Annotated in this window: 55 protein-coding genes and 1 pseudogene; 18 read left to right on the top strand and 38 right to left on the bottom strand. The window is 35.6% G+C overall.

The annotated features are described in order from the left end of the window. Positions 1-87: 87 nt before the first annotated feature. The 3 genes from PGC14_RS12620 to PGC14_RS12610 form a co-directional block, all read right to left on the bottom strand. Positions 88-663, bottom strand: a complete 576-nt coding sequence (locus PGC14_RS12620) for a hypothetical protein (RefSeq protein ID WP_271629112.1) — start codon at positions 661-663, stop codon at positions 88-90. Positions 664-735: 72 nt separating this feature from the next. Next, positions 736-1,776 carry a tRNA preQ1(34) S-adenosylmethionine ribosyltransferase-isomerase QueA gene (queA, locus tag PGC14_RS12615; protein ID WP_271629111.1) on the bottom strand — a complete coding sequence of 347 codons (1,041 nt, stop codon included), beginning with the start codon at positions 1,774-1,776 and terminating at the stop codon, positions 736-738. Then, positions 1,773-3,512 carry a SpoIID/LytB domain-containing protein gene (locus PGC14_RS12610; RefSeq protein WP_271629110.1) on the bottom strand — a complete coding sequence of 580 codons (1,740 nt, stop codon included), beginning with the start codon at positions 3,510-3,512 and terminating at the stop codon, positions 1,773-1,775. Before PGC14_RS12610 ends, queA begins: the two co-directional genes overlap by 4 nt. Before the next feature lie 146 nt (positions 3,513-3,658). Here PGC14_RS12610 and PGC14_RS12605 point away from each other — a divergent pair, with 146 nt between their 5' ends. The 4 genes from PGC14_RS12605 (at position 3,659) to PGC14_RS12590 (ending at position 7,120) form a co-directional block, all read left to right on the top strand. Continuing rightward, a complete protein-coding gene (locus tag PGC14_RS12605) occupies positions 3,659-4,279 on the top strand; it encodes a potassium channel family protein (protein ID WP_039767560.1) in 621 nt (206 codons plus the stop codon). Beyond that, entirely contained in the window at positions 4,276-4,941 is a 666-nt protein-coding gene (locus tag PGC14_RS12600) for a potassium channel family protein (RefSeq protein ID WP_039767562.1), read from the top strand. Before PGC14_RS12605 ends, PGC14_RS12600 begins: the two co-directional genes overlap by 4 nt. Positions 4,942-5,105: 164 nt before the next feature. Beyond that, positions 5,106-6,617: a TrkH family potassium uptake protein gene (locus PGC14_RS12595; protein WP_039767565.1), complete on the top strand. Its 1,512-nt coding sequence runs from the start codon at positions 5,106-5,108 to the stop codon at positions 6,615-6,617. Positions 6,618-6,625: 8 nt separating this feature from the next. Continuing rightward, the gene (locus PGC14_RS12590; protein WP_156823687.1) at positions 6,626-7,120 is read left to right on the top strand and encodes a DNA-binding protein; all 495 of its coding nucleotides are present in this window, start codon (positions 6,626-6,628) and stop codon (positions 7,118-7,120) included. A 98-nt stretch (positions 7,121-7,218) separates the two neighbouring features. Here PGC14_RS12590 and PGC14_RS12585 read toward each other — a convergent pair whose 3' ends face one another. The 12 genes and pseudogenes from PGC14_RS12585 to PGC14_RS12530 all read right to left on the bottom strand — a co-directional run bounded on the left by PGC14_RS12585 (position 7,219) and on the right by PGC14_RS12530 (position 19,512). Beyond that, entirely contained in the window at positions 7,219-8,388 is a 1,170-nt protein-coding gene (locus tag PGC14_RS12585) for an ABC transporter permease (RefSeq protein ID WP_271629109.1), read from the bottom strand. After that, positions 8,372-9,313 (bottom strand): ABC transporter ATP-binding protein, encoded by a 942-nt coding sequence (locus PGC14_RS12580; RefSeq protein ID WP_271629108.1) that lies wholly within the window; start codon positions 9,311-9,313, stop codon positions 8,372-8,374. Before PGC14_RS12580 ends, PGC14_RS12585 begins: the two co-directional genes overlap by 17 nt. 31 nt (positions 9,314-9,344) lie before the next feature. Continuing rightward, positions 9,345-10,085 carry a hypothetical protein gene (locus tag PGC14_RS12575; RefSeq protein WP_271629107.1) on the bottom strand — a complete coding sequence of 247 codons (741 nt, stop codon included), beginning with the start codon at positions 10,083-10,085 and terminating at the stop codon, positions 9,345-9,347. Between the two features lie 23 nt (positions 10,086-10,108). Then, positions 10,109-10,861, bottom strand: a complete 753-nt coding sequence (locus PGC14_RS12570) for a hypothetical protein (protein WP_039764051.1) — start codon at positions 10,859-10,861, stop codon at positions 10,109-10,111. Next, complete coding sequence (locus PGC14_RS12565) at positions 10,848-11,555, bottom strand: ATP-binding cassette domain-containing protein (RefSeq protein WP_039764052.1); 708 nt, start codon at positions 11,553-11,555, stop codon at positions 10,848-10,850. The genes PGC14_RS12570 and PGC14_RS12565 overlap by 14 nt, the downstream gene beginning before the upstream one ends. An 8-nt stretch (positions 11,556-11,563) precedes the next feature. Continuing rightward, the gene (locus PGC14_RS12560; protein ID WP_271629106.1) at positions 11,564-11,929 is read right to left on the bottom strand and encodes a GntR family transcriptional regulator; all 366 of its coding nucleotides are present in this window, start codon (positions 11,927-11,929) and stop codon (positions 11,564-11,566) included. 264 nt (positions 11,930-12,193) lie between these two features. Then, a complete protein-coding gene (locus PGC14_RS12555; protein ID WP_271629105.1) occupies positions 12,194-12,691 on the bottom strand; it encodes a VanZ family protein in 498 nt (165 codons plus the stop codon). A gap of 140 nt (positions 12,692-12,831) precedes the next feature. After that, positions 12,832-13,818: a glycoside hydrolase family 5 protein gene (locus PGC14_RS12550; RefSeq protein WP_271629104.1), complete on the bottom strand. Its 987-nt coding sequence runs from the start codon at positions 13,816-13,818 to the stop codon at positions 12,832-12,834. 89 nt (positions 13,819-13,907) lie between these two features. Next, positions 13,908-16,040, bottom strand: a complete 2,133-nt coding sequence (locus tag PGC14_RS12545; RefSeq protein ID WP_271629103.1) for a sugar phosphate nucleotidyltransferase — start codon at positions 16,038-16,040, stop codon at positions 13,908-13,910. Positions 16,041-16,114: 74 nt separating this feature from the next. Continuing rightward, positions 16,115-17,653, bottom strand: coding sequence for an IS200/IS605 family accessory protein TnpB-related protein (locus PGC14_RS12540; protein ID WP_271629889.1), 1,539 nt, complete (start codon positions 17,651-17,653; stop codon positions 16,115-16,117). Then, positions 17,622-18,228 (bottom strand): annotated as a pseudogene (locus PGC14_RS12535) (IS607 family transposase). The gene PGC14_RS12540 and the pseudogene PGC14_RS12535 overlap by 32 nt, the downstream one beginning before the upstream one ends. A gap of 87 nt (positions 18,229-18,315) precedes the next feature. Next, positions 18,316-19,512, bottom strand: a complete 1,197-nt coding sequence (locus PGC14_RS12530; protein ID WP_271629102.1) for a glycosyltransferase family 4 protein — start codon at positions 19,510-19,512, stop codon at positions 18,316-18,318. A 370-nt stretch (positions 19,513-19,882) separates the two neighbouring features. On the opposite strand from PGC14_RS12530, the gene PGC14_RS12525 reads away from it, so the two are divergent. The 4 genes from PGC14_RS12525 to PGC14_RS12510 all read left to right on the top strand — a co-directional run bounded on the left by PGC14_RS12525 (position 19,883) and on the right by PGC14_RS12510 (position 21,788). Beyond that, entirely contained in the window at positions 19,883-20,176 is a 294-nt protein-coding gene (locus tag PGC14_RS12525; protein WP_011915747.1) for a hypothetical protein, read from the top strand. Further along, positions 20,145-20,714, top strand: coding sequence for a hypothetical protein (locus PGC14_RS12520; protein ID WP_237738264.1), 570 nt, complete (start codon positions 20,145-20,147; stop codon positions 20,712-20,714). The genes PGC14_RS12525 and PGC14_RS12520 overlap by 32 nt, the downstream gene beginning before the upstream one ends. A gap of 119 nt (positions 20,715-20,833) precedes the next feature. Next, positions 20,834-21,385, top strand: a complete 552-nt coding sequence (locus tag PGC14_RS12515; RefSeq protein ID WP_011915745.1) for a hypothetical protein — start codon at positions 20,834-20,836, stop codon at positions 21,383-21,385. A gap of 169 nt (positions 21,386-21,554) precedes the next feature. Beyond that, positions 21,555-21,788, top strand: a complete 234-nt coding sequence (locus PGC14_RS12510; protein ID WP_049754821.1) for a hypothetical protein — start codon at positions 21,555-21,557, stop codon at positions 21,786-21,788. Positions 21,789-21,853: 65 nt separating this feature from the next. Here PGC14_RS12510 and PGC14_RS12505 read toward each other — a convergent pair whose 3' ends face one another. The 5 genes from PGC14_RS12505 to PGC14_RS12485 form a co-directional block, all read right to left on the bottom strand. After that, positions 21,854-23,689, bottom strand: coding sequence for a glycoside hydrolase family 15 protein (locus PGC14_RS12505; protein ID WP_271629101.1), 1,836 nt, complete (start codon positions 23,687-23,689; stop codon positions 21,854-21,856). Between the two features lie 233 nt (positions 23,690-23,922). Beyond that, on the bottom strand, positions 23,923-26,364 hold the full coding sequence (locus tag PGC14_RS12500) for a glycoside hydrolase family 2 protein (protein ID WP_271629100.1): 2,442 nt from the start codon (positions 26,362-26,364) through the stop codon (positions 23,923-23,925). Between the two features lie 140 nt (positions 26,365-26,504). After that, positions 26,505-27,344: a carbohydrate ABC transporter permease gene (locus PGC14_RS12495; RefSeq protein WP_083931513.1), complete on the bottom strand. Its 840-nt coding sequence runs from the start codon at positions 27,342-27,344 to the stop codon at positions 26,505-26,507. Further along, positions 27,341-28,225: a carbohydrate ABC transporter permease gene (locus tag PGC14_RS12490; RefSeq protein WP_039767010.1), complete on the bottom strand. Its 885-nt coding sequence runs from the start codon at positions 28,223-28,225 to the stop codon at positions 27,341-27,343. Before PGC14_RS12490 ends, PGC14_RS12495 begins: the two co-directional genes overlap by 4 nt. Before the next feature lie 114 nt (positions 28,226-28,339). Beyond that, the gene (locus tag PGC14_RS12485) at positions 28,340-29,689 is read right to left on the bottom strand and encodes an extracellular solute-binding protein (RefSeq protein WP_271629099.1); all 1,350 of its coding nucleotides are present in this window, start codon (positions 29,687-29,689) and stop codon (positions 28,340-28,342) included. A 265-nt stretch (positions 29,690-29,954) separates the two neighbouring features. On the opposite strand from PGC14_RS12485, the gene PGC14_RS12480 reads away from it, so the two are divergent. From PGC14_RS12480 to PGC14_RS12465, 4 genes are all read left to right on the top strand, one after another. Then, positions 29,955-31,688, top strand: coding sequence for a sensor histidine kinase (locus PGC14_RS12480; protein WP_271629098.1), 1,734 nt, complete (start codon positions 29,955-29,957; stop codon positions 31,686-31,688). After that, positions 31,685-33,211, top strand: coding sequence for a response regulator (locus tag PGC14_RS12475; protein WP_271629097.1), 1,527 nt, complete (start codon positions 31,685-31,687; stop codon positions 33,209-33,211). Before PGC14_RS12480 ends, PGC14_RS12475 begins: the two co-directional genes overlap by 4 nt. Positions 33,212-33,279: 68 nt before the next feature. Then, positions 33,280-33,726, top strand: a complete 447-nt coding sequence (gene mntA / locus PGC14_RS12470; protein ID WP_039767018.1) for a type VII toxin-antitoxin system MntA family adenylyltransferase antitoxin — start codon at positions 33,280-33,282, stop codon at positions 33,724-33,726. 19 nt (positions 33,727-33,745) lie between these two features. Then, positions 33,746-35,368 carry an NAD+ synthase gene (locus PGC14_RS12465; RefSeq protein ID WP_271629096.1) on the top strand — a complete coding sequence of 541 codons (1,623 nt, stop codon included), beginning with the start codon at positions 33,746-33,748 and terminating at the stop codon, positions 35,366-35,368. A gap of 77 nt (positions 35,369-35,445) precedes the next feature. Here PGC14_RS12465 and PGC14_RS12460 read toward each other — a convergent pair whose 3' ends face one another. The 16 genes from PGC14_RS12460 to PGC14_RS12385 form a co-directional block, all read right to left on the bottom strand. Then, the gene (locus tag PGC14_RS12460) at positions 35,446-36,381 is read right to left on the bottom strand and encodes a DUF4097 family beta strand repeat-containing protein (protein ID WP_271629095.1); all 936 of its coding nucleotides are present in this window, start codon (positions 36,379-36,381) and stop codon (positions 35,446-35,448) included. A 139-nt stretch (positions 36,382-36,520) separates the two neighbouring features. Further along, positions 36,521-37,117 (bottom strand): hypothetical protein, encoded by a 597-nt coding sequence (locus tag PGC14_RS12455; protein ID WP_039767020.1) that lies wholly within the window; start codon positions 37,115-37,117, stop codon positions 36,521-36,523. Next, positions 37,068-37,469, bottom strand: coding sequence for a hypothetical protein (locus PGC14_RS12450; RefSeq protein ID WP_039767021.1), 402 nt, complete (start codon positions 37,467-37,469; stop codon positions 37,068-37,070). Before PGC14_RS12450 ends, PGC14_RS12455 begins: the two co-directional genes overlap by 50 nt. Before the next feature lie 29 nt (positions 37,470-37,498). After that, positions 37,499-38,596 (bottom strand): stage II sporulation protein D, encoded by a 1,098-nt coding sequence (spoIID, locus tag PGC14_RS12445; protein ID WP_039767022.1) that lies wholly within the window; start codon positions 38,594-38,596, stop codon positions 37,499-37,501. After that, the gene (locus tag PGC14_RS12440) at positions 38,565-40,871 is read right to left on the bottom strand and encodes a SpoIIE family protein phosphatase (protein WP_039767024.1); all 2,307 of its coding nucleotides are present in this window, start codon (positions 40,869-40,871) and stop codon (positions 38,565-38,567) included. Before PGC14_RS12440 ends, spoIID begins: the two co-directional genes overlap by 32 nt. A gap of 211 nt (positions 40,872-41,082) precedes the next feature. Then, positions 41,083-41,751 (bottom strand): PspA/IM30 family protein, encoded by a 669-nt coding sequence (locus tag PGC14_RS12435; protein ID WP_011915731.1) that lies wholly within the window; start codon positions 41,749-41,751, stop codon positions 41,083-41,085. 56 nt (positions 41,752-41,807) lie between these two features. Continuing rightward, on the bottom strand, positions 41,808-43,160 hold the full coding sequence (locus PGC14_RS12430; RefSeq protein ID WP_271629094.1) for a hypothetical protein: 1,353 nt from the start codon (positions 43,158-43,160) through the stop codon (positions 41,808-41,810). Positions 43,161-43,190: 30 nt separating this feature from the next. After that, the gene (locus PGC14_RS12425) at positions 43,191-43,745 is read right to left on the bottom strand and encodes a Uma2 family endonuclease (RefSeq protein WP_039767028.1); all 555 of its coding nucleotides are present in this window, start codon (positions 43,743-43,745) and stop codon (positions 43,191-43,193) included. A 19-nt stretch (positions 43,746-43,764) separates the two neighbouring features. After that, complete coding sequence (locus PGC14_RS12420; protein ID WP_271629093.1) at positions 43,765-44,550, bottom strand: SDR family oxidoreductase; 786 nt, start codon at positions 44,548-44,550, stop codon at positions 43,765-43,767. Positions 44,551-44,568: 18 nt separating this feature from the next. After that, entirely contained in the window at positions 44,569-45,039 is a 471-nt protein-coding gene (gene folK, locus PGC14_RS12415; RefSeq protein WP_039767055.1) for a 2-amino-4-hydroxy-6-hydroxymethyldihydropteridine diphosphokinase, read from the bottom strand. A gap of 29 nt (positions 45,040-45,068) precedes the next feature. Next, positions 45,069-45,278: a DUF3006 domain-containing protein gene (locus tag PGC14_RS12410; protein WP_333782455.1), complete on the bottom strand. Its 210-nt coding sequence runs from the start codon at positions 45,276-45,278 to the stop codon at positions 45,069-45,071. An 11-nt stretch (positions 45,279-45,289) separates the two neighbouring features. Next, positions 45,290-46,417, bottom strand: coding sequence for a dihydropteroate synthase (folP, locus tag PGC14_RS12405; protein ID WP_271629092.1), 1,128 nt, complete (start codon positions 46,415-46,417; stop codon positions 45,290-45,292). Positions 46,418-46,424: 7 nt separating this feature from the next. Beyond that, positions 46,425-47,372 carry a biotin--[acetyl-CoA-carboxylase] ligase gene (locus tag PGC14_RS12400; protein WP_271629091.1) on the bottom strand — a complete coding sequence of 316 codons (948 nt, stop codon included), beginning with the start codon at positions 47,370-47,372 and terminating at the stop codon, positions 46,425-46,427. A 68-nt stretch (positions 47,373-47,440) separates the two neighbouring features. After that, positions 47,441-47,848, bottom strand: coding sequence for a DUF1284 domain-containing protein (locus tag PGC14_RS12395; RefSeq protein WP_271629090.1), 408 nt, complete (start codon positions 47,846-47,848; stop codon positions 47,441-47,443). Positions 47,849-48,097: 249 nt separating this feature from the next. Then, positions 48,098-48,547 carry a nucleotidyl transferase AbiEii/AbiGii toxin family protein gene (locus PGC14_RS12390; protein WP_271629089.1) on the bottom strand — a complete coding sequence of 150 codons (450 nt, stop codon included), beginning with the start codon at positions 48,545-48,547 and terminating at the stop codon, positions 48,098-48,100. Beyond that, on the bottom strand, positions 48,537-48,800 hold the full coding sequence (locus PGC14_RS12385) for a hypothetical protein (protein ID WP_039767032.1): 264 nt from the start codon (positions 48,798-48,800) through the stop codon (positions 48,537-48,539). Before PGC14_RS12385 ends, PGC14_RS12390 begins: the two co-directional genes overlap by 11 nt. A 739-nt stretch (positions 48,801-49,539) precedes the next feature. Here PGC14_RS12385 and queE point away from each other — a divergent pair. Beyond that, positions 49,540-50,193 (top strand): putative 7-carboxy-7-deazaguanine synthase QueE, encoded by a 654-nt coding sequence (gene queE / locus PGC14_RS12380; protein WP_039767034.1) that lies wholly within the window; start codon positions 49,540-49,542, stop codon positions 50,191-50,193. 70 nt (positions 50,194-50,263) lie between these two features. On the opposite strand, the gene PGC14_RS12375 is transcribed toward queE, so the two are convergent. After that, the gene (locus tag PGC14_RS12375; protein WP_039767036.1) at positions 50,264-51,175 is read right to left on the bottom strand and encodes a TIGR00269 family protein; all 912 of its coding nucleotides are present in this window, start codon (positions 51,173-51,175) and stop codon (positions 50,264-50,266) included. A gap of 21 nt (positions 51,176-51,196) precedes the next feature. Next, complete coding sequence (locus PGC14_RS12370; protein WP_011915718.1) at positions 51,197-51,391, bottom strand: MoaD/ThiS family protein; 195 nt, start codon at positions 51,389-51,391, stop codon at positions 51,197-51,199. Positions 51,392-51,558: 167 nt separating this feature from the next. Here PGC14_RS12370 and PGC14_RS12365 point away from each other — a divergent pair, with 167 nt between their 5' ends. The 5 genes from PGC14_RS12365 to PGC14_RS12345 all read left to right on the top strand — a co-directional run bounded on the left by PGC14_RS12365 (position 51,559) and on the right by PGC14_RS12345 (position 57,221). After that, a complete protein-coding gene (locus PGC14_RS12365; protein WP_011915717.1) occupies positions 51,559-51,957 on the top strand; it encodes a zinc ribbon domain-containing protein in 399 nt (132 codons plus the stop codon). 41 nt (positions 51,958-51,998) lie between these two features. Continuing rightward, the gene (locus PGC14_RS12360; RefSeq protein ID WP_039767037.1) at positions 51,999-52,373 is read left to right on the top strand and encodes a RidA family protein; all 375 of its coding nucleotides are present in this window, start codon (positions 51,999-52,001) and stop codon (positions 52,371-52,373) included. Between the two features lie 35 nt (positions 52,374-52,408). Continuing rightward, on the top strand, positions 52,409-53,086 hold the full coding sequence (queC, locus tag PGC14_RS12355; RefSeq protein WP_271629088.1) for a 7-cyano-7-deazaguanine synthase QueC: 678 nt from the start codon (positions 52,409-52,411) through the stop codon (positions 53,084-53,086). A gap of 444 nt (positions 53,087-53,530) precedes the next feature. Beyond that, entirely contained in the window at positions 53,531-55,411 is a 1,881-nt protein-coding gene (locus tag PGC14_RS12350; protein ID WP_271629087.1) for a hypothetical protein, read from the top strand. A gap of 19 nt (positions 55,412-55,430) precedes the next feature. Next, positions 55,431-57,221 carry an ATP-binding protein gene (locus PGC14_RS12345; protein WP_039767043.1) on the top strand — a complete coding sequence of 597 codons (1,791 nt, stop codon included), beginning with the start codon at positions 55,431-55,433 and terminating at the stop codon, positions 57,219-57,221. Positions 57,222-57,671 lie beyond the last annotated feature (450 nt).

The raw sequence follows: 57,671 nt of genomic DNA, 5'->3' as shown, positions 1-57,671 counted from the left end.
AGAAACCCAAAACAAAAAAGCTCTCATTGGCAGCTTGAAACAAAATCAAAGCAATTTCTGCCAATGAGAGCTGGTGCTTTAGCCTTTTTAACTTGCACTAGGGAGAGCCTTTTTAAGCCTGCTTATCTCAACCTCGTGTCTTCCAAGGATTTCATAAAAGACTTCAACGCTTACTCTCTTCTCTTTCAGCTCTTTTACATCTTCTTTTAGAGTTCTGAAATCATCAGAAAGTCTTCTTACTGCAAGCTCAACAATTGAGATTCTGTCATCTATGTATTTCTTGAGCTCTTCATGCTCTCGTGCATTTTGCTGCATGTAAGACTCTTGAATCTCAGCCATAAGCTCAAGTTTTCTCTTGAGGTCTTCAAGCATAACAGAGTTCTTTGCTGTCTCTTTTTCCAATCTGTCAACCCTTTGTTCTAATACATCCACTTTCTGCTCTAATCTCTCAACTCTCTGCTCTAAGCTATCAACTCTTTTCTCAAGGGCATCAAGCCTTTGCTCAACCTTGTCAAGCCTTTCTTCTACCCTGTCAAGCCTCTCTTCTACCCTGTCAAGCCTCTCTTCTACCTGTCTAAGCCTTTGTTTTACTTCTTCAACAGCAGCAGCAACACCGTCCACCTTTTCAAGCACAAGCCCTATCATCTGCTTTATCTCTTCCATGGTTATTAAACCCTCCACACTTAATTTGACATTATTATATCCTATCCATTTTCAATTGTAAATTGGAAAATTTTATTTTTTGAGTATCAACATAGCATCTCCAAAACTAAAAAACCTATAACGCTCCTCAACAGCCACTTTATATGCGTTCATTATCCTCTCATACCCACCAAATGCACACACAAGCATCATCAAGGTTGTATCTGGAAGATGAAAGTTTGTGACAAGTCCATCTAAAATTTTAAACTCGTAGCCTGGGTAGATGAAGATATCTGTCCACCCTTTTTGTGCCCTCACAACACCCTTCTCAACTGCTGCTGACTCTAAAACCCTGCACGATGTTGTCCCAACTGCAATTACTCTTTTGCCAAGTCTTTTTGCCTCGTTTATTCTCTCTGCCACATCTTCAGATATCTCATAGTACTCCTCGTGCATCTTGTGCTCTTCAATATTCTCAACCTTTACAGGTTTAAAAGTTCCAAGCCCAACGTGCAGTGTCACATACAAAATCTCAACACCCTTTTTTGATATTTTGCTAAGGAGCTCTTCTGTAAAGTGAAGACCTGCAGTCGGTGCTGCAGCAGACCCCGGCACTTTGCTGTACACTGTCTGGTACCTTGAGAGGTCATCAAGCTCCTCTTTTATATATGGTGGAAGAGGAATCTTGCCAAGCTTTTCTAAAACCTCTTCAAACACCCCTTCATAATAGAACCTCACAATCCTTGTGCCTTCTTCCTGGTTTACATGCAAAACCTCGGCTTTGAGCTCTCCATTGCCAAACACAAACTTTCTTCCTTTGCGCGCCTTTTTGCCCGGCCGTGTCATTACCTCCCATGTGTTTATATCAAGCCTTTTTACAAGCAAAAATTCTATAAAACTCCCAGTGTCCTCTCTTTGCCCAATTAGCCTTGCAGGTATGACCTTTGAGTTATTTAGAACAAGACAATCACCCTCATTTAAATATTCAACTATGTCGCGGAAAATTCTGTGCTCGATTGTACCGTCAGGTAAAATAACCATAAGTCTTGAGCTGTCACGCGGCTCCACAGGTTTTTGTGCAATCAGCTCATCTGGCAGGTCATAGTGAAAGTCGCTGAGTTTCCACTTTTTCATCTTTTCTCAATTTCAACCCCTGTGTAATAGTGTTTTATAATCTGTTTATAGTTATACCCACTGTCAGCAAGGCCTTTTGCACCCCACTGGCTCATACCAACTCCATGTCCCCAACCTTTGCCGTTGAACGTGTACGTTGTAGGAATGATTGGTACCTCTTCCACTGTACCATCTTCTTTTACAACCTTTACTGTAGAAGTTGCTGATACGCTGCCGCCTGCCCCAGAGTTTGAGCTTGTTTCACCACCTGAATAAATAGCATCATATACAGCTGAAATAACATCGTTCTTTGCAGAAGAATAAATACTGCTATCAACAGTCTGCCCAGTGTTTACTTTCCCATTTAATATACTTTCACCATTTTCGGCAAGAACTTTACTATTACTAATCCTTGTTCGCTTTACCTTGCCATTTTCATCTACAACATTGACATCTGCATCTGTTACGATTGTATATGCCTGGCTATAAAGTCCAAACAAAAGCCTTGTTGCTTCTTTCTGGCACTCGTACTCACCAGCTGTTCCAACAATTTTGAGCCTTAATACCCTTCCAGCCTTTGTATACTCTAAGACTTTTATATCCAATATATCCCCTACATCAATATTTTTCTTCTTCAGCATGTTTTTTATCTCATCTCTGGTAAACTGGAAGGTCCATGATGACTTTGAATTTTTCGCCTCTTTTGAGTTATCAACAGACCTCAAATACTCAACAGGATACATCCACACATTTTCAGAATCTTCTGTTGGAATCCCACCTGTTGATGAAAAGTACACAGCATCAATTGGTTTGCCTTTATATGTTATTATCTCGCCTCTTGTTGCGTCAACAGCCAAAATTGCCCTCTTTTCACCGTACGTGCCATCAACCGCCCCACCATACACCTGGCAATGGTCTGTAGGGCACAGGTCAAACCCTAAAGCGCCATGTCTGTTTAAATTCCTCACAGCATATGTCCTTGCAATAACTGCAAACGCTTTTACAGCTTCAATGTTCCAAAACGGATCTATCTCCATCCTTATAACACCATATAAGTACTCTTCCAATTTTGAGACGTTTATAACAGTCATATCACTGCCCTTTATGCGCTTAAACTCAACTCTTCCTCGATACCACCTGTTGTCAACTTTTATCCTCTCTATACCATTTTCCTGTTGTGGAATGAGCATTAAAAATTTACTGTTTTGCCCATCAAAAGCAAAAAGAACTTTTCCTTTTTCATCCTTCACAAGCACCATTGTTTCAGAGGAATAAAGGGTTGCCCTTTTAAGTTTTGATTGGAGCTTTTTAGCCTCCTGAAGATTGCTAAAACTGCCAATTAGCACAGAGTATCCATTGTTTATATAACCCACAAAAGCATCTTTATATGCACCCAAATAGTCTTTTAGAGCATTCTTTGCAGTAGCATAGGATATATACCTGCCTACTGCAATGTGTATGTTTGCTCCTTCTTTGCCATCTTTTTTGTATACGTCCTTTGAAACAATTAAAGTATCTTTCTGAGTATTGGCAACTGTGATAAAGTTTTTATCATCAGAAATTCCTATGTAAAGTCCGCCTTTTGCATAGATTTTTGTTTCAACCACAGGCCTTGAGCTACCATACTTGTCAGCATAGTATATTCCTATTCTTATCCACTGTGGGATTTGAGTTTGCGAAAATGTGGGTAATATATTAACTGAAAGAAAAACAAAGATAATTAATAAAGCGACCCCGCAGCAAGCTTTCTTTTTCAACTTCAGTCTCTCCCTAATGTTTTGATTTTGAAATTTGAACTTATTATTTTATTGTACCAAAAACCCTCTTGTTAGTCTATTGTAAAAGGAATATAATTTAATCTATGAATTTTATAGACTAATAATTTGGGTGGAGGGGCAAAAAATTGTATATCATAGTGGTTGGGTGCGGGAAGGTCGGGTCCACTTTAGCAAAGTCGCTTTCTGATGAAGGACATGATGTTGTTGTCATAGACTCTGATGCTAAAAACTTTGAACGGCTTGGCCCTGACTTTAATGGCATGAAAATTCAGGGTGTTGTGATTGACGAGGATGTGCTAAAACAGGCAGGGATTGAAAGAGCAGATGCACTGGCAGCAGTAACACCTGATGATAGTACAAATATTATGACAGCCCAGATAGCAGAAGAGATTTATCAAGTTCCAAAAGTGATTGCAAGAATTTATGATCCGCTGCGGGAAGATATTTTCCACTCGCTTGGCCTTGAGACAATCTGTCCAACAACCTTGGTTGTTGAGTACATCAAATCAATCTTGCTTTCACGTGAGATTCGTCATAAGCACAGGTTTGGCAAAGATGATGTGTTTTTCAAATATGTCACACCAAAAAGAGATGATGTGGGAAAAGGCTTAGATAAGATAGTTTTGCCTGAAAACTGTTATCTTTTTGGTATAATCCGAAATGAACATTTTTACTTTAAGAATAAGAACATAAAACTCCAGGAAAATGATATTATGGTAATTGCTGAGAAGAAGGTGAATCAATGAGAGTTGTCATTGTTGGTGGTGGAAAGGTAGGATATTTTTTGACAAAGCTCTTGGTCGAAAGCGGAAAATATCACATAACTGTGATTGAGGAGCAGCCAGAGCTTTGCAGAAAAGTTGCTGAAGAGTTTTCAAATGTAACTGCGATAGAAGGAGACGGCACATCTTTGGATACACTTTCTGATGCAAAGGTTCATAAGTGTGACTTTTTTATTGCCGTCACAGGAAAGGATGAAGACAACCTAATAGCGTGTCAGCTTGCAAAAAGAGTGTTTGAGGTCAAAAGAACAATTGCAAGGGCCAACAATCCAAAAAATATCAATGTAATGAAGCGGCTTGGAGTGGACAATGTTATATCATCAACAGATATCATTGCAAAGATTATAGAGCATGAAGTGGAGATAGAGCCTTTATCTGTTCTTGCAACACTCAAAAATGGTGAAATCATAGTGTTCCAGACAGTTGTGCAGAAAAATTCACCTGCTGCATACAAAAAGATTGCAGAGGTGCCATTCCCAAAAGAGAGCATCATCGGCGCAATAATAAGGGAAAATGAAACATTTGTACCCTCTGGTGACAGTGTAATTCTCCCTGGAGATACTCTTTTGGTCATCATCAATGAAAGGGATAGGGACCAATTTAAAAAGCTTATTTCTTCAAAATAATGAGGTGACGAAGAATTGAAAAAGAAAAGAGATATCAAAAAAATTACATTAGGTGTCTTGACAGAAATTGGCCTTGTATTGGGATTTATCGCAGTTGGTTTCATTGGCTCACTGTTAGTTTACTTGATACTTTGAAGCTTAAAAAGTGAGGAGATAAACAAGCGATGGACAAGTCTGTTTTCAAAAGCGACCATATAGAGCTAAGACATGTCCTTTACATGACAGGAAAGACACTGAGTGCAATTGGGCTTGTTGAGATAATTGCAGTTATTACATCTTTGTTATACAAAGAATGGAATATGGCTTTTAATTTAATGATTGGTACAGGACTATTTTTTGTGTTGAGTTTTATTTTTATTTTCATCGGAAGAGACACAAAAGACCAGAGGTTTTCATGGGGCGCAGGAATGAGCATGGTAGGGCTAACATGGGCACTGGGTGGATTGATTTCAGCCATACCACCTTATCTCTCAGGTCATTTTGCTTCGTATTTAGATGCATTTTTTGAAGTGATGAGTGGATATACAACAACCGGCCTTGTTTTGATCCAGGACCTTGACCATGCACCAATGGGGCTTAATATGTGGCGACACTTAATCACATATATTGGCGGACAAGGCATGGTGCTCATGACCTTGAGCTTTTTAGCCTCCGGTATGCGCGGGCTTTTAAAAGTTTACATGGGCGAGGCAAGAGATGAGCAAATCTTCCCAAATGTCATTCACACTGCAAGAATAATCTGGTTTGTAAGCCTTTTGTATTTGGTTCTGGGCACAACGGCACTTACAATAACCGGGGTTTTAATTGGCTTGCCACTGGATATGGCATTTTTCAGGGGTCTTTGGATGTTTTTGGGCGGCTGGGACACAGCCGGGTTTGCACCTCAATCTCAAAATGCAATGTATTTTCATAGCACATCATATGAAATTATTAGTATGATGATAATGCTCTTGGGAACAATAAACTTTGCTCTGCACTATTTTATTCTGAGCGGAAATTACAAAGAAGGAATCAGAAATGCTGAGATAAAAAGCTTGTTTGTGACAATAACATCCCTAAGCGTTTTAGGAATAATTGCTCTCAAGGCAGTTTATTCAACACCAATTATTGCTTTTAGAAAGGTGTTTTACCACTTTGTATCTGCTCACACAGGCACAGGTTTTGCAACACTTTATTCACAGCAGTTTTTCTATGAGTGGTCAGATGCTGCTATTATACTCATTGTAATAGCAATGCTTGCAGGTGGGTCTGTGTGCTCAACTGCAGGTGGTATTAAAGCACTCAGAATTGCAATTTTAGCCAATGCTCTTGTGAATGATATTAAAAAAATGATTCGGCCAGATTCTGCTGTTGTTGTTGAGAAATTTCATCATTTAAAAGAGGTGGCTTTACAAGACAGGCATGTGAGAAATGCATCTATCATTGTCCTTTTGTACATTGTAACATTTACTATTGGCACTTTGGCTGGCACTTTTTATGGATATCCTCTAAAACAGGCAATGTTTGAGTCTGCCTCAGCGCTTGGCAATGTTGGACTCTCAAGCGGGATTACCCAACCTTCCATGCCAGATGGTTTAAAAGTGATTTACATTTTTATGATGTGGGTGGGAAGGCTTGAGTTTATGTCTGTAATAGCTCTTTTTGCATTCTTATTTAAAGAAGCAAGGGAAGGATAGAAAAGAAGATGATGAGAAAATCTTGGATTGTGTTAGTTATAATTCTTATTGGATTTTTGATAAAGCTCCTTCAAGAAACTGCATCTGCAAAACCCATTGATAGCAACACTCTCATTAACAACGCTTTTAAATATGATGGCAAAGTTGTTGAGTTTCAAGGCGAAGCGATTGGCGAGATAATGAAAAGAGGAGATTTTGCGTGGGTCAATATTCATGATGGTCAAAATGCCATCGGAATTTTTATGAGATATGAAGATGCAAAGAAAATAAAATATTTGGGAAGATACCGAGTAAAAGGAGATATTGTTTATGTAAAAGGCATTTTTAATAGAGCTTGCAAAGAACACGGCGGTGATTTGGACTTACACGCACAAAAGGTTGAGATTGTAAAAAGAGGGTATAAAATAGATGAGAGAATTGACAGGACAAGAGCAGTTTTAGGAATAGGAATTTTTCTTATCGGAAGTTTTCTTATGTGGATTGTGTTTAGAAATAAATGGTAAAGATAAAGTAGAACCTCCCTTTTGGAGTTTGAGCATAAACTTTTTGTCCAAAAGGGAGGGTAAAATAGATAAACAGCTATTTATATGCTTTAAAGGTATTAAACAAGTAAATCTTTTTTGTTGAATATTTTCAACGAAGTTGACAAAAATATAACAATATATCCAAATAAAACCAAAATGCTTACAAATGGTGTCATTATAGATACCATAACATTTGTTGCAATATTATTTTCTAAAATATCTAATGGGTTTAGATAGGTGTAAAGTAAAATTGCTTTTAAAAAATTTATTTTAGAAACTGCTTGTGAAATAGGAGAGACTATAAAATATATACCGTATACCATCAAGAAGCTCAAAGTATTTGCAGTTGAATTGCTTTTGCTAATTGCTGAAATAAAAAAGCTAAGCGCACAGCAAGCAGTTATGATTAAGAGCTGTAAAAGCAATGCATATATCAAGAATTTTCCTAATGGCACTATATAAGTACTACCATATATTGGTATCAACTCTAAACCGTGTTTTCTGTATCTTGTGCCAACAGTAATCGGATATTTTAAATCTATAAAACCATATAATAATCCTGTTATTATAAACACCAAAATTTCTGAAATTATCACAAGCGCTGAACACACAATAGTTGCAGAAATAAACTTGGAAAGAGCTATTTTAAATCTGCTTATGGGTCTTGTCACTAATAAACTTATTGTTTTTTGAGATATTTCATTTGACACAATGTCTGAAGCAAAGATAAAAACTATAAACGGTAGAAGAAAAATTATCAATCCTAAAAATATGTTCATAACCGTCCAGTTATTGATTTGCCACAAAGTATAAGGTTTTATGCTTTTCTTTAAACAGTATTCATACTCTAATATTTGCTCCCTATAGTATTCTTTTGAATCCAGCAAACTCAAATCAGTAGCTTCTTTCATTGATTTTTTGAGCTTATCCAGTTGATTTTTAACATCTTTTTTCCAGTCTGTTGATTTCATAGAGATTTTTAAATTATCTATATAAGCCTGACTTTGTAATATTTGCTCATCTATCTTTTGCTTTTTGATAGGGTCTTTTGTTTTCATTCTCTCTTTTTTTAAATTAGCTATCTTTTGCTGTGTAATTTTTATCTCATTTTCAGGAGATGTTGCCTTTATAATTGCAATTGTACCCCATACACCTACAACAGAGAAAATTAAAATAACAGCAAGTCCAATTAGTATTTTTTTTCTGTAAAACATTTTTATAATTTCATTCTTAATAAGATCTTTCATTGCTCAACACCTCACCACTATAAATTTTTAAATACACACTTTCCAAATTCTCAGTCTTTTCATAAAAATCACGAACAGACACATTATTTTGAAACAAAAAATTGAGAAAATCCATCTTTTTATCTCCCAGAAGCTCCACCTCAATTTTGTCGCCATCAGTACTCACTACTTTTACCTGATTAAACTTCTCAATAATCTTGGTAATTTGTGAAACTTCTAAATTATCCGGGTTCAAAACAACAACAAATCTCTTGCATCCATTTTCTTCTTTCTGCGCTAACTCCTTTACCATCTCAATTTTCCCATCTTTAATAAATATCACTTTCTCACAGATTTCTTCTATTTCATTAAGGTTGTGGGATGAGATAAAAATGGTTGTCTTCTTGTTTTTCGAAAGACTTCTCAATAGCTTCCTTAGCTCAATTATTCCTGAAGGGTCAAGACCGTTTGTTGGCTCATCTAAGATAAGAAGTTTTGGTTCTGTCAAAATTGCCATTGCCAATGCCAGTCTCTGTTTCATGCCAAGTGAATATTTTTTAGCCTTTTGTTTCAAAGCATAATCAATTCCCACAAATTTAGCTGCTTCATAAATCTTTTCCTTACCAATTCTATAAATTCGCGCAATTTGAGCCATGTTCTCAAAACCGGTTAAAAATTCATAAACCTCTGGTTTTTCAACGATACAGCCTACATACCTCATTGCATTTAAAGGCTCTTTAACAACATCATGCCCAAAAATCTTGATTTGGCCATCTGTTGGTCGTATAAGCCCTGTCATCATTTTAATTGTTGTTGTCTTGCCAGCTCCATTTGGCCCCACAAAGCCTACAGTTTCACCCTCATCAATATCAAAAGAAACTCCTTTTATCACTTCTTTTTTCCCAAATCTTTTGTAAACAGAAATGACCTCAACTGCTTTTGACATTTTCTAAATACACCTCCACTTCCTATTTATTTTATAAATTTAAGTGCTTATCAATTACCTTGGCACAAGCCAAGAGAATAACCGCTATTACCAATATGTGTATTCCACTTACTGTCCAAAACAAATAACTACCATTCAAAGCTTTATAATCTTCGAACTGAGGAAAAAGCAGCACATCAATAAAAGGATTTGACATTGAGTAGATTAAAATCCCTGGTGCAACTGCCACCATAACGATAGTAACTAATCGGCTGAGCCATATATTTAATCTTTTAAAAATTGTATTAGAAAATGTTATTATCATGAAAATGAATAAGTATGATAATAAGAATAAGGCAGCAAATAGTAAAAAAGCACGAAAAGCTCTAAAGGAAGTAAATACTTTTAGCAATAAGCTTGCCGTATCTCGTATTAAAAAGCTGTGAAAAGTTTGACGAAAAACTATATTTAAAAAAACTTCAATAATTGTAAATGACACCAAATATAATAAGATGTCCAGTAAAATTATTAGCATTCTTCCAAAAACTATGTGCATTCCTTTAAGCTTAGGAGACCCAAATATCAAATAACCATGACCTGACCTGAAAACCGAAGAGTATTCAACCAAGGTGTAGATAAACGTTGTCAAAAAAGAAAGGAATAAAGCTATTACCATAGTACCTTTTTGATTATCAAAATAATTGCTGCCAAAGAGTGCAGCAACACAGCCTAAAACCACCCAGTAAGCAGTTATCCCCTTTCTTCTTTTAATCTCATACTTCAGAAATCTCAAAAACACTTTTACCACCCTTTCTTTTACAAATCCATTTTAGTTTTCATGCGTGAAATGGAAGTTATAGCAAAAAGAACAATCGCTATTAGCGTAATTGCTATAACTATAAAATTTAGCAGAAAAGTAGAAAGATTAACCTTTTGAAGTATATTAATTGGTCCACCACTGGCAAAACCCTGTACCAAAAACAAAAAAAGCGCAATTATGTCCACAGCAGTATCTACAGCATTATAAAAATGTCTGTTACTCCAACACTTATATATCATACAAATATGCATCCAAAGACTTAGCATAAGAATAAATGATAAATCTATCAGAACAATTCCACAATTAGTTTTAAAATCTAAATTTTTGTTTAAGTATAAAATCCACCACCAATATTTGCCGTAAAGTTTTTCATCTACCATACTCATTGCAAATAAAAGCAATAATAGATAAGCTTTTGTAAGCATTATGTCTAAAACAAAATTAATCAGTCTTGCAAAATAGACATTGGCTGCACTTGCATAAGGAGAACCAAAAATCAAATACTTTTTCCCTCTTGACAGAAGCTTAAAATACATAACTATGTGAAGTACTAATAATGATAGCGTTGCAAGCAAGTAAGAAAATGAAACTCCTGCAAGAAAACTTTCAACACCTGGATTATTATTTAGAGTAAGTTTTCCCCCATAGCGATAGAAATAAAATACAACTATGTTTAAAACAATAAAAAATATAATGTAAAAAAATTTTTGATCTATCATCTGGTATTTTATCAATTTAAATATTTTCATCTTTGAGCACCTCTTTGAAAAACTGGTTTATCGAAAGTCCCTTTTCTTCTCTTATTCTTTCGGTTGAGCCATAATAAAGTATTTTCCCATTATTTAAGAATATAACTTCATCAAATATGTGTTCAATTTCAGATATGATGTTAGTTGAAATTATGATGCTTTTTTCTTCTGATATATTTTGTAATATCATCTCAAAGACAAAATCTCTTGAAACAGGGTCAACATACGCTAAAGGTTCATCTAAAAGATATAGTTTTGCGTCTCTGGAAAAGAGCATTGCAATGGAAAATTTTTCTATATTTCCTCTTGATAACTGATGTATCTTCTCCTTGGGATTAACTTTTAACTTCTCCAGCAATTTAAATGCTTTTGAGTTGTCAAAATCATCATAAAAATCTTTAAAAAACTCAATGGCATCACTTACTCTCATCCACTTCTCAAACATAATTGTATCAGGTAAAAAAGCAACAAACCTTCTTGTCAAAAGCCCAACCTTCTTGCCTTCAATTAAAATCTCTCCAGTACTTGGCTGAACAAACCCAGCAATGAGTTTTAAAAGAGTGGTTTTTCCTGCTCCATTTTCGCCTATCAGTCCCACAATTTTACCTTTATCCAAGGAAAAGCTAACATTTTCCAAAGCTACTTTCTTTCTTGAACCATACCATTTTGTTACGTTTTTAACTTCAAGAAGCATTTTTTATTCTACCCCTCTTTCTTAATCTTTTTTTCAAGAAGCTGTATAATTTCTTTATCTGAAAAACCAATATCATTCATTGACTTAATAAAATCCTCTATCATTTTTGCAGCCATTTCTTCTCTCATCTTAGCTATTACTCTCTCATCCTTTGTCACAAAGTTTCCAATTCCTCTTTCTGTGAAAATAAGATTCTCCCTTTCTAATTCCTGAAGAACCCTTTGAATTGTATTGGGATTTACACTAAACATCTGCGCCATCTCCCTGACAGATGAAAGTTTTTCCCCCGGCCGCAAATTTCCACTGGCAATTCTCTTTTTTAAAAACTCCATTATCTGTAAGTACACTGGAATGTTAGGGTCAAATTTTAGCAATATAATTCCTCCATGTGTTAGTGTGTTAATTAAATAATACACTAATACTGCAATATTGTCAATACATTTTTTAAATCATACCGTTGTATTTTTAAGGACCGTTTAAAATGAGAAATGTAGTTTCTTTAAAATCATATCCAACGATTTGAAAAAACAAATTCGATACAAATCTAATTATCACCCAGCCAAAAGGTATAAAAAATCGCCCCTGATTTTGTAATTTCCCACAAACCAGAGGCGTAATGTATCTTAAATAACAACTTTTTATAAGCCTTCTCCTTTATTTTCATCACAATTCATCTTCATAGTTTTATTTAATTTACCTTTCATACTTCTTATCCCCAAATACCCAAATATCCCTATTGAGTCAATCATCACGTCAACAGGGCTTGGACCTCTGCCAAAGACAAATACCTGATGAAACTCGTCTGAAACAGCATAAAGGACCGAAAAAATACCACTTAATATGGCAGATTTTTTTGAACTTTTATTTGTCTCAAAAAAAGCTCGATAAAACAGCATACATAAGATAAAGTACTCTGTAACATGCGCAATCTTTCTTATTAAAAACTCAAAACCTTTTCTGTTTACAGCTGTTATAATGTCTTTTTCTGCTAAGGCTTCAATTATCCTTTCAATAAAAAGTGCAATTGAAAAGCTCTTTTGGTGCGAAATAGCTCCTTCTTGGGATGAAAAGTAAAAAATCACAGCCATCCATATAAAGACAAGTGCCCATCTTATGTATATTTTTCGTTTAACCAAAGTAGATGTTCCTTTCTTCTATTTGAGCAAAACAGGTGTTATATCATCAATTATATTACCAATTCATCAATCTTACCATTGTGCAATACCACAAAACTGGACAAGACTTTTATGACAAAGTGCCTCATAAACAAACCTTGCTAAAATCTCATCAAAAGCTCAAGAAGCTTTCTGTCAAGCTTGTGACCGTAAAAGTCTTCATATTGCACATCTTTTCTTCCAGAGTCAATTATTCCAAACGGTCCTCTCAAATTCCAAAGCGCAATGCCAATACCAAACTCTTTTAAAACATCCAAAACATCAGATAGCCATCTTAAAACAACATCATGAGATGTGTACTTATAAGCTCCACCTTCGCCGCAGATAACTCCAACTCCATAATCAAATAGTTTTGTCCACTTCTCATAATGTCTTCTTAAATATTCCCTGTCAATAACCTCACCATTATCACGCACAAGCGGCCATGAAGGCTCAGAAAATTTGTCACTTCCCTCAACCCACTCTGCCTTGTAGTGTGTCAGCTCAAAAGGAATGTATGCCCTGCAAGCTTGTGCAACACCTAAACTTGTGAGCTCAAAAACAGGTTCATTGCCATAGTCAACACCGTCAATTATAATAAGCCTCTCTTTATCAATCTCTCTTATCTTTTCAATTGTATACGTCATGACTCTTATAAAATCCTCTTTTGTCATCTCCTCTTTTGAATACTGTCTTGGTTCATTTATAAGGTTAAAACTCAAATGTTTTGAAGATATCCCTTTATACCTTTTGGCAAAAGTCTGCCAGTATGATACAAATAGTTCAAGAGGTTCTTTGTCTTTCCACAGATTATAGCCTTCCTTAGTTTTCTCATTTACACAATATCCGGGCGCACCGTGAATGTTCAAACAAATATGAATACCGTACTTTTGACCCCAGACAACTACTTTGTCTATTATCTCCAAAACTTCTTCTTTAATTTCAGGCCTTTCTTCTACATACCAGTTCCTGTAGTTCATAGGTATTCTTGCAAAATTGAATCCCCACTCTTCCATCCACTTAAAATCGTCTTCAAAAAAGCCATAGCTCATATTAGGAACAAAAAGCCCAAGTAGGTTGAATCCTTTGTATCTTGGAAGTTTGTTCAATTTTCGGTACCTCCTCATTATCACTCATAAAAAACAAAAGGGAGGTTTTAAAGAAACTAACTTCCCTTTGCCTTTCATTTTAATTCAATTCAAATCACTGCTGCCTCTAATTTCTTTACTCTATCTATCATTTCTTTAACATCAAGAAGCCATTCTAAAATCAAAAGAATTGAAGAGATCGCATCATAGTAGAAGAAATAATTAATCTTGGTATCAAGAACCTCTTTCATATACTCTCTTATCTCATTCCCAGTAAATTTGATTGGAAAATCTACAAGCTTTTCAACATCACTCATAAACGACTTGAAAAATTCTGGCAAGATAATGCGGTCATTTTTGAATTTTTTCATCTCAAGCCATGCAAGGAGCATCTTTAACTTTTCGCCATAGACTGTACAATCACTCATAATCATTATAAAATGCTCGCCTTGTCTGTCAATCAAAAATCCTGCATTATACTCGCTTTGCAAACACAATCCTTTTAGGTTCTCAACACAATGTTTTGACCCACCAGAAATTAAAGTAGCTTTTATGTGATAGCGGGAGCAAATCTTGTCAAATAGTGAAATTATCTCTTTGTCCTCTGAAAGAATGCATATTTTTTTATTCCTGAGCTTGTTTACATCAAAAGTCGTCTCAAGCCTGTTAAAGTACATCTCTAAGGGAGATGATACAAGCTCATTTACAAAATGAATTGTTGACGATGTTCTAAAATCACATGTCACAAACAGATTTTCAATCTTTCTTTCTAAGCCCTTGTCAATATTTATTCCGTTTTGGTCAAATATCTCAATTCTTATGCTGTTGCCTCGTGTTCGCACATAAACACCTGCATCATAATAGTCCTGAACAATATATCTAAATATCGGCAGAATAATTCCTCTTGTTCTGTAAAGTCTTGCACCTGTTATCTGGCATCCTGTCTCAATTGCCTTTCTTATAACACTGCTCTTTTCTGTATAGTCATCGCCAATGAGTATCCGGGCGTTTTTGTCAAACACAGAACCAAGAGAATTTCCAAGTTTTATCGCAAACTGGGGCGTAACTTCTAAATTGAAATCTCCTGTGATGCCTCTTATCCAAAATACACTCTTTATCACCTCAGTACCCCAGTATATATTCTCATCTATAACAGTATTTGCTTCAACAACCTTTTCTGGCCATATTTTAGCTTCAGCCTTAACCTCAACAAAATCTTTTAATAGATTTTTCTCACCAACAACTGCCTTTTCATTGACCCTGACATAGTCTTTTAAAACTGACTTGTTACATATAACACATCCTTTTAACTCACAGTTTTTGCCAATATAACTCCCATTCCATACAATTGCCCTTTCTAATTTGGTTCCTTTTTCTATCTTTACTCCATCACCAATTACAGTAAATTCGCCTATTTCAACATCATCTTCAATCTCACATTCACAACCAACAAAAACCTTTCCCATAAATTTAACAGAATTAGAGATATTACAATTATTTCCAATCCATGAGCTTGCCAAATCAAGGTCTAAAATTCCACCAAGTTTAAATATATCCTTATGTGCTTTTATATAACTGCCAATATCACCAATATCACACCAATACCCTTCCATTTTATACCCGTACATTGGCACATTCCCACTTAAGAGTTTTGGAAATAGGTCTTTGCTAAAGTCAAATGGCTTTCCATCTTCTATATAATCCAAAATCTCCGGTTCAATAATGTATATCCCTGTGTTAGCTAAGTTTGAAAATACCTCACTCCACGAAGGCTTTTCAAAAAACCTTCTGATTCTCCCCTCTTCATCTGTCAAGACAATACCATACTCTATTGGTATCTCAACCTCTTTTAGAAGAATTGTGACCTTGCTCTTTTTTTCCTTGTGAAACTTGATTGCAGCAGACAAATCAGCATTTGTAATCCCATCCCCGCTCAAGACAACAAAAGTCTCATCTAAAAACGACTTTGCATTTTTGACAGAACCTGCAGTGCCAAGAGGCCTGTCTTCAACAAAATGTTGCATCTTTACGCCAAATTTGCTGCCATCTTCAAAGTAATTCATTATTTTATCTGGATGATACTGAAGGGTTGTCCCAATTTCATAAATTCCGTGGCGCTTTAAAAGCTCTACAGCATACTCCATAACAGGTCTCCCAAAAAAAGGAATCATTGGCTTTGGCAAGGAAACTGTCAAAGGTCTTAGCCTTGTCCCCGCACCTCCTGCCATTATAATACCTTTCATAACCTTTTAACCTGGTCAACCAAACTGTGCACATTAGCACGAGTTTGGTGGCTGGGGTATTTGTAGTCCGCCTTTCAGGCTTTCCCAGCCCCAGCAGGCGGTATTTGGGAAAGCCATAGCCCCTGTCCCAAGAAACAGGAACTCGCGCCCTTCCAGGTCTTCCCCACTTGCCCTGAAATCAAAAGCGATTTCAGGACAGATATATCACGCAGGACTCTGTCAGGGGAGAGTGGCGTTACCACCGCTACCCTGAGAACTCGCCAGGGATTGTGGTTTTTGCCACGACTACCTGCACTTGTTCCATCCAGAGGCACGAATAGCCTCCCTGGCTCACTCCCAGAGCTTTGTAAAATCCCTATCACCCTATCTATCTCTCTGAGTTGCTTTCTCCTCAGATGTTTGTTCTTGACTACCTTCCTTACATACTCTTTTAGCTCTTCCAGGTTGTTTACATCAAGCCTACTGAGGAGTAGCATGTAGTTGTGCGGTATCCTCTCTCTCAAGCCAAGTCCTCTTCGCGCTATTACATACGCTGCCGCAATATCCTTGCTCACCATAAACTGCGGTGCATACTTTAACATCCCTATCACAGAAGTATACGCCGGGTCTACTTCTATAACCTCTATCCCTTCTCGCTTTGCCAGAAGTTTTACCTTCTCCAAAAGTGACCTGTACCCAAAATAGTGCCTTATCCGTCTTGATTTTCTGCCTGAAAAGTCTCCTCTTCTGCCTCTGTCCTGTATGCTGAGACTCTCAATCACTATAGCTTTTTGCTTCTCTTTCGCCATTTGTACTATCATGTGTGCATACTGCCACCTGTAATACTCTCTCTTGCTTGAGCTCCCACTCTCAAGCTTCTCAAGTGGTATTCTGCCATATCCCAGAAACTCTCCGTGCTCATCTGTTTCTACCCATGCAACATTCTTTGGATATGCGTTAGTGTCTATCCCTATAACCCCATTCGCTCTCGTTATCGCAGGCTGTGGAAAAACTTCTTCAATAACAAAGTAGGCATATACTACACCACTTTTAAGTTTCAGCTGGACAGAGTAGGGCTGCCCGGAAATACTTATCACCTCAAGAAGTTGATTCCTATCAATATACGTTCCATCTTTTATCTTCCATCCGGACTGTATCCTCGCACATACATACTCCCTTTCTCCCACGTTGATTCTAAGTCTTGTACAATCTTCACCTGTCTCAATCCTTGTATTGAGATTCCCCTTCTTGCTCCTGTCTCCTCTTGAGTACAGATTCCCCTTCCTTTTCTCCTGCCACTCTCGTTGAAGTTTCCTATATACATTGCCGTTTATGTGTCGCCTCTTTAGTTTTTCAAAAAGTTGCCTACCACCAAAAATGACCTTTTCAGGATTTTCTCCTCTTTCTTTGCATGAGTCTAAAACACTGTTTGCTTTCATTATTGCATCATCAACGTATCGGGAATTAAGATTGAAAATTCCTTGCAGCTCTCTTTTGAGTTCATTCCTTTTATGCCCTTCCAGTAACCTCTTGTATGCATACCTCATACAGGACGACCATCTTCTCATAAGGTCTAATACCTTTTGCCTATCTTCGCTGCTGTCAAAAATTAGCTTCGCCTGAACTGTTACCATGTCTTTTAGCACCTCTTTGTCCATAAATCCTCGCTGCAAAAAATGTTACTATCGCCTATTAAGTCCTCTGCCAGTTCTCTGTTAATATCTTCTTCGTTTTCTCTGCCATTTAACACTACAAGTTCTACCCCAAAACTCTCCATGAAAAACTTAAGATATTCAAATCCAAACCTTGCAAGTCTGTCAGGATACTCTATTACAACTCTTGCAACTTCCCCTCTTTTGATTTTGTTCAAAAGTTTTAATAGTCCTCTCCTGTTTTCATTCACTCCGCTGGCTATTTCAGATATAACTTCATACTGCCAACCTTGCAACTTGGCATATTCTTCAAGTCTTCTAATTTGGTTTTTAAGGTACTCTTCTTGCTTTTTAGTGGAGACTCTTGCATACAAAACAACGGTTGGTTTTGGTTTTTCCTCTATCATGCCAAGTAGTTTTTCTATGTCTTCTTTTTTATACCTTCTCCTTCCCATAGGTAGCCTGAGAGGTGTTATTAACCCTTCCTTCTCCCAGTTTATTAGTGTTCTTCGGCTGATACCATATATCTCTTTAACTTTTTGCACACTTAGCAACATTCAATATCACCTAGTCAAAATTATACCTTTTTGCATTGTTATTTTCAACCGTTGTGACCTCCTTTAGCCTCACTAAACACCTTTTATTCATGCTTTTTCACAAAACCACTCCATCTTTTTACTCTCATCAATTATGCCAGCATATACCTCTCTTAGCCTCTCTACAATCCTATCCCACGAAAAAATCTCTTTTGCATCTTCAAATCCTTTTTCAGCAAGTTTTTTGCGCAAGCTTTCGTCATTTAGCAACGATAAAATCATGTCTGCAAGTGAGTTTGAATTTCCACAGAAAAAGGTAAGCCCATTTTCTCCATGTTTGATTATCTCAGCAAAACCTCCAATGTCAGACACAACCGTGCTACATCCTGCTGCCATTGCTTCTAAAGCAACAATGCCAAATGGCTCATACAAACTTGGAAAAACTGCAATGTCAGCAACTTTAAAAAGCTTTTTCCGCTCTTCATCAGAAATAAAACCTGTAAACAAGACTTTTTGTGAAAGTCCCATGCCATGTGCCCTTGAATAAAGCTCACCATACATCGGGCCATTTCCAGCAATTATAAGTTTTGTATTGTAGTACCTCTCAAGGACTATCCTAAAGCTGTCAAGTAGGACGTGAATTCCTTTTTCGTACACATGCCTTCCGATGAAAAAGATTATTTTTTCACTGTCAAGGGCAAATCTTCTTCTAAATTCGATGTCATACTCAACATTTGAAAACTCTTCAAAGTCAATTCCATTGGGTATGACAACGCATTTGTCAGGTGTGAGGCTAAAAATCCGCTCACATTCGTTTTTCATATAATTTGAGTTGACAATTACCTTCCATGCCTCAAAAGTAAGCCACCACTCAACGTTGTGAATAAACCTTTGAAATTCATTATGAATACCACCATTTCTGCCATGTTCTGTTGCATGTATTGTGCAAACCATTGGAACTCTTAAAGAGTGTTTTACCATTCTTGCTGCAAAAGCTGTCAGCCAGTCATGTGCATGGATAATATCAAATTTGCCATATTTTCTTGCCAAATCTATGGCTTTTTCAGCCATTGCCATGTTCATAAGCATAACCCAGTCAATAAAATTTAGCGGATTTAGAGGATAGAGAGGAACTCTTGCAATTTTAAGATTTCCATAGTCTTCAAATCTTTCGTAATCTTCAGAAAATGTAACTACATAGACAGTGTCTTTTTCTGAAAGCCTTTGTGAGATGCTTTGAACAACCCTTGAGATGCCGCCAACAATCCTTGGTGGATATTCCCAAGTAAGCTGCAGTATTTTCAACCATTCATCTCCTTTCTATTGGCAATTTTCTTTAAAAGGGTTTATATATTTTATACCACTTTGCATAAAGTTTTAACAGAAATGTTTCTATAATTTTAGTTTCTTTATCTAAAATTATCTTCTCCAACTTCTAATACTTTAAGTTTGTAAATCTTTCACTTAGAACTATTCTTCAAAAAATTGTGCAATTTGCATAAACATTTTATTTAAACTTTGTCATTATTGATGTTTTTTCAATGGTATATTCAAAATATCAGCTTAATTTCTAAAATACAACTTTAGAGGAGGGGTTTTGTAATATGCAGGTATATGTTGTAAGAAAGACTCCTATACAGGAATTGAAAGAGTTTGGAGGAAGAGTTTAAACGGTGTGAAAGAAGGTGTCAAAGAAGTAATAAACGATATAGAAAGAACAGCAATAGCTTCCGGTTTGGAAAGTAGCATTAAAGGTGGTATTATAAAGGGTTATAAACAAATCAGAAAATTTAATGCTATAATGAAAAATGGATATACTTTACGAGGAATAGAGCAAGCTGGCATGCGTGGGGCTGTGAGTGGTTTTGCAAAAGGATTAGTTAAATCACCTGGGATTGTCGGATGGATATCAATAGGTTGGTCATTTGGAGAAGGTTTTGTTAGAGGTTGGAGAGAGTATGGAAAATAAAAAAAGTTATTTTAGTTGGATTGCAGCTGGATGCATTACTTCTACACTGATTGTCTACGCCGTTAACTATTTAAAAGAATTTTCTTATTTTAAAGAAAATCCTTTAAACAGAATTATTCAATTGTCGATTGTAGTTGGAATAGCAGTCGGAGCAATAATTGATGCTAAATGTACTGAAAATTCTGACAGAATATACCTTAGAATTTTATTAAATAACTTTCTGTTATTTTTTACTTTCTTTTTTCTACCTCTAAACATTGGTCTTTTTGTTTTAAAAATAATACCAAGCATAAAAGACTTGGTAGTTTTTGTTTTATTTGAAATTATCTTTACATATTCTGTTTTGCGTTCTAATTATTTATATATTCTCAAATTTAAGAAATATAAAAATTATGGGAAAATTGTCATATTGTCTGGTCTTTTGATAGGAATTTCTGCGGGTATAATATTCCCTGAAATAGAAGGCATGTATAGATATTTACTAATGTTTGTTTTTGCTACAATATTCTTTGAAGTTCTAAATTTCATACTCAAATAATTTTTTCTGCTGTGCTACAAGTGTTTTTGCAAATGAGATAATCAAAATACCTGAATATGTAGAATATTTTACAACTGATATAGATTCCGTAAAAAGAGCTGTCTGAGGTAGAAACGAATATGGCAAATAAAACCAGACATCATTTTTTGAATTGGGCACTCAGCGGAATTATTTTTTCACTTTTAGCATTATTTTTCTTCTATCTCAATAGAAATTCACCAATTTTAAAAGGAAATGTAGCAAATAGAATTTCACAACTATTTATTGTAATTGGAGTAGCAGTTGACAGCATATTAGATTTGTCAGTAGAACAAAATTCAAATGGTTACTCAAGAAAAATTTTAATAAAACCTGTGATATTTTTTATTAGTTTCTCTTTCTTATTTGATATTGGTATATTTTTGCTCAAGATGATATCTTCACTGAAACTTTTTTTAATGTTAATAATATTTGAATTTCTGTTTACACTTTTTACCATCCGCTTTTTTCATTTAGAAAAAGTGAAATTTTATAAATATAAGAACTTTAGTAAAATAGTAGTCTTCTTTATACTTGCGACAATAATACTTTTGATTATTTTTGCTCCATCTTTAGAAGGTATTGATTTGTATATCGCAATATGTATTGTAGGTATTGCTTTCTTTGAAATACTAAACTTGCTATTAAAATAAAGCAAATTGTAAAACTAATTTTATGATTTGAAATATTTAGTAAAAGGTTGCCCTATAAATAACTTAAAGTGCGAGGTAAATGCAAATGAATCTTTATCATCCTTTAGATACATTTCAAGAAGTGAAAATTATTACAACCACCTAAAAAACAAAAAGATTAAAAGAAGAATTGAAAATAGAAAAAATAAAAATTGGTTTGGAAACGTTTAAAACTGAAGATGGATTTTTAAAACTATTACATGAAGCCCATGTTCTTTTTGGAAATGATAGGAAGTTCCTGGAAGAAGCAACATATGAGGTTGAAATAAAATTTATTGATGGTGAAATGATTGGAAAAACAACCTTTAAATATCAACCTTTAAAAAAGAGATTGGAGAAATATTTACCTTATAATCCTGTGTAATAATAAAACCAAAAGACCAGCTGTGTTTAAGAACAAACAAGCTGGTCTTTATTTTTATCATTAATTTATTCATAAAGATACAGCACATACATTGCATGAGACCATGCTAAAGGTACAACCCAGGCAGGCTTTCCTGTTATTCTGTCAACCTGCTCTGGAAAAAGTCTGTTTGGCAAACTGTGCGCTTTTGCCCACTCAAAAAGTTTTTCTGCCTTGTCTACCTGTCCTGTTTTTTTATAGTATATTGCAAGCCAGAGTGTTGTCAGTATCCACGGATTTCCTCCAATGTATCTGTCATCAGAATACCTCTTGTAGCCGCCCACAATTGTATTTTGACACTCTCTTTCGATAGCCAAAACGGTAGCTTTAAAAGTTTTATCCTCAGCATCTATCATTTCAAACGGATAGTAAACCCCCAGCATTGAAATATCAATAACCTCGTCTTGTTTTTTGAAATAATAGGTTATCTCATACTTTTCGTCCTTTTCTACATACTTGTTCTCTTCAGGAAGTTTTAAAAATTCCTCCCTTGAAATTCTGACATCTGTTGACCTTACATACCGGGAAAGTTTGGGACTGTAAAATCTTGTTGCCATCTGATTTTTTATTGCCTTTAGTTTCTTTTCAATTTCATTTTCAAGCTCAGGAAAATATTTTTTGGCTTTCTTTAGCGCAGCATAAATGCTTGCATTTGAGTAAAGATGAATTCCTTCTCTTTCTTCCCAGAGGTCAAAGCTTCTGCACACAACTCCTTTTGTACTGTCCACTGCAGCTATCAAAAACAACAGTGCTTTTTTGAGCTTATCTTTATACAAATCAATCAAATGAAGAGAATTTTGCTTCTCGCAATGTTCTAAAAAGCCCCATACAACAGAAGCAGTCTCATCAATCTGAATTCCCCAGCTTGGTGCCAAACTGCCATCTGTATAATATCTCTGGTCCCAATATCCTCCTTTTTCTTGGCAAGAAAACTTAAATTCAAAAAACTTTTCAACTTCCTCAAAAAGCCCGAGCTCATCCATTGCTGCTGTTATGAACGCAGCGTCTCTTCCCCATACAAAACCATACCCGCCACAGTGGAAAAACTTCTCGTCAACCTCTGATGCAGCTAAAATTCCACCTGTTTTGGAGTTCTGCAGTACATAAAATACATATGCACTTCTTTTCTGAAGCTGCATATCTTTTGGGTCTTGTGTGCAAACAAGCTTTACTTTTGAGAATTTCTTTTCCCAAAAGGCCTTGTTTTGCCTGTAAACTTCGTCATATCCCTTTTGCTTTAAATAAGAAAGTTTTTGATAGACTTCATCTTTTGAGTTTCCAAAAGCAAGAAAACATACAACCTTTCCTGTATTTTCAAGTTTTGCAGCAATCTGTGGATTTGTAGCTTCACTTAAGCCTTCCAGTTGATTATCGTTTGCATCATCAAGTCCGTTTTTAACTGTAAAGCTTTTTATCTTGTTCTCAAAAGCAAGACCTATATATGTCCCTTTAAAATATGCGTAGATTATTTCATTTTCCTTATCAACCTTTGCAGCATTAAAAAGGCTTGATGAATTTATCATGGGTTCTAAAAAGACATAGAAGTCTTCAAAAGCCGTTTCCCATAAACGAACCAAGCTGTCTGTTTCAAAATCAACAAAGTCAAGCTGAAAAATTGTTTTGTCTGCAATTTTATATTCAAAAAAGTACGCAAAGTCATCCACAAATCCACTTCTTATCTTGAAATTTTCATCCTCGAAAAATACAAGCCCATCCAAAAAAATGGCTGCCAAAAAGAGTTTTAGCTGCTGATAATAATCTACTGCAGGCCAATAAAACCTTTGCAATATGCCATTTGAATCAAGCTGCCCTAAAACATTTGTATTACCAATTATAGCTTCTACTACGTGCGGCTTTCTCATATGATCCCTCTTTCCCATATACAAATTGTTGCGCAAACATTTGCAGTAATCATATTATAACAAATATCTGACTTGTTGTGCATTCAGCAATTTTACTAATTTTATTTTTGCCTTTTTTGTTTCTAAAAACAAAAACCCCCTCAGGCATTGAATTATTCTCATCACACAAGCTTTAAAACCTGTCACATGCCAGAGGGGGTTACATGAGTATTCTATTGTAGATGTAACTTAGTTTACCTTATCAGCATCTCAACCAAATCACAAACCCTGCTCACCTGAGCACCGTTTAAGCGAATTTTGTACTCTTTTCCAGGCCTTGCAAAGATGAAATTGTCTTCTAAATCCCCATCAGCTTCAATTATAAGGCAAATTGCAGGAGTTTTGGGTTTTATTATAATATGGTCATCTTTTATTTCATATTCAAACTGGCAGGGTTTTAGCTCGAGGTTTATTGGCTTTTCAAATACAAAGTAGTTTTCGTACTCCTCTTTATCGACAAAAAGGCTCACAAAAACTATGCTTTCCAAAAGTCCTCTGTCTATCTTATCCCCAATTACAGCCGTTTCAATATGTTTGGGTATATATAACCACTCACCCTTCAAAATATTCAAGTTTTCTACTTTTTCAGAAAATACTTCTATTACACTATTTTTAGGAATTTCCACAGCAAGATCTTTCTCATAAAGTTTCTGACCATCAAAGTTCCAGATTGTAATACTTAGCTTGCCTTGTTTTGTCTTCAAATCATCACTTACAACATAAACTTTAAGCTTCTCATCCCCATACTCAACAACTGGCAAAAACTTTGCAAATAACCTTTTTGACTCATAGTAAAGCGCCTTTCTTCTTTTCAAATAATCAATTGATGACCATGATATAACAGGCCAGCAATCGTTTAGCTGCCAGTAAAGAGCACCGGCAGTTCTAAATTTGTTTTTACGATAATGTTCAACAGCAGTTTTAATAGCCTCTTTTTGAACAAACTGTGAAAGGTAAACAAAAGAATCAAAATCTTTTGGAAGACCAATTGAGCCTGCCATATACCTTATAAGCCTTTCCAAACCTTCTTCCTGCTTTTCGTGCATTCTCAAAGTTTTAGAGAAGATTGTCTGGTCTTTAAGAGGAATATACTTTTTCATTGTATCAAGGTGTGCTGCTGCCTGAAAACCAAACTCACTCACAAACCTTGCATTGTCGTGCTTGTAGTAAATATAGTCTTTCCAGCCAGCCCAGATATCCCATGTGTGCTTGTCACCAGCAGTGCTGCTATTTGGATGCTCCCCACCATACGGGCTTGAGATGTGGTACGGTCTTGTTGGGTCAAGCTCTGATAGAATCTGTGGCAAAACCTTCTTGTAAATTCTATTTCCCAAAAATTCTGGGTCGCCAATGTGCCACCAGTCTCTAAAACCCCAGTTGTTTTCGTTATTCCCACACCAAAGCACTATACACGGATGGTTTCTCAGTCGTTTTATCTGGTACTCTGCCTCTTTTTTGAAATTCTCAACGAAAAAGTCAAACTCATCAGGGTAGATTGCGCATGCAAACATGAAATCCTGCCATACCATTATACCGTTTTTGTCACACTCGTTGTAGAACCAATCATACTCATAAATTCCGCCGCCCCAGACCCTGAGCATGTTCATGTTCGCATCTTTTGCCATTTCAATTAACTCTTTGTAATCCTTTTCTTTCAACCTTGGCAGGATGGAATCAGCAGGTATCCAGTTTGCACCTTTTGCAAAAATCTTTTGACCGTTTATTTCAAAGATGAAGCTTTCGCCATATTCATCTTTTTCTTTTATAATTCTGACAGTCCTGAGGCCTGTTGTGACCATTTTTGTTGCTTCTTCGTTTGAGGTTTTAACAACAATCTTAAAAGTATATAAATGCGGCTCTCCATAGCCATTAGGGAACCACAGTTTTGGATTTTCTATTTCAATTCTCTCTTCAATAAAATATCCTTCTTTGGACTTGTAGACATCTGGTATAACTTTTTTAACATATTCTCTATCTGAAATTTCTATTTCAACACTACTTGGCTTTTCAAATGAATTTATCTTTGCAAAAACTTTGACCACTGCTAAATCTTCTGATAAGTGTTCTGTTTTGACAAACTCATCTGTTATCTCAAGACCGTTGTTTAGTTCCAAATATACACTCCTGAAGATGCCAATCTGAAGAATCCTCGGGCCCCAATCCCAACCATATGAATATTGAGCTTTTCTTATCCAGCTTCTATACGGATACTCATATTTTGATTGGTAAATTTTTTTAAGTCTTTCTGCTTCTTTGATTGGAGAGTAAAGAATTACTTTTAATACGTTTTTCCCTTCTTTCAAGACAGTTGACACATCAAATTCATATTTTAAAAACATGTTATCTGTTCTACCCAAGTAAAAGTGGTTTAAATAAACATCAGCGACTGTATCAATCCCTTCAAACACAAGCTTTTTGACCTGCCAGTCAAGATTTTCGATATAAAACTCTTTAACATACTCAAAGTCCTTTTCTTCAAGAGAATAAAACAAAACTTCATTTACTCCATAAAATGGGTCTGGAAGCTTGCCAAGGTTGATTAAATCAAGTTGAACACACCCTGGAACTGTGCCATCCAAGTATTCAAGGCTGCCTACTTCTCTAAATTTCCATTTTCCATCAAGGCTTATCTTCAATGTAAACTCCCCCTGTTTTTCTTTTTCAGCAACATGTTTTGTCTAAGATTATATTATAATACTTTACACATTTGCTTTATCTGCCTGTATTTTTACTCTTTATCTCATAATTTTAGAAAGTAAATAAGGGTGAAAGATTATCACCCTTTGACAGCACCAGCAACAAGCCCTTGTATAACCTTTTTGTTAAAGGCAAGATAGGTTATGATTACTGGAAGTATAGCAATTGTTATTGCTGCCATGAGTTGAGTGTATTTTACAGTATACTGAGATGAAAAGTTTGTAAGCCCCACAGGCAGCGTTTTTAGTGCATCGCTTTTTATCAAAACAAGAGCAAATGAAAACTCATTCCAAGTTGAAAGAGCGCTTAAAATTACAACTGTTGAGATTATAGGCTTGCAAATGGGAAGAATTATTCTAAACAAAGTCTGAGTCAAGGTCGCACCATCAATATAAGCTGCTTCTTCTATTTCATGCGGAATGTCTCTTATGAAGTTCTCCATCAAAAATATCGCCATTGGAAGACCCAAACCAACATAAGGAAAAATTAGCGTAATTCTTCTATCCAAAAGCCCAAAGACTTTAAACTGGACAAACAATGGCACCAGAAGCGCATGAATAGGGATTAGCATCCCTGCCAAAAACATTGTATACAGGAGTGTTCTTCCTTTAAATTGATACCTTGCAAAAAAATACCCTACGATAAAACTAAATATTACAATCAGGATAACAGAGATAACTGTTGTGAATAAGCTGTTGAAAAAGTATATATGCATTTTTGCTGTCTTTATCGCATTTACATAATTTTCAAATGTAGGATGTGCTGGCAGTGAGGCAATACTCAAAGCAAACTCTCTTTCAGTTTTAAGTGATGAGTAAATAAGCCACACAATTGGAAATATAGCTGAAAGAGAAAGTATCATAACTAATATGTTAAGAATTAGTGCCCCTATTTTGAAAGCAATCTTTTTTATATTCATTTTTCACTTCCTCCCATCAGTCTTCGCGAAAGTAGGATTATTGCAAGGCTCAAAACCAAAATCCCAACAGAAATAGTTGCTCCATATCCAAGCTTGAACATTATAAATGAGTTGTTATATGCATACTGTGCCATAACCATCGAACTTTTGCCTGGCCCACCACCTGTCATGACATATATATGGTCAAAAACTTTCATATTACCTGCAATGCAAAGCATAATCGAAACCTTTAACGTATCTGACAGAAGTGGCAGTATAACATAGATGGTTCTTTTAAATCCATCTGCACCGTCAATTTCTGCAGCCTCAAATATCTCCTTAGGAATTGATTGTAGCGAGGCCATAAGTATAACAAGATAAAAACCTATATACTGCCAAATAAGTGGTACAGAAACAGAGTATATGACAAGCTTAGGATCATCAAGCCATGGTCTGACAAGCGAGCCCAAGCCAATTGCTCTCAAAACCCAATTTAATATGCCTATCTGCTGGTTGTACATAAGCATCCAAATAAAGCCTATTACAACAGGTGAGAGTACAACAGGTAAGAATATAACTGTTCTGTGAAACTCTTTGAACTTCAAAACTCTTGTTGTCATCAACGCTGCTAAAATAAAGGCAATTCCAATCTGGCCTATTATACAAAGCAGGGTTATTATAAGATTGTTTTTAAAAGAAAACCAAAAGTCGTAGTCATGTACAAGCTGGATGTAATTGGAAAGCCCAACAAATCTCATCTTTGGCCCACCAGACCACTCGTAAAGGCTGTATCTTATCGCCAGCACAAGTGGCACTACCACAACAAATAAATACCACAAAACAGGCAGTGAAAGATAGGCAATGAATACCCTCGAGCTTGGTTTGAATAGTTGTCTTTCCATGCTGAAGTCTCCCCTTTTTAAAATTCAAATTTATGTAAAAACTATATTGGTAGACAAAAGAGGGGGAGTTTAAAAAGGCTTTCCCCCTCTTTTTTCTTTTTCAAAATTCTAAAACTACTTCGCTTCTCTCTCATACTCCTGCTGAATCTTTTGAGCAAGCTTTTCGGGTGTAAGTGTGCCTATTATCATGTCTTGAAGACCGCTGTTCATAACCTCAATCACACCAGGCGATAGCTGAACATCATATACAGGCACATATTTTATATTCTTTGCAAGCTGCTGATATTTCTTTGCAAGAGTAAAAAGCTTACTTTCATCATAATTTGTAACTTTTGTTGCAGGGAAACCACCCTTTTCAAGCATAGGCCTTGAATACGCATCGCTTGAGAGCGCTTTTAAAAGTTCCAGAGCAGCATTTTTCTTGCTCCCATCAAGGTTCGCATTTATTTGAAATGCCCAGCCAGCACCGCCTGAAACTGTGTTTGGCAATCCTTTCCCACCTGGCACAGGTGGGATTATAGCAAGCTCTGTTGCCTCCAAAACATCTTTTGGAGCCTCATTTGTCACAAGCGAAATTGCCCAGCCACCTTCAAAGAACATTGCAGCTTTTTTGTTATAGTAAAGAGTCCTCTGCTGGTTGTTGTCAAGCGAGTTGATATCGCTGTTAAACGCCTTCATTTTAACAAGCTCATCAATTGCCCTGAGCGCATTTACAAACTCTGGGTCGGTAAACTTTGCACCTTTTCTATCTCTTATAGACACAAACCAGTCTGTCCCTGTGAACCTGTCACCAAGAGTGCTCAGAATACACGACTCAACAAGCCATTTTCCCTTGTTTCCTGCAGTGATTGGAATATACCCTTTTGCTCTGAGTTTTTTGACAGCATCCTTGAACTCATTCCAATTTTTCGGAAACTCATTTATGCCTGCTTCTTTAAAAATCTGTTTGTTATAGAAAATTAGGGATGTTGGCTGAACCTGGATTGGTATTCCTAAGATTTTGTCTCCTCTTTTGAAATCGTCAAACGCACCCTCAACAAAGCTATTTTTCCATGCCATGTCACTATCAAGGGCATCATTTAAAGGTGCAATCTGATTGTTGTTGTAAAATGGGTCAACCATTGAACCTTTTATAACAAACACATCTGGAAGTTCCCCACCGGCAGCAAGTGTTTTTATCTTCGTCTCATAAGTGTCATGCGACAAAGCTTCCTGTTTTAATGTCACATTCGGATGCGATTTTTTATACTCATTTAGTGCATTGTAAAAACCAGTGCTTATTGCACTGCCATCGTTTGTAAACATGTGAGTAAACGTTAAAGTAATTTTTTCTTCAATGTTTTTGTTCTGACTGCTCTGCTGCGGCTGTTGAGCTGTTTTTCTCTTGCAGGCAGCAAGCGAAAACACAAGTCCAAAAACTATCAAAAAAGCTAAAACTCTTTTAATAAATTTTACTTTTTTCATATATTTTGCCTCCCTCTCATTTTTTTATTTCATTATCTACTGTCAATTATATAAATTTGATCATGCAATCTGTAGGTAATAATCTTATTAAAACTTCTATTATTTTAACACATTTGCTGTTTCATTATTCGTTTAAGATTTTCTCCAAACAAATATTCGAAGATTATAAATTTTTATCTTTTTGGAATCTTTCGCCCTTGTTATTTAGGCTTTTTCTGTGTTATTTTAATCTTAAAAATTTTTATTTTAGAAAGGAATCGGTAAAGTGAAAAAGATATCAGGTAGTCTCCAGTTCAAAATTATGGTATGTGCAATTTTTCTGATCATTCTTTCAAGCTTCCCGATTGGAATAGCCTCATACATAAAATCTGTCAAAATAGTGGAAAGCAAATTTGCATTTTCGCATCTTCATACTGTAAAACAGATTGCAAGCTCTCTTGAGCTTATTACAAATGATATAAAAGAAGCTTCGCTTTACTTTATTCAAAGCGGTGATTTGAGACAGCTTTTGAAATCTGACTTTAAAACTGACCTGTATGAACTTGAAAAGGCAAGGGTACATGTAAACGACTTTTTAACATACCTTGTTGGTGAAAAACCATATATCCATTCCATCTACATAATGGGTAAAAATAATACTATATTTGATACATATGGAATAAAAGATCAAACTTTGAATCTTTCAAATATCGATGTCCAGAGCTACGAATGGTATCCTAATGTTATAACAAGCAGGGCAGGAATATTAACCTATGTAATTTCCCTTGTTCGCCCTATAAGAGATATTAACAACTTCAAAAACCTAATCGGATATTTAGAGATAAACATTGATGAAAAAAGCTTGTTTGAAGAGGTAATACACTTGAGTTCAAATTTTTCTGAAAACTTTGTTATCTGTAACCAGAATTATTTTATTCTCAGCTCAACAGACAAGACTTTAATCGGAAAGAACCTTGCCAAGATGATTTCTATAAACCCCATGGAAAATGTTGAGCAAGGCTTTTTTTACACAAAACTTTCCAGCAAGACATTCCTTGTTACATACTCTACTATTAAGCCTCTCGGGTGGAAGGTTGTAAGTTTTGTAGAAAAGGAAGGTCTTGTTGCTGAAAACAGAGCTATACAAAGTTATATTTTTATTACTATCCTTCTTGCCCTTTTTGCTGCATCTATTTTTCTTGTTTTCTTCCAAAATCGTATTCTCTTTCCCCTCAAGCAGCTGAGAATCCTTATTGATCACATTTCAAACCAGAACTTTGATGTATACATGCAGCCAAAAGGAAATGATGAAGTGTCAAAGCTAATTCAAGCATTCAATAGCATGTCTGCAAAACTTAATGAACTTATGAACCAGATTTACCTCGCAACAATAAAGCAAAAAGAGGCAGAGTTAAAAGCCCTGCAAGAAAGAATCAATCCTCATTTTCTTTACAACACACTTGATACAATATATTGGACAGCCCGGCTTGAAGGTGCAAAAAAAGCATGCATCCTCGTTGAGGCACTCTCAAAACTTTTCAGGTCCATATTGGCAAACAAAAGCAACATCATAACTGTAAAAGAAGAGATAGAACATCTTAGCAGTTACATCCTAATACAAAAGGTTAGGTACCAAGACTTGATAGAATTTTCGTTAAACGTTCAAAGTCAAGCTCTATGCTATAAAACAGTAAAGCTTGTTTTGCAGCCAATTGTAGAAAATGCAATTTATCATGGTATAGAAAAAAGCGGGAAGAAGGGAAAAATAAGCATTGAAGTGTTTACAAAAGATGAGAAGCTATATTTTATCGTGTCTGACACAGGAGCTGGTGCTCCAAAAGAGGTATTTGAAAATGCTCTGAAGAATGATACAAATGGCAAAATAGGACTTAAAAATGTCAATGACAGAATAAAACTTGCGTTTGGAAATGAATATGGTTTAGAAATAAAAAGCACACCAGGGTTTGGAACAAAGGTGACTGTTGTACAACCAGCTTTAAAAGAAGGTGATTTGAAATGATTAAAATGGTTGTTGCTGATGATGAAAGGGTAATCAGAAAAGGAATAATATCTTCAATTGACTGGACCTCGTACGGAATTGAAATAGTAGGAGAAGCATCAAATGGCCATGAAGCAGCACAGCTTTGCTTTTCAAAACAGCCAGACATTGTTCTTTTGGACATTAGAATGCCCATTTTGGACGGACTTGAAGCTGCAAAGATTATAAAGCAGAGCCTGCCGAACATAAAGATTGTGTTTCTCACAGGCTATGGCGATGTAGAATACTTAAAGACTGCCCTAAAACTTCGTGCATCTGATTATCTTCTTAAGCCTGTGAGCGCAGATGAGCTGGTCAAGACAGTTGTTGGGTTAAAGGAATCTATAATTGAGGAGCAGAAAAAGTCTTTTGAGACTATGCTTTATAAAAACATTGTGGAAGAGAACATATACGTTTTAAGGTCTTCGTTTTTAAAAAGTCTGTTTGCAAACCCTGAAATAGTACTTGACCCTGTGAAAGAAAGTCTTTTGAAAATCTCCTTAGAAGGCCCTTACTTTCAGGTGATTTTGGTTGTTGTTGAAGATATTTTTATGTTAATGGAATCTTCTGTGAACAAGAACAAAGAGTTTGTGCTAAATCTACTTGCAAACCTAATTGAAGAAGATATCTATGAAAAATATCGTGGATTTGTATTTTACGGTAGCTTTGGTGACAACACCTTGATTTTGATAGTAAACTTGAGTGAGCCAAAAGAAGTAGATGAAAAGCTTTTAAATCAAATAAAATCCAATGCAAAGAAGTATCTTAATGTTAAGATTTCATTTTCAAAAGGAATTGTTGTATCAAGCAAAAAACAGCTGCATTTATCTTTAAAAAGTGCAACTAATAGTAAGTTTTTGCCATCTCAGCTGACTGAAGACGAAGTCGAACTTTTAAATGCTTTTATGGCTCTTGATAAGGAAAAGACAGCTTTGCTGGTAAATAAGATTTTTGAAAAACTGGAAGATCAAGATGATAAAAGCTCTTTAGAAAACACTTATAAGAAGCTTTCTGACCTTATTTTGACAAAGGCAAAAGAAATTTGCCCTGTTTTAAAAGATGAGTTTGTCAAAAGCGCAGCCTTTTCTTTTAATAAACAAGAAAGTGAAAATATGAAAAAGAGCCTAATAGACTTTGCCCTCTCTTGTATTGACAAGATTCAGAATGTAAAAGAAAGCAGGCACAGAAAAATTATAAAAGATGCCATAAGTTACATTGAGAAAAACTATGCAAACCAAATATTACTTTCTGATATTGCTGAGGTATGCGGAATTTCTCCAAACTATTTTTGTAAAATATTCAAAGAAGAAACTGGAAAAAGTTTTGTGGACTTTTTGAATGAACTCAGGATAAACAAAGCAAAAGAGCTTCTTCTTTCTACAAATCTAAAATCTTATGAGGTTGCCGAAAAGGTTGGATTTAGCGACTATAAATATTTTTCGATGATATTCAAAAAATACACAGGAACGTCTCCAAGTAAGTTCAAAGAGGAAAGACAAAAATAAAAGCGTTTTCCCCTTTTTTGTGATATAATTTTGTGAAAGAGTTTGAAAAAATCTGTGTGGATAGTGTTATGGAACAAGAAAAAGTTATAGACCTAGCAAGAGAGTTTGTTGAGAGAATAAACAAAGAATGTGCAATAAAGTTTGCATATTTGTTTGGTTCATTTGCAAAAGGGACATTTAACAATATGAGCGATGTTGACATCGCAGTTATGTTTGAAGAAGATATTCCTGCGATTGACGAAGCAATCTTAAGAGGTCTTTTGATAGAAGAGGGAAAAGCTGTGTTTAAAAGAGATGTTGATATTGTCAATCTGAAAAATGCCAATATTTTTTTAAAGTACAGCATAATCAAGGATGGGATAATTCTAAAAGACCATGAAGAAAGAAGCTTATTCGAAGCAAGTGTGCTCAGAGAATACCTTGATTTTAGCTATTATTCTGAAATATACAATCAAAAGATTCTTGAAAGCATAAAAAATAAAGAATTTTTTAAAAAAGACCAGAAGGATATTTAGCACAAAGAAGGTGGAAAATATGAAGGTTTTACTTTGCCAGATAAATCCCATTGTTGGGGATATTGAAGGCAATACAAAAAAGATAATAAGAATTATAAAATCGCACAGAGACGCAAAAATTCTTATATTTCCGGAACTTGCAATCTGCGGATATCCTCCAAAAGACCTCTTGTTTCAAAAAGACTTTATAGAGGCTGTTGATAAGGCAGTAGAAAAAATTGCAAAAGAAGTGGAAGACAGTTTTGTTGTTGTCGGTAGCCCAACAAAGAGTCATCATGTTTCGAAACTTTTCAATAGCGCTATTATCTTCCATCAAGGCAGGATTGAAAAGATTATACACAAAACTCTTTTGCCCTCTTATGATGTATTTGATGAAAACAGGTACTTTATCCCAAGCCCTGCAAGAGAGGTTGTGACTATTGAGGGGATAAACTTCGGTATAAGCATATGTGAGGATATTTGGAATATAAACAACGATGAAAATGCAATGTACGACATAAATGTACTTGATGAGCTTTGTCAAAAGGGTGCAAAGGTGTTTATAAACCTTTCAGCATCACCATATCATTATACGAAACTTGAAACTCAGAGGCTAAAAGTTTTGAAAGAGGCTGCAACAAAGTATGGCACTGCAGTTATATATGTGAATCAGGTTGGTGGGAATGATGAGCTGATATTTGACGGAAACAGTGTAGTGGTCAGCTCAGACGGCAGGCTGGTAGCAAAAGCAAAAGAGTTTGAAGAAGACATATTGGAAATTGAACTTGAAAAGATTGATAAAATGCCTGAAATTGAAATACATGAAGACATCTCGTGGATTAAAAAAGCACTGGTGCTTGGAATAAGAGATTACTTTGAAAAGACAGGAATAACCAAAAAGGCAGTAGTAGGTCTTTCTGGAGGAATTGACTCGTCAGTTGTTTGCTGTTTGGCAGTTGAAGCGCTTGGGCCTGAAAATGTGCTTGGTGTTGCCATGCCATCGCGATATTCTTCAGAGCACAGTATAAAAGACGCAAAAAGCTTAGCTGAAAACCTTGGAATTGAGTTTAGAATATATCCAATTGAAGATGTTTTCAAAGCATACTTGAGGATGTTCAACACAAGTGAAATGCCCTTGCAAGACCTTGCAGAAGAGAACATACAAGCGCGAATTCGCGGAAATATCCTCATGTTTATATCAAATAGGGAAAACAGGTTAGTACTCACAACTGGTAACAAGTCAGAGCTTGCAGTTGGATACTGCACGCTTTATGGTGATATGGCAGGCGGGCTTGCAGTTATATCAGATTTGCCAAAAATGCTTGTGTATGAGCTTGCAAGGTATATAAACAGGGAAAGAGAAATAATACCTCACAACGTTTTAGTAAAACCACCATCTGCAGAGCTCAGGCCCAACCAAAAAGATCAAGACAGTCTTCCACCGTATGAAATCTTAGACCCTATTTTGGTTGCATATATTGAGGAGTTAAAAAGTGTGGATGAAATAGTCCAGATGGGCTATCCAAAGGAACTTGTTTTAAAGATTATCAAAATGGTAGAAAGAGCAGAGTATAAGCGAAAACAGGCAGCACCAGGCTTGAAAGTGACATCAAAAGCATTTGGTTTTGGCAGGCGCATGCCAATTGTTCAAAGGTGGGTGTAAATAAAAGCCAAAGGGGCCTTCAATCTTCACCTTAAATTTTTAAAAAAAGTTTGGACGGCCCCTTGGATTTTTTATTCTCAATAGTTCTTTGCAATCTTAACCGTTCCATTAAGGTTGACAATCTCAATCAAATTTTTGCCAGAATCAAGGTCTATATAGTAATGCTTACCTGTTTTTATCATATTAAAATTGGATTGGACCTTACCATTTGCATTGACTTTAATGCGAGCTCTTATATTTTTACCAACAAGGAAGGTTACATTTCCCTCACCCAAGCTGACAAACGACGAAAGACCAAAGCCATCAAGCTCATCAATCTTGGCATTTATGTTTCCTTTTGTGCCTATCACCTTAAAAACGCCCGCCTTCTCAACCTTAAGATGGATATTCCCATTTCCGTTGTTTATTGAAAAATCACCATTTACATAGTCAAGCCTTATATTTCCTTCGCCGTTTTTTACTTCTATTGAGGCCTTTGCATCTGTAATTGTGATATTGCCTTTGCCGTTTACTATGTATATTGAACCATTTTGTATATCTGAGATGCTAACATTACCGTTGCTGTTTTGGACAAGCACCTTGCACTTTTCAGGAAGGAAAACCTCAAACTCAAACTCTTTCTTAGGATTTGAGAGTGTATTTGCTAAAATGGCTTCACCACTGTAAGCTCTTGCTTTTATATATAGTCTGTCAAGCGTATTCTCAATCTTTATTTCCATGTCATCAAAGGTCTTTTCAATTTCTGACTTTGTAAGCAATTTAGATGAAGAAGTTTTATCATCAACATTCCAAAATATCTTTTTGACATATCGAACTGTGGCGCTTTTTAACTCTTTTTTCCCTCTTATAATTACGTTTGAATTGTCACAGTCAAGAAAAAATGCCTTGCCTTTGAAATTGAAAATCTCCCACCTTCCTTCTTTTGAATACTCTTTGACATTAGGCTCAGAGCGTTTGCAGCCACTCAGAAGTGTCAAAATCAAGACAAATACCAGGAAAATCCTGGGTTTCATGCAAAAGTCCCCCTTGAGTTTGCGAAAAGAAACAAAGGTATAGACTTTATATAAAAATTGTATAACAAATAATATAAAATGTATACTGCCCCCTGTACAACTTTGTTAGATTTATCTAAGCTCTCAAGGGGTTTTGTTGTCAAATCTCAACAGTCCAAGCATACCTATCTTCCTGGATGAATATATAAAGTTTGCTATCACCTTTTTCAACAACCTTTTTTGTTATTTCACGATTACTACTGCTTAGCTGATCGAAATAGTTAAGTACAATATACTTTGCTATATTTGGATTTTGTGTAATTCTTTCAATTAAGCAGCTGATGTATATCTGGTCGTTCTTTGACAAAATCCTATCACTTAATTCTTTTATCTCTGAGATGTCCAGCACATCCTCTTTTTTGATCGATGACAAAATCAAAACCTCTGGTATTCTATACTCTCCAAACCTATACCTTTTAAAATTTACAATAGAGTTCACATACATCTTGTTAAGCTCCTCGTTTTTTGTAAGCTGGAATGCTGTCCAAAGGTCGTAATTTGCTATATATGAACTTTCTGTGTCTACTCTCACAGCAACAAAGTCTCCAAAAATTGGCTCAGGACTTAAAAACCCCGAAATACACTTTACATTAATTCCCCAAAGGCCAATCTTTTTATTGTAGTCATTTTCTATACTAAGTCCATTTTCAACTATCATCTTTTTCTTCCCTGGTTCTACCTGAACAAAGGCAATCATTTTTAAACCCCTCCACAATCTTTTGTACTTCATATGCCACCTCTTTTAGTTTAAATGGCTGTTTTTTTAGCTTTTCACAAAACCTTTCAAGCTGCAAAAGGCTACCAAACACAAGACAGTCAGAACTCTCAACCGAATGGTCAATACACCCCTTGTTTACAACAGCGTCCGAGCCAATGGAGAGCATTGTCTGCTTGATAATATTTGCCTGTGTTGGTGTGAGGTTTTCTATGTATATGTGAAGATATATCATTTTTCTCAGAAGGTATTCTTTTGCGTACTTGTCTGGACCTATCTTTTCAATATACTCTTTTAACGTTCTGACATCATTGCTAATTAAATAACACCTCAATTTTTATCCTGCTCCTTTTTTCAAAGATTTTATACTTTTAATTTTACCCTACAAATCTTCACATTTTTATAGTAATAAAAGAGAATTTCTTTATAATTTTTCCCCTGCCTTGCAAGGTAGTTTGCACCCCACTGGCTCATACCCAAACCATGCCCATATCCTTTTGTTTTTATTTCAATACCCCTTTGCTGAGGGTATATCCAAAATTCTGTTGAATAAAGCCCAAAGATTGACCTGAACTCATTTCCGTTCATGGTGACATTCCCTACTTTTATTGTCTTTACCCTTTGTGTGTTTGTTCTTTGTAAAACCTTAACCTGGGAAGAAATCTTTCTTGTGTCAAACTTTAAGTTTGGATAAAAATTCTTGATCCTTTTTACAAACTCATCATAAGGAAAATAAAACTCGCCACTGAATTTTGGACATGCCTCTTCACCACGGCTAACAACGCTTTGCAGGTACGGAACGCTCTGCCCAAACACCTCTTTGGCATCTTCTGTTCTGCCACCTGAGGCTGCGTGAAAAAGACTGTCTATAATCTCCCCGTTGTATGCCAAAACCTCGCCTTTTGTTGCCATCACAGCCAAGTATATTTTTTTGTAGTACTTGTCAAAGTTCTTGCCCCACCTTTGTTTCATCTGGTTTATATCGATATATGCCTGGCAGTGAGAATAGTCATCGCAAAGATACACCTTTTGCTTTTCGTATCCTTTATGCAGAATCTTTTTTGAAATCTTTCGTGCTGCATATGTGCGGCAAGCAACTGCCTGCGCTTTCAGTGCCTCGGTTGCGAACTCTGCTGGCATCTCAGCTGCAACAGCTCCAATCACATACTCTTCTAAAGACATTCTCTCAACCTTTTTTGTGCTTTTTCTGAGTACATTTACATAAATCTGCTTCTTTGAACTGTCACCTTTTTTGTTTTCAAAACTCCTTGACACAACCTTGCTGCCCCTATTTTTTGTAGCTGGAACTGGAAGCTGACTTTTTCCAACATTTTGTTTTCCATAGTTTGTCCAGTTTGATAGAATGCTTGCAAAGAGAAAAACTACCACAGTAGCTCCCATGAGAAACCTGTCTACAACAAAAACTTTCTTAACTTGCCTTTTCATCACCTTTTTTTTCACTTACACCCCCAACTTTTAAAACAATTAATGTCACATCGTCTTTGATACCATAAGAGTTTGAAATTGCCCATTCAAAGATTTGTTTAGTTGCGCTCTGGGTTGACAAAAACTCATGTGAAGAAAGATAGTCAAGAAGCGCTTTTTGACCATCCTCGCCTAACAGCTCTAAAAGCCCATCTGAACACATAAATATCATGTCACCTTTTTCAAGTTTGTGATTTATATACTCAAACTGAGTCTCTGTTTCAATCCCAACAGGCAATGAGTTTGAAGAAATTTCAAAAACCCTGTTTGCGCGTTTGAGATACGTTGGCATTGCACCTGCTTTTAAAAACTCACAGGAAAGATTGAACCTGTCTATGCAGACAATATCAACAGATGCGAACCCTTCAGTGTTTTTGATTGCAAGCAATGAGTTTATAAACTTTAATGCAATTTTCCTGTCAAACCCTAAGCTTGTGAACTTTTTGAGTGCGTCTATTACAATAAAACTGTTATCTGCGGCAGCCTTGCCTGTTCCCATACCATCTGAGATACAGGCTAAAAACTTCCCGTCTTTTAGCTGCAAAAAGCACACTCTATCGCCATTTACATTCTCTTTGCTTTTTGAAAAGATGGCATAGTCAATTATCACATTTGGTTTTTTTATGATAGATATAGTATAACCGCCAGTTTGCTTTGGCACCTCTGAGATTATTTCAATATCGCATTTAACAATCTCCTTTACAATTTCTTCTATTTCTTTTTTTCGCGGCGGTTTGAAGCCTTCTTTAAGCTCAATCTCAACTTGAAAATAATCATCAGCTAACGTAAAATCTACCTTTTCGACTTCATATCCAAACCTGCAAAGTTCAAGTTCTATCTCTTTAGCAGTTCCCCTGTCCTGTTTTAGGTCTTTTTCCACCATCTTTGCAGCATCAGCCACAATGTCTTTTATAAGCTCTATCTGGTTTTTAAACGCACTCTCCTTTTGAACCCCATCGTTTCTCACAAGTTTTGAGTATTTTAAAGACTCCAAAAATCCATTTACAACAACCACAAACTCTTTTGATTTAAAACATGTAAATTTAAAAACTTTGAGGTCGCTTTCGTCAAGCTTTCCCTTCTTCAATATTATATTTTTCATCTCATTTAAGTTATGATTGGTTTGAGTATAATAGTACTGCCAGCATGTTTGAAGATTTGAACAGCCGCTGCAAAGTTTGTGACATGTTTGTTCAATAATGTTCTTTGCTTCATCTTTGCTTATTATAGGTATCACCTTTTGATAAGAGGTGTCTCCAAAGTTTTCAAGTAAAGAGGCAATACCAAAAATTTTTTCCTTAATCATCTTTTGAATCTCCTCCCCTTCATTATTGTCATTAATTAGAATCTTTTCAAGCGGAAATATGCAAAACAGAGCTGAGGCAATCAAAATTTCTCTTAACTTAACAGTTGGGTTTGAGGATATGTAAAATACTGATATTACATATCCACAAAAACCGCCTAAGACTATTCCTATCTTGCCAAAACCTTTCATAACCCCGGCAAGAAGGGCTGCAAACGCAAAGATACATGACATCTCTATGCTGCTTCCCTCTTTAATGCTGTCAAGAAGACCAACCACAAACCCCATTGTAGTTGACATTATCATGCCATGGCCAAAAGAGATTATAAAAAGCAGAATGAAAAATAAAATTTTCTTTACATCCACAACAGAGTCAAATGTACTGCTAAGCCCTAAAAAGCTCAGAGCCAGAACTCCTATGGTAATAGCCGCCTGCTCGCTTGAAAACTGTTTTTTTGAACCAATAGTATCAAAAAACCTTTCAAACAAAAGTACAAAGCAGTAGCAAAAAAGTGATTCTAAAAGAAGATACAAAACTTCTACTGGCACTCCTTTGAATATACTAATTGAAAGTACTCCACCAACAAATACACTCCCTGCTGCAATTACAGCTCTTATGTAGACATTAAATTCAAAAAAATGATTGACAGTAGTAACTACCAGGATTGAAACTACATATTTTAGTATTGAGGACATGCTTAAAGCTGAGATTATCCCAAAGATTGAAAACAATGCTGCTAAATAGTAGATGTAGTCTTTTTTCTTGAAGCTACTGAGATAAGAAGTTGAAAAAAAGCTTGTTGAAAAAAGGTCACACCTTCCAAGCAGAAAGGCCAAAATCAAAAGAAAATACTCTTCTGCATTGAAAAAAAATAGGCTTCTTGAACCTTCTGACTGTCCCTTCTTTAAGCTTTGTCTTTTAAACTCCAAAACTTCTATCTTGTCCAAAGCAAATCAATCTCCTCTCTTTTAAATCTTTTGTGTAACATAAAATCTACACTATAAACTGTGGCACTTTGTGTTGTAATCGGAAGGTTTACTAAAACTTTTTTCCGACAAAATCCAAAAAGAAGCCCAAAAATAAAAAAAGGTACGGGATTTTTACTCTCCCGCACCTTTAAAAAAGCCCAAAAAGCTCTCTACAATTCAGTTTTTGCGTTTATTTCCCCATCTTCTCTTTTAGTTTTTGAAGCTCATCTAAAATATCTGCATCACTATTTTCAAGCTCCTTAAATTTATCTTCTAATGTCTTTGTGCTATTTAGAAGCTCTTCTTGAGCCTGTGCCCTTGCTTCTTTCTGCTCTATCTTCTGAGCGTACTTTTCAAACGACTCAAACGCAGATGTATCTGTTAATTTGCTCATTGTGTGGGTAATGGTAATCTGAGCATCTGCCCTTTTTGACTTTGCAATCAGCAAATCTCTTCTTCTCTTTGCTTCTTCAATCTTGTCTTCTAACATCTTAAGACCACTTTTGAGTTTCTCAACCGCCTCATGCTGAGCTTCATACTGTTTCTGGTACTCCTGAGCAAGTCTTTCATGCTCTCTTTTTCTCTTGAGAGCCTCAACAGCAAGCTCATCCTCGCCTTTCGAAACTGCAAGCTCAGCCTTCTTTTGCCAATCCTCGGCTGCCTTCCTGTTTTCCTCAACCTTCTTTTCCAAAAGCTTTTCATCTGCCAAGGCATTTGCAACCTCAGCCCTTGCTTTTTGAAGCTGGTCTTCCATGTCCTCAATGAGCTGATTGAGCATCTTTTCAGGGTCGGCAGCCTTTTCAATCAAATCGTTGATGTTTGCCTTAAGTAACTGAGCAATCTTTTGAAAAACACCCATTTCAAGTTACCCCCTGTTTTTGAAATTTTTATTTAATCAAAATTTGTAGCACATAATTAGCATCTGTCAAAAAAGTCATCAAAAAAGTCTTTAAAAGACCTTTTCAAAAAATCCTCTTTTCTGTCAGGAAAGCTTTTTAAAACAATATTTCGTGCAAGGCTTTCGGCCTCAATGTAGCGTTTTTTAAACTCATCAAAGTTACATTCATAATAAAGGTCTTTCAACCTCTCTTTATAACTTTCTAACATATTAAAGTCGTATTTGTTTGATATCCTTGAACTTGCCTTTTCTAAAAAGCTTGAAAAACTCTCTAAAAGCCTTTTGCACTCTGATGCATCTTTTTTGAAGTTTGATATCAACATACTCAAAATCTCGAGCTCTTTTTCAACTACTTCCTGTCTTGCACCACTTTGAATAAGTCTTTCTACTTGGTCAATCTTCAGGTCAATCTTGTAAAACTTCATACCAACATTGTCGTATTCTGTCCTAAGCTCTGCAAATTTGTCAACAATAGCCTTGCTGTAAGTTTTCTCATAAGTCTTTTCTTTAAAAAGGCCAGAGTCAAGTTTTGAAAACTTGTCTAAAAACTCTTCAATTAAAATTAGTTTTCCAACATCTTCCGATATTTTTAGTCTTGCCAAAAGCTCATCATATTCCTTTTTGATGTTCTCCGCAAGCCTGGGCAATTTTGCTAAAATCAATGGATACTTTTCTTCAAATTCATTTGTCACAAAACTAATCAAATTTGTCAAATACTCTTCTTTTTTGTCCTCAGGCAAGTTTTTGTAATATTCTATCTTCTCATCAAGTCTTTTTATACCCTCTATTTTTTCTTTTAAAACATCCTCTGAATAGACATTTTCATATATTTCATTTATTCTATTTTTTAAATCCTGCTTATTTTTAACAGCCTCAAGCTCTCTGTCAATCTTTTCTTTTCTTTCAATCTCTTTTTCCAATATTGCCTCTGAGTTTTTCAAGACCTCTTCTATAAAATCTAAATCATTTTTTATTATTCTGTAGATGTTAAGAAAAGTTTTAAGCTCACTTTCTGAGTAGCTTTTCTTTATCCCATCATAATACTCTTTCAAATAAGTAAAGTTTAAAGTTGCATTGTTAAACCTCTCCTCTACTTCCTTATAGCTCATAGTTAGCTTTAAATACGGCAATTTTTCTTCTGCCTCTAAAATCCTCTTTGAAATATTTTGGTAATACTCCTCAACAAGCTGGAGATTTTTCAGCCTCTCAAATCTTTTTTGCCTTCTTCTTATAATTAAGATTACAATGAATACAGCACCTACAGCGGCAATCAAGGCTAAGATGCTCAAGAATGTTTGAATATAAAACTCTTTTGAAAAGCGAATCTCAACTGAATCTCCACCGAAACTTGAGAAAAATCCTCCCCACATCTTTAAAATCCTCTCTTTTCCAAATAAACATTAGAAATTGAAAATATTTTCTATATTCACTTTCATATCTTCAAAGGCAGCTGACACAGCAATGCCTGTTTGAGAAAGTGCTATATGTTCAATATATACTCCATTTTCTAAAACGAATATCTGTAGCGATTTGTTGCGCGGATTTACTATCCAGTATTCTAAAACCCCAAACCTGCTGTAAAGCTGCATTTTTTTAATGTAATCAACCGAAGCTGTTGTAGGCGATAGCACCTCAACAATGAGTTTAGGAACTCCTTTGTAACCTTCATCGGTGATTTTACTTTTGTCACAAATCACTACAATATCTGGCTGAACAACGTGCCTCTCATTTTTCTCTTTGTCCTCAAACACAACATTAAATGGTGATATTACAGGAATACATTCTCTGCCCTCAAAATACCTCATAAATTCAATGTTTAATTTTGATATTACCATCTGGTGCTCAAAAGAGGGAGATGCCAAATAATAAATCTCACCGTCTATAAACTCTGCTCTTTTCTCAGAAGAAATTCTCAAAAACTCTTCATAGGTACACTTTTTATTCTCAGCAAGCATATTCTAATCACCTTCAATTTTACTCTTCATATATCATTTTAATTGTCATACCGCCATCTACAATTAAGTTTGTACCTGTGATAAAGCTGTTCTTTTGTGATGTCAAAAACAAGATTGTATTTGCAATGTCCTCAGGTCTACCTACCCTGCCTGCCGGGTGCTGAAGATGGTCTATCTCGCGCAAATTGGGCTCCTGGCGATACTTTCTTTTTTTATAAAGCGAGGTTTCTATCCACCCCGGACTTATTGCGTTTACCCTGATTTTCTTGGGTGAGAGTGAAACTGCCAAAGAATGAGTTAGCGCTAAAATTCCTCCTTTTGATGCAGAATAAGGCTCTGTGTTAGGCTCTGACATGAGCGCCCTTGTTGAGGCAATATTAACTATACTACTCCCTTCTTTCATGAAAGGCAAAAGGTACTTTACCATAAGATATGGTGCGCGAAGGTTTACATTTATCACATAATCCCACTCTTCAACTGTTCGCTGTGAAATAGGCTTTGTTGAAGAAACTGCTGCATTGTTTACAAGAATGTCAATCCATTTGTAATTTCGACCAATCTCCTGACAAGTGCTTTCAATATCCTCCGCATCTGCTAAATTGCATTCAAAAAACTGTATTTTTCCTTCATACCCTTTGAAAAAGTCTTCCATTGCATCCTCAATTGCTTCTCTATCAACGTCAATTGCTGCAACTCTTGCTCCATTTTTAAGAAAAGATAAGGCCGTCACAAGACCAATTCCCTGTGCAGCACCTGTAATAACAACTATTTTGTCTTCAAACTCTGGCATATTTAAAAATTCCATACCCAAATTTCACACCTTTCACATTGAATTTTTAAGCTCTCTGTAGAGCTCAAGAACCGTCTTTTTAAACACTGGGTGGACAAAATCTGGTGCTATTTCAATCAGTGGCAGGAGCACAAACTCTCGCTTGTGTAACTCTGGATGAGGAATTTTCAAATTCTCCTGCTCTATTGTAGCAGAGTCATAAAATAAAATGTCTATATCAATGTTTCTCGGACCCCATTTAAAAAGCCTTTTTCTGCCCATCTTCTCTTCTATACTCAGCACAAAATCTAAAAGCTCAGCGGGCGAAAGCTGGGTCTTACCCATTACACAGCAGTTTAAAAATTTTGGCTGCTCTACATACCCGTAAGGCTCTGTCTCAATAATCTTTGAGACCTTTTCAATTTCTACCTTTTCTTTTAAATACTCTATTGCCATCTCTATATTCTTCTGCCTGTCACCAAGGTTGCTCCCAAGCCCTAAAAAAATAGTTATCTTCTGTGACACTTTCCATAACTTCCTTCCTTTGTGCTGATTTATTCTTTTAGCTCTTCAAAAAGCTTGCTAATTCTCTTTTGTCTATTTTCTGTCTCTTTTTTGTCAATCTCTATCAAAAGCACATCTCCTTCTTTTGCACCCTGAGGAATTATGTCAATCGGCACATTTACAATCTTCCCATCCTCAAGCTCAAGTACTGCAAACTTACCTTCAAACCTGTCAATTACAACCTTCATTTTTTTATCCACATCCCTTCTCCTTAGCTATTTATAATAGCTTCTGTCATCAAGATTGCTCTTTTGTTCTCTTTCACATCGTGCACTCTTACAAATTCAATCCTCTTTAGTGCACAAATTGTCGAAATTGCAATTGTCCCTTCAAGCCTATCTTGAGGTGGAAGCCCTCCTAACACAGTACCAATTGTAGATTTTCTTGACGCACCAATCAAAATTGGCCTTCCAAGAACTTTGAACTCTTCACATCTTCTTATTATTTCTAAATTGTCCTCAAGCCTTTTCCCAAACCCTATCCCTGGGTCTAAGATGATGTTCTCAAGCTCAACCCCTGCTTTGAGTGCCTCATCAATCCTTTTTTCAAAAAACTGCAAAATCTCTTCTATAACATCTTCATAATAGGGGTTTTGCTGCATATCCTTGGGCGTGCCTTTTATGTGCATGATTATAATAGGAACATTATACTCTGCTGCTACCTTGAACATGTCTTTGTCAAATGTGCCACCGCTAACATCATTTATTATGTCAGCACCAGCCTCTATTGCCTTTCTTGCAACAGAACTTTTATAAGTGTCAATGGAGATTGGAATGTCCTTGCTAACAGTTCTTATTGCTTCAATTGCAGGAATAACCCTCTTTAGCTCCTCATCTTCTGGCACTGGTTCTGAAAATGGTCTTGTTGACTCTCCTCCAACATCAATCACATCTGCCCCGTCTTGAATCATTTCAAGTGCTTTTTGGGAAACTTTAGCCAAGTCAACTCTTGAGCCTTCATAAAAAGAGTCTGGCGTGACATTTATTATACCCATCACATTTGTCTTAAGAAGATTTATGACCTTGTCCTTTGCTTGAAGCATTCTTTGTGAAATAGCAAAATCAGCTTCAAAACTGCACTCAAAACCCTCCTCAGCAAGATAACACTTTGTTTTTTCAAAATTAGACTTTGAAGTTGTAGCAAAGGCAATATCATCTTTTGTAACTACATAATAACCAAGGTCTGAAAGAAGCTTTACAAAGTGCGAAATATCTTTGACATTTTCAAATTTTAAAACTACACTATTTGCTCTTTTTTCAAAATCTAAAATCTCCTTCTCATCAAACCCTTTTTGGTACATAATTTTCTTTATATTTGCATCTTTTGAAATAAATCTCAATTTATTTTCACCACCTTATTGTCACCTCTCCAGTTTGGATTTTTATTTCTCTGCCATCCTGTACACAGATAAGCTCACCATTTTGGCCTATGTCTTTACAAAACACCTTTTTCTCGCCATTTATGATAATCTCTTTGCCAAGGTTTATGCAATAGCTTTTATACTCATCCCTAAAATGGGGAAAACCATACTTTTTAAAATTCTCAAGCTCGTTTTCAAATTCTTTTAAGATTTCAATAATTATTTTTGTCCTGTCAAAGTCCATGCCTATCTCTTTCTTTAATGTAGTTGCAATTTCCAGAAGTTCATCTGGAAGGCTGGCTGCATTTACATTAAGCCCTATTCCAATGATGACATTTCCAGCTCCTTCAAGCTCACCTGAAAGCTCTGTCAAAATCCCACATACCTTTTTGCCATTCAAAAGGATATCATTTGACCACTTGATAAAACTTTGAACTGTATATTTTCTCAAAACCCTGTTGACAATAAGCCCTGTAAAGAGTGTAAGCGGAACCACCTTTTCTATGTCAATGACCTCAAGCCTCAGAAAAATAGACATCTTAACTCCTTTTTCTAAGTCAGTCCAGCTTCTGCCAAGCCGTCCTCTGCCAGCATTCTGTCTCTCTGCATATACAACCGTTGCTGATATTAAGCTTTCTTGATTTTCTTTTACATAGTTGTTTGTTGAGTCTATTTGCGGAAAATATAAGAAATCCTTGAACAACTCAGACTTTGAGATGAAATCTTCTATCTCCCAAACTCTTATTATGTCTTTGTCAACAAGCTGATAGCCTTTTTTCTTATAAGATGCTATTGCAAAGCCCATCTCTTGCAGGCTTTTGATTCTTTTATTTACTGCCATACGGCTGATTTCTAGTTCTTTTGCAAGATTTTCGCCTGAGACAAAGTCCTCTTCACAGAGCTTTTTTAATATGTATATTGACTTTTTGTCCATGGCTTTCAAAAAATCCCTTCCTTTTTGAAGAATCAAATCTCTTTGTTTAGAGGCCTCTTTTAAGCTTATTAATTTTGCTCACTTTTTAGTTTCAAGAGCCCCTCTTTGCAATACCCCAAGGAAAACCACTCACAGCTTCTGCAGATACTCTCAAATTCCTGGGTTGAGAGCTTTTTTATTACTTTGTAAATCTCATTTGGCAAAACACTGTCAAAATTGCTAATACCGTTTTTGCAAAGAAACTCCCTAAGCTTTACATCAAAGTTTTTCACCTTATCTTCTGCTGCGCAAATACCATCCACAAGTCTTGGACATTTTTGGCATATAACATCTGGGTGTGTGACAAGTACAACTTTTTGGCCTTCAGTAAAAACCTTCTCATACACCTTTCTAAAATTATCCACAAACTCCTTGTTATAACCAAGTCCTCTAAAGCCAAGAAAACACAAAAGATGGTGAAATCTTAATTCTATCATGAAACTTGACTTATAACGCCTACAATTGATTTAATTTAATTATACCACTTTCACCCAAAGTACAAAATTACAATTGAGACATTTGCCTCAAATCTTCCAAATATTGGTTAAATAACAAAGACACTTGTTCTATCAAGCTTTTGTTAAATATTTTGATTTTGCCAATGTCTTCAAAATATTTTTTCTTTAGTTTATCCCATCGATGCTCAATAATTTCAATTTTTGGATAAATCAATAAAAAATATTGTTTTAACTTGGTTTTTTTCTCTCTCTGTAAACAATCGTAATATCTACTATATCACGAATTTTTAAATTTTCAGCCCTATAAAAAAGTTTTTTGACAATTATTTCCTCTGGTGTTTCAAGCCGCACCTTTCTACCATTAATCTCCATAATTTGACAATAATCTTTGGTTAAGTATGGCGCAACGACAAAATCTATCTCGCCTTCTGGAAACCTTAGCTTTACAAAATTAGATGCCTCAGTATAATCATCTACTATTTCTCTTGCCACTTCGTTTAGCCGAGGAGAGAGAAATGGAAGATATTGTGCTTCGGTTAAAAAGATATCAATATCTTTGCTTTCTCTATGGTGAAAGTACAAAGAAAGAGCTGTACCACCACCAAATGTCCATTCTTCTTCAGGTATTTTTGCACAGTCCAGAATAAGTAGCGCCTTATTAAATAATTCAGATAACATCTCGCAACATCTCCTCTAACTCTCTATTGGGATATAATTCTTTTACAAAAGATTCATAGTACTGTAATAAAATATTCTCATCAATCTTGTATTTTATAACAAATCGTATAATATCCTCCAGTGGAACATCGGTAAAGAAGTTATATATCTGCACAGAAAATTCTTCCTTGAACTCTTGATTTTTTATCATATCTGCAAGTTTTCTTTCGGTAAGGTAATTTACTGTCTGGGCATTGAGTGTAGTCTCTATCATCTTTATCACCCCTAAAGCTTTATGAAATTATACACTCTCTCATATGTCCTAAGTCCAGAGGTCAAAAACATTTTGCTGCACAGGCTCCTAAATAATAATCTCTGAACCTTTTTGTTCTTTTTATATAAACTTCTCTTGTCTTGATTATATACTTTCCTGAAAGTTATATTCAATATAAAATGAATGAAGTCATTATCTATGTTTATTTAATATTTAATTATAGCGGTTTATAATTACACACTTGTAGTTTTTATCTTTTTTGCATGTATATCCATTTTGACCAAAAGTCGTTTCTGTCGACCTCTAATGGCAATTTTTTAAGATTTAAATTGTATTCGGTTTCATCGTGGTAGAGTAAGGTCTTGTTCAGATTATTGCAGCTGCTGGATAAACGGAAAGAGTTGAGGTGCTTATATTCCTTGACCTTTCTACATTAAATTGAGTTATCCAAACTTTCTAATGGTTTGTAGCCTACCTTTGGGGAACTTAGATATAAAAAGTAAAATCATTTTTCTCAAAACCACCTCAGTTGATGAGGTCAAGGTGGTTTTTATATTGCCAAGAATATTTATATTTCATTGAAATTTAAATTTTTATGTATTAAAATAGTTACACTGCTGATTTTATCAATGCACAGCTTCTTGCTTGTCATGCTTTAAAAATTATAGCATAAAAAGAATTTTACTTTTTTGCAAAAACACTCTTCTTGACTGGATGTTAAAACTGGTAGGGTGATAAAATGAAAAAAGCCAAATTCAAAGTTGTAGAAAAATTTGTCAGCATCGAAGGAGAAGGAATAAGAAGCGGGTTTCCTGCTATCTTTTTGAGATTTGCAGGGTGTAATTTGAACTGCTCTTATTGCGATACAAGGTATGCCACACAAAATCCTAACTATGAAGAAATAACACTTGACCAAATACTTGAATATGTTAATTCAACAGGTTTTAAAAGGGTTACCCTAACAGGTGGCGAGCCTTTAATACAGCCTCACATATACCACCTTATTGATAGCCTTATTAAAGAAGGTTTTGAAGTTAACATTGAGACAAATGGCTCTGTTGATATAAGATATGTCAACCGAAATGCCATTATCACAATGGATTACAAATGTCCATCAAGTGGAATGGAAGACAAGATGTTATTAGACAATATTAAATATCTTGGTAAGTCTGACGTTTTGAAATTTGTTGTTGGAACAAAGCAGGATTTAGAAAGAGCTTTTGAAATAATCCGGTTATTTGAGCCTTCATGCAATATCTACTTCAGTCCTGTGCATGGGAAAATTGAACCAAAAGAAATTGTGAATTTCATCCTATCACATAAACTTCAAAACTGCAGACTGCAGCTTCAGCTTCACAAGATAATCTGGCCAGATAGAGAAAGAGGAGTTTAAAAATAGGACAAAATAAATAACAAAAGGGCTGGACGAGTTGGATTTTCAAAGCTGCCAGCCCTTTTTGAGTTTAAGTTTCTTGTTGCTGGTTGCAAATCTTTACAAACCTGCAGAACGAACACTCCTCGGTCGTTGTGACCTGTCCACAAGTTTTGCACTCTCTTAGTTCAAGTTTTTCACTCACATCCTGAAAATGCCTTCTGCCCTTTTCAAGAAAACCATTTAAAAACCTTTGCTTTGTCCCAGGGCTTTCCTCTTCAAGCTTATTTAGTACTTCTTTGAAAAGAATTGAACGTGCTCCAACAGAATGAGGACACTCTTCATGCAAAAACTCAATCTTGTTCAAAAGCACATAGTAGAGGTTTTCTCTTTCTGTTAAACTATAAAGAGGCTTTACTTTTTTTATGAGTTTTGGATGAGTTTGAGGTAGCACTGGTGCTTGTCTTGCAAGATACCCCTCTTCCCAGCTTAAGACATTCCCAAGAAGTGTTGCCGCTTCATCGTCCAAGTTATGACCTGTTGCAACAGCCGAAAAACCGCCGTCGTATGCTACCTTGTTAAACAAATACCTTTTGATCGACCCACAAATAGAACAAGGACTTCGTTTTAAAGTCTTTGAAAGCTTGTATATATCAAGTCCAAACTCCTTTTTGATGTCCTTTACAATGAGCGGAAGGTTATTTTTACTTGCAAAGCTCTCAACAACCTCTTGTGACCTGTTGGAATACTCACCTATTCCAAGATTTATATACATTGCAACAACATTGTAGCCTTCTTTGACCAGAACATCCCAAAGAGCCATACTGTCTTTGCCACCAGAGATTACTGCTAAAATCTTATCTTTTTTGTCAAACATCTTGTATTTGCGAATATTTTTAGCTACTTGATTTCTGTAATAATACAAAAAACACTCATTGCAAAAGGCTGCATTGTGTCTTTTGAGCAAAATTTTAGCTTTTTGTTTGCATCTTACACACTTCAATTAACCAAATCCCCCTTCTCATCAGCCACCTGAGATTGCAGAGATTATCTCAACTGTATCCTCATCCTGTATGATTTCATCTGGAGCAACAATCTCACCGTTTTTTATAAAAACATGTGACTCTAAGCTTATCCCAAGCTCTTTTGCAAGCTGCTGGGCACTTTTCGGTCCTTTTATAGTAACCTGTTTGTTTGTTCCAACAAATACCACTGTCACCTTTAAAATCCCTCCCCACAAAATATTTAAAATACCTTATTAATTATAGCATACCTCAATTATACCATGAAAATTTTTGAGGAGTTTCTTCTTCTGTGGTTGAAAACATATATTAAAATGATAAAATATTAAAAAGAAGATTTTAGCTGGAGCTGAGTTTAAAGTCGATGTTCTTTATAGGAATATTTGGTATAGAAGAAAAGGCAAAAGTCATTCGTCAAATAGATGTTGAAATATGCCCATTTTGCACACGCAAAGGTTCGTACACTCTTTTTAAGGTTTATAACTATCTCCATTTCTTTTTTATACCTGTTTTGAGGTGGAACACAAGATATTTTATTCAAACAAGTTGTTGTTCAAAAGTTTACCTTATTACAAACCCTCAACTTGCACATGATTTAGAGTATGGCAAAGATGTGCCTATTACCCTTGCTGATGTTGAACTTTTTAGAAATTTGCAGGGAATGTACCAAGAAGGCATTGACTCTGATTTTTGTCCAAACTGTGGAAACAGAGTTTCAAAAAACTTCCTGTACTGCCCATATTGTGGTCAAAAACTTGAATAAAATCTTTAAAGACTTACTTTAGAAAGGAGAACTGATAAAAAATGAAAAAGTGTATAGTGGCAAACGACGCTCCAAAACCAGTCGGCCCTTATTCACATGCCGTTTTGATTAACAATATGCTTTTTGTGTCTGGCCAGCTTGCTATAAACCCGCAAACTGGGAAAATAGAAGGTGATGACATAAAAGCTCAAACAGAGCTTGTCTTTAAAAATATCGAAGCTATATTAAAAGAGGCTGGGTTTTGTTTTGACGATGTTGTAAAAGTAAACGTATATATTTCAGATTTGGCTGACTTTGCTAAGTTTAATGAAGTCTATAGCAACATCTTCAAAGGAAACTATCCAGCAAGGACAACTGTAGAAGCAAAGCTTTTGCCAGGTGCGTTGGTTGAAGTTGATGTTATTGCTGCAAAGTAAAAAGCTGAAAAAGAAAGGAAGGGCTATTTTAAAAAATGAGAGCTGTTGTTGTTCTGTCTGGTGGAATGGATTCAACCACTCTACTTTATGATATCAAAAACCAAGGATATGAAACCTATGCTATTAGCTTTTTGTATGGTCAAAAACACTCAAAAGAGCTTGAATTTGCAAAGAAAACCTGTGAACTTTTGAAAGTTCCACACAAGATTGTTGATATATCTTTTTTTGCAGACTTAGCACCATCAGCCTTGACAAAAAGCAGCTGGTCAGTGCCTGAAGGATATTACACAGATGAGAGCATGAAGCAGACAGTTGTTCCAAATCGTAATATGGTCTTTTTAAGCTTGGCAACATCATATGCAATATCCTTAAAAGCACAAAAGCTCTTCTACGGAGCACATGCTGGCGACCATCCTATTTATCCTGACTGCAGAAAAGAATTTGTTGAAGCTATGAAAAGATCAATTCTTCTTTGTGACTATCAAATTGTAGAGCTTGAAGCTCCATATGTAGACCTGAAAAAAGAGGATATTTTAAGGATTGGACTAAAACTTGGTGTTGACTACTCTCTCACCTGGTCCTGCTACAAAGGCGGTGAAAAAGCTTGTGGAAGATGTGGAACTTGTACAGAGCGAATAGAAGCTTTCAGAAAAATTGGGGTAAAAGACCCTATTGAATACGAAATAGAAATTGACTGGGACCAAAAAACATGAAAAAACTAATATAATAAGGCTGCCCACACATATTTCAAAGTGGACAGCCTCTTGTTTTTTACTTTATCTGCCCATTTCACAGTTGAAAATAACTTTTATCTCTGAATCTTTTGTATTAAGACTTGTATCACTTAAAATGTCAAAAATATTTCCTAACTTATTCCAGATAACTTTTAATAAGGGGATTTTTCAAAAAGCAGCTCATTGTTCTTTTGAGATATTCTATATTTTGGTTTTCAATCTTCTCTTGTTGATACTGCTTCTCCAAGAAATCAAGCTTTTGTCGGATGATTTATAAACTTTTTCATCAAAATCACCTCATAATTACAAATTAAAAATGTGAATTGTTTTGAATATTCGCATTTTTATCACAATCCCCCTGTACATTTTCGTCAAAACAATTATAATATTAGGTAAATAGAAAAAATATTGGGGAATTTTTATATGTCTAAACTGTCCCAAATGTATTCTTTTTGGAAAAATTCAATTACCCAGTCTAAAGTTAGATTTAATACAAACTTAAGTAGCATATTTCAAGCTCTTTCAGGCTTCTATGAAAACGTGATGCCTGACTTTGCCATAGAATGGGATAGTTTTTTTTCAAACCCCACTTTCAGGCATCAACTTTCTCAAAAGATAGAGAGCTTTTTTCAAAAAAGAGAAATAAACTTTGTTGCAATTGATGGCACTTGTACAAAATGGGAAAGTTCAAATTACCTAATATTTTTTGCTGGAGCCTACGGTGCAAGAGGAAAAATCATACTTGCTCCTTACTCGGAAAAAATCAAGTATGAAAAATGGGACTTTTCAAGAGATGTTACAATGATGGCCCAAATACCAATTATGCCTTATGAAATTGAATTTATCGCAAGCGAAGAAGAAAAGAAGTTCTTGGGCATAAGTTCTGATAAAGATTATCAAGAGATTTTAAACCTTCACGTTTCACTTATGCGATTAGCAGAAATCTACCTTGCATACCATATGGCTTCATCCTCTACTATTGACATGCCTCAAATAATCCTTTTAGACCTTATGCCAAGCTCTCTCTTGAGAATTCCATATGTTAATTATAAATCCTTGGGATTGTTAGGTCATAGGTTCAGAAACGATACCATAAAAATTAGTAATGTGGTTGTTTCGCTATCCCATCCTTTTAATTATCAGTTGCTTGTACCATCTAAAAAGAAGTACAGGGATTATTCATATTTTCTTGCAAAAGTCACTCAATCAATGAGCCAAGACAGAACAAAAACCGCCTTTACTTATGATGAGCTTTGCAGGCTAACTGGGAAAAATATTGAAGATCTCAAGCGAATTGTCCAGTTTTTAGAAAAAAACCAAATTTTAAAAATCAAAGAAGACGGCATACAAATGGATACATCTCCTGATCTTTGTTGGCAATATACAGTTGAATTTTTTGAGTATTTCTGTTCTCAGCTTTTTATCAAAAAAGACCCAAAATCCTTAGAGTTAGATTTTTACAAAGATAGTGGCACACCGTACCAAAATATCTCGCACCAAAATTTTAAAAGAGTAATATCACATGACGACATCAACTTTTTAATTTCAGTGGGAATAAGAGCTTTAATTGAAAAGTGCTGGGATAACAATATTTTACTTGTTGGAATTGCAAAGGATTCACAAAGCAGATATTTTTCTCGAAACTATCTTAAGCTCCTCATCGCAAGCAATTTGTTATCAGCTGAGATGAAAGAAAAAATGGAAAAGTATCCTATACCCATTTTGTGCAGTGACAGACTGCTTTTTGAAAACTACGCATACTTCAATCACAATCTCAACTCGCCTTGGTCTTCTGTGGAATTTGACTCTGCACTTTCAACACTTTTCGTGAACGAAAAAGGCGAAATAACTGGTGTAAAAGGACACATTGTTGCAGATGATAGGATATTTGCAAAATCCATTGCACAGTTTTTCATTAGCAGAAAGAAAAAAATCCCTTCAATGGGGCATGCAATATTTATTGAAAGGCTTTTGCACCCAAGCCTTGACAAAAATTTTTTAGAAAATACATTAATTGATTCACCCAAGTTGGGCTCTATTTGCCCATTTATACACTTAGATAAAACCTTTACAAGCTGGGGACAGGCAATGAATATGTATTTTTTGAGCGTTCTTACAAAAAATCATTTTCCAGAGGTTATAGGCTATCCTGAACCGCTTCATAAAGCTGACAGAAGCGCAAGGACTCTCTTGAGATTTGCAAAAGGGATTATAAAAAGTTCTGACATAGAAGAAAAAAGATTTCCTCTGGCCAAGCCTTTGAGAAAATTAAGAGACAATACAGATTTTGAAGATGAAAACTAAAAAAGGTGGGAATTGAGATATGTTTAATCAGGAAATAAGTGGAATACTTATGAAAGTAGATTCGGATTTTTACACCAGATACAGGGCTGAGGTTTGGTTTGACTACACCAAAAAAGCAATAAATGAGATAAAAGAAGGGTCTCTTTTGGCAATCCAGAACTTTTCGTCGTCTTCTGACAAAATTCACTATTGTATTCTTGAAATCTCATCCATTTTGCCTTTGCACTATGGTCTTAACAATGACCTGAGTGGATATCCTGGTTTTTTGGTCGAAGCTGCTGAAAATGTTTATAGAGACTGGGAAGACCAGCAGGATGAACCACTTGATGATGCAACAAAGATAAAATGTATCGCAATCCCCACCAATTTTGAGATTGTTATAAACAGCAGTGGAAAATTAGAAATTGGAATTGAGTCAAATCTTCCTATGATAGGCGCAAAAGCATTTTTGCTTGATGTTAATTTGACAAACAGAATAATCAACCACGGAATTGATGGTCAAGAACAGATAATAAAAATTGGGCATCTAATAAGAGATGAAAATGTCAAGATTTTGCTCAAAACTGAAGAGCTTTTAAGACTTCATTTTGGAATTTTTGGCTTTACAGGTGCTGGAAAGTCAAATCTTTTGAGCACTCTCATTAGAAAAATTATGCTTGATGTAGAACTTCCTGTAAAAATAGTAATTTTTGACTTGATGAGTGAGTACTCAACCCTGCTTGTCGACCTTCTGTATTCAATTGACCAAGCCTATATCGTCGGACTTGGCGAAAAGACATTTGTTGGATCTGTCTTAGAGGTTTTTAGAAGCAATCCAGAGGTAGCAGAGCATAAAAAACTGCTTATCAAAGCAGCTAAGGACATGGCATATTCTTCTTTGTATCCAAAAGGTCTTGCCAAATACAGAGACCTTTTTACAAAAGCATTCTATAAAATTTTAAATGATAAAAAGATAAAACTGTGGCAAGATTCAGGTTTGACCTTGGCTGATTTTGTAAGACTTCATGAAAAACAGCTTTTTAAAGGATATCTTGGAAGAAGCGAAGCAACTTTAAGAGAGCTTGTTGAAAAGATGAAGCAGGTTAACCGCCCACTTGATGTTAATCTTTGTAAGGCTACTATAGAAAGAATAAAAAACAATTATCTTTCAGGGGATTTGAACAGCATAGCTCGTTCTAACTTGGAATTGTTTGTCAAAGAACTTGAAAATAAATATAGGGATCTTACCTCAAATTCCACAAGACCAGAATATACCATAGACCAAGAAACCAGTTTGAATCTACTGAATGATGGTTCTAAAAAATCGCTCTTGATATTCCAATCTCATGACCCAAATGATCTTCGAAACAAAGCGTATCAGCTTGGCATGTCAATCTTTGAAGATAGGCGTAGAAATGGAATAATCGAACCTATAGTGAGCTTTATATTTGATGAGGCAGATGAATTTATTCCACAGGATGCAAAAGATTCTTATGAGCGTTCAAGTGAAGTTGTGATGAACCTTGCAAGAAGAGGAAGGAAATTTGGGCTTGGCGTTGGAATTGCCACTCAGCGAATAACTTATCTTAACACAAACATCATGGCACAGCCCCATACATACTTTGTGAGCAAACTCCCAAGAAAATCTGACCAAGAAAGAATTACTGACGCTTTTGGTATAGGCGAAGATATGTTCAAGCAAACTTTCAAATTCAAAAAAGGCTGCTGGCTTCTTGTAAGCTATGACGCAGTTGGTCTCGAAGCTGTGCCAATGCCAATTTATGTTGAAAATGCAAATGATGCAATAGAAAGGTTCTTAATCAGGCTGTAACCTATATTTCGTTGAAAACTTCATTGTACAACCACTCTTCTTTAGCAAAGCTTATATATACCATTTTCTTGATAAATTGAACATTCATATATTTCATATCAGCTGCTTTATTGATTCAATGGAAAGCTCAAAAAGTATGTAAAATTGATTGTACAATTCTTGATTTATATTTATGCTCTGAATATAAATAGATTTTACAATTTGATCAAAAGTTGTATCCATCGGCCTCCAGTGTAAAAATTTTGAGGTTTGATTTGTATGCGGTTTCATTTAGATTTGGCGTAGCTTTTTTGAAGTCTCTGGCAGCAGCTGTATAGACGAAAGGCTTTAAGGTGGTTTCGCTCATTGATTTTTCTATATTAAACTTAATTATTCATAGATGTTTTGATGTGAAAACATCTACATATGTATATAATATTAGATATAATAAAATCAAGTTATTTGACGTGT

Source organism: Caldicellulosiruptor sp. DIB 104C, from assembly GCF_028198085.1.
GTDB lineage: Bacteria > Bacillota > Thermoanaerobacteria > Caldicellulosiruptorales > Caldicellulosiruptoraceae > Caldicellulosiruptor > Caldicellulosiruptor saccharolyticus.
Note: the sequence above shows the minus strand (reverse complement) of the source record. Positions and strands in the feature narration are given on the sequence as shown.

Bases quoted from the DNA above. Each gene is read 5' to 3' on its own strand.
- PGC14_RS12350 (WP_271629087.1), top strand. From the start codon at position 53,531: ATGTCTAAACTGTCCCAAATGTATTCTTTTTGGAAAAATTCAATTACC.
- PGC14_RS12345 (WP_039767043.1), top strand. From the start codon at position 55,431: ATGTTTAATCAGGAAATAAGTGGAATACTTATGAAAGTAGATTCGGAT.
- PGC14_RS12400 (WP_271629091.1), bottom strand. From the start codon at position 47,372: ATGGACAAAAAGTCAATATACATATTAAAAAAGCTCTGTGAAGAGGAC.
- PGC14_RS12590 (WP_156823687.1), top strand. From the start codon at position 6,626: ATGATGAGAAAATCTTGGATTGTGTTAGTTATAATTCTTATTGGATTT.
- queE (WP_039767034.1), top strand. From the start codon at position 49,540: ATGAAAAAAGCCAAATTCAAAGTTGTAGAAAAATTTGTCAGCATCGAA.
- queC (WP_271629088.1), top strand. From the start codon at position 52,409: ATGAGAGCTGTTGTTGTTCTGTCTGGTGGAATGGATTCAACCACTCTA.
- mntA (WP_039767018.1), top strand. From the start codon at position 33,280: ATGGAACAAGAAAAAGTTATAGACCTAGCAAGAGAGTTTGTTGAGAGA.
- PGC14_RS12620 (WP_271629112.1), bottom strand. From the start codon at position 663: ATGGAAGAGATAAAGCAGATGATAGGGCTTGTGCTTGAAAAGGTGGAC.
- PGC14_RS12395 (WP_271629090.1), bottom strand. From the start codon at position 47,848: ATGATAGAATTAAGATTTCACCATCTTTTGTGTTTTCTTGGCTTTAGA.
- PGC14_RS12460 (WP_271629095.1), bottom strand. From the start codon at position 36,381: ATGAAACCCAGGATTTTCCTGGTATTTGTCTTGATTTTGACACTTCTG.
- PGC14_RS12465 (WP_271629096.1), top strand. From the start codon at position 33,746: ATGAAGGTTTTACTTTGCCAGATAAATCCCATTGTTGGGGATATTGAA.
- PGC14_RS12595 (WP_039767565.1), top strand. From the start codon at position 5,106: ATGGACAAGTCTGTTTTCAAAAGCGACCATATAGAGCTAAGACATGTC.
- PGC14_RS12430 (WP_271629094.1), bottom strand. From the start codon at position 43,160: ATGTGGGGAGGATTTTTCTCAAGTTTCGGTGGAGATTCAGTTGAGATT.
- PGC14_RS12425 (WP_039767028.1), bottom strand. From the start codon at position 43,745: ATGCTTGCTGAGAATAAAAAGTGTACCTATGAAGAGTTTTTGAGAATT.
- PGC14_RS12485 (WP_271629099.1), bottom strand. From the start codon at position 29,689: ATGAAAAAAGTAAAATTTATTAAAAGAGTTTTAGCTTTTTTGATAGTT.
- PGC14_RS12385 (WP_039767032.1), bottom strand. From the start codon at position 48,800: ATGATAGAGACTACACTCAATGCCCAGACAGTAAATTACCTTACCGAA.
- PGC14_RS12495 (WP_083931513.1), bottom strand. From the start codon at position 27,344: ATGAATATAAAAAAGATTGCTTTCAAAATAGGGGCACTAATTCTTAAC.
- PGC14_RS12360 (WP_039767037.1), top strand. From the start codon at position 51,999: ATGAAAAAGTGTATAGTGGCAAACGACGCTCCAAAACCAGTCGGCCCT.
- queA (WP_271629111.1), bottom strand. From the start codon at position 1,776: ATGAAAAAGTGGAAACTCAGCGACTTTCACTATGACCTGCCAGATGAG.
- PGC14_RS12600 (WP_039767562.1), top strand. From the start codon at position 4,276: ATGAGAGTTGTCATTGTTGGTGGTGGAAAGGTAGGATATTTTTTGACA.
- PGC14_RS12565 (WP_039764052.1), bottom strand. From the start codon at position 11,555: ATGCTTCTTGAAGTTAAAAACGTAACAAAATGGTATGGTTCAAGAAAG.
- PGC14_RS12365 (WP_011915717.1), top strand. From the start codon at position 51,559: ATGTTCTTTATAGGAATATTTGGTATAGAAGAAAAGGCAAAAGTCATT.
- PGC14_RS12490 (WP_039767010.1), bottom strand. From the start codon at position 28,225: ATGGAAAGACAACTATTCAAACCAAGCTCGAGGGTATTCATTGCCTAT.
- PGC14_RS12505 (WP_271629101.1), bottom strand. From the start codon at position 23,689: ATGAGAAAGCCGCACGTAGTAGAAGCTATAATTGGTAATACAAATGTT.
- PGC14_RS12390 (WP_271629089.1), bottom strand. From the start codon at position 48,547: ATGTTATCTGAATTATTTAATAAGGCGCTACTTATTCTGGACTGTGCA.
- PGC14_RS12545 (WP_271629103.1), bottom strand. From the start codon at position 16,040: ATGAAAGGTATTATAATGGCAGGAGGTGCGGGGACAAGGCTAAGACCT.
- PGC14_RS12455 (WP_039767020.1), bottom strand. From the start codon at position 37,117: ATGATTGCCTTTGTTCAGGTAGAACCAGGGAAGAAAAAGATGATAGTT.
- PGC14_RS12540 (WP_271629889.1), bottom strand. From the start codon at position 17,653: ATGGTAACAGTTCAGGCGAAGCTAATTTTTGACAGCAGCGAAGATAGG.
- PGC14_RS12580 (WP_271629108.1), bottom strand. From the start codon at position 9,313: ATGTCAAAAGCAGTTGAGGTCATTTCTGTTTACAAAAGATTTGGGAAA.
- PGC14_RS12515 (WP_011915745.1), top strand. From the start codon at position 20,834: ATGGCAAATAAAACCAGACATCATTTTTTGAATTGGGCACTCAGCGGA.
- PGC14_RS12435 (WP_011915731.1), bottom strand. From the start codon at position 41,751: ATGGGTGTTTTTCAAAAGATTGCTCAGTTACTTAAGGCAAACATCAAC.
- PGC14_RS12475 (WP_271629097.1), top strand. From the start codon at position 31,685: ATGATTAAAATGGTTGTTGCTGATGATGAAAGGGTAATCAGAAAAGGA.
- PGC14_RS12585 (WP_271629109.1), bottom strand. From the start codon at position 8,388: ATGAAAGATCTTATTAAGAATGAAATTATAAAAATGTTTTACAGAAAA.
- PGC14_RS12570 (WP_039764051.1), bottom strand. From the start codon at position 10,861: ATGAAAATATTTAAATTGATAAAATACCAGATGATAGATCAAAAATTT.
- PGC14_RS12420 (WP_271629093.1), bottom strand. From the start codon at position 44,550: ATGGAATTTTTAAATATGCCAGAGTTTGAAGACAAAATAGTTGTTATT.